Source organism: Desulfovibrionales bacterium (assembly GCA_028715605.1).
In the GTDB taxonomy this organism is placed as follows: domain Bacteria; phylum Desulfobacterota; class QYQD01; order QYQD01; family QYQD01; genus QYQD01.
This window is the reverse complement of record JAQURM010000010.1, coordinates 1-57,671: the sequence shown is the minus strand read 5'-3', so window position 1 is coordinate 57,671 and position 57,671 is coordinate 1. Positions and strand designations below refer to the sequence as shown.

Annotated in this window: 55 protein-coding genes (1 of these 55 running past the window's edge); 33 read left to right on the top strand and 22 right to left on the bottom strand. The window is 52.3% G+C overall.

The annotated features are described in order from the left end of the window. The 12 genes from PHT49_10000 to PHT49_09945 all read right to left on the bottom strand — a co-directional run. On the bottom strand, window positions 1–597 hold the beginning of the coding sequence (locus tag PHT49_10000; protein MDD5452213.1) for a WD40 repeat domain-containing protein. 669 nt of this gene lie to the left of the window's left edge; the window shows 597 of its 1,266 coding nt (coding positions 1–597); the start codon lies at window positions 595–597; the stop codon falls past the left edge of the window. A 319-nt stretch (window positions 598–916) separates the two neighbouring features. Continuing rightward, window positions 917–2,260 carry a (Fe-S)-binding protein gene (locus tag PHT49_09995; GenBank protein MDD5452212.1) on the bottom strand — a complete coding sequence of 448 codons (1,344 nt, stop codon included), beginning with the start codon at window positions 2,258–2,260 and terminating at the stop codon, window positions 917–919. 491 nt (window positions 2,261–2,751) lie between these two features. Further along, entirely contained in the window at window positions 2,752–3,540 is a 789-nt protein-coding gene (locus tag PHT49_09990) for a prephenate dehydrogenase/arogenate dehydrogenase family protein (GenBank protein MDD5452211.1), read from the bottom strand. Next, window positions 3,533–4,600, bottom strand: coding sequence for a chorismate synthase (gene aroC, locus PHT49_09985; GenBank protein ID MDD5452210.1), 1,068 nt, complete (start codon window positions 4,598–4,600; stop codon window positions 3,533–3,535). Before aroC ends, PHT49_09990 begins: the two co-directional genes overlap by 8 nt. 17 nt (window positions 4,601–4,617) lie before the next feature. Next, entirely contained in the window at window positions 4,618–5,157 is a 540-nt protein-coding gene (locus PHT49_09980) for a shikimate kinase (GenBank protein MDD5452209.1), read from the bottom strand. Further along, a complete protein-coding gene (aroA, locus tag PHT49_09975; GenBank protein MDD5452208.1) occupies window positions 5,150–6,415 on the bottom strand; it encodes a 3-phosphoshikimate 1-carboxyvinyltransferase in 1,266 nt (421 codons plus the stop codon). Before aroA ends, PHT49_09980 begins: the two co-directional genes overlap by 8 nt. Beyond that, window positions 6,412–7,245: a shikimate dehydrogenase gene (locus PHT49_09970; GenBank protein MDD5452207.1), complete on the bottom strand. Its 834-nt coding sequence runs from the start codon at window positions 7,243–7,245 to the stop codon at window positions 6,412–6,414. The genes aroA and PHT49_09970 overlap by 4 nt, the downstream gene beginning before the upstream one ends. Then, window positions 7,245–7,919, bottom strand: coding sequence for a type I 3-dehydroquinate dehydratase (aroD, locus tag PHT49_09965; protein ID MDD5452206.1), 675 nt, complete (start codon window positions 7,917–7,919; stop codon window positions 7,245–7,247). Before aroD ends, PHT49_09970 begins: the two co-directional genes overlap by 1 nt. Beyond that, window positions 7,916–8,908, bottom strand: coding sequence for a 3-dehydroquinate synthase II (locus PHT49_09960; protein ID MDD5452205.1), 993 nt, complete (start codon window positions 8,906–8,908; stop codon window positions 7,916–7,918). The genes aroD and PHT49_09960 overlap by 4 nt, the downstream gene beginning before the upstream one ends. 16 nt (window positions 8,909–8,924) lie before the next feature. Next, window positions 8,925–9,722 (bottom strand): 2-amino-3,7-dideoxy-D-threo-hept-6-ulosonate synthase, encoded by a 798-nt coding sequence (locus PHT49_09955; protein MDD5452204.1) that lies wholly within the window; start codon window positions 9,720–9,722, stop codon window positions 8,925–8,927. A gap of 271 nt (window positions 9,723–9,993) precedes the next feature. Then, a complete protein-coding gene (locus tag PHT49_09950) occupies window positions 9,994–10,575 on the bottom strand; it encodes a YkgJ family cysteine cluster protein (GenBank protein ID MDD5452203.1) in 582 nt (193 codons plus the stop codon). Between the two features lie 39 nt (window positions 10,576–10,614). Continuing rightward, window positions 10,615–11,613, bottom strand: a complete 999-nt coding sequence (locus PHT49_09945; GenBank protein MDD5452202.1) for a virulence protein RhuM/Fic/DOC family protein — start codon at window positions 11,611–11,613, stop codon at window positions 10,615–10,617. A gap of 148 nt (window positions 11,614–11,761) precedes the next feature. On the opposite strand from PHT49_09945, the gene PHT49_09940 reads away from it, so the two are divergent. From PHT49_09940 to PHT49_09930, 3 genes are all read left to right on the top strand, one after another. Then, window positions 11,762–12,025: a hypothetical protein gene (locus PHT49_09940; GenBank protein MDD5452201.1), complete on the top strand. Its 264-nt coding sequence runs from the start codon at window positions 11,762–11,764 to the stop codon at window positions 12,023–12,025. Between the two features lie 396 nt (window positions 12,026–12,421). After that, entirely contained in the window at window positions 12,422–13,309 is an 888-nt protein-coding gene (locus tag PHT49_09935; GenBank protein ID MDD5452200.1) for a hypothetical protein, read from the top strand. 122 nt (window positions 13,310–13,431) lie between these two features. After that, entirely contained in the window at window positions 13,432–14,109 is a 678-nt protein-coding gene (locus PHT49_09930; protein ID MDD5452199.1) for a four helix bundle suffix domain-containing protein, read from the top strand. Window positions 14,110–14,230: 121 nt separating this feature from the next. Here PHT49_09930 and PHT49_09925 read toward each other — a convergent pair whose 3' ends face one another. The 6 genes from PHT49_09925 to PHT49_09900 form a co-directional block, all read right to left on the bottom strand. Beyond that, window positions 14,231–15,130: a PfkB family carbohydrate kinase gene (locus tag PHT49_09925; GenBank protein MDD5452198.1), complete on the bottom strand. Its 900-nt coding sequence runs from the start codon at window positions 15,128–15,130 to the stop codon at window positions 14,231–14,233. A 5-nt stretch (window positions 15,131–15,135) separates the two neighbouring features. Further along, window positions 15,136–15,936, bottom strand: a complete 801-nt coding sequence (locus PHT49_09920) for a DUF169 domain-containing protein (protein ID MDD5452197.1) — start codon at window positions 15,934–15,936, stop codon at window positions 15,136–15,138. A 30-nt stretch (window positions 15,937–15,966) separates the two neighbouring features. Next, window positions 15,967–16,632: a nitroreductase gene (locus tag PHT49_09915; protein ID MDD5452196.1), complete on the bottom strand. Its 666-nt coding sequence runs from the start codon at window positions 16,630–16,632 to the stop codon at window positions 15,967–15,969. Window positions 16,633–16,775: 143 nt separating this feature from the next. After that, the gene (locus PHT49_09910; protein ID MDD5452195.1) at window positions 16,776–17,147 is read right to left on the bottom strand and encodes a GxxExxY protein; all 372 of its coding nucleotides are present in this window, start codon (window positions 17,145–17,147) and stop codon (window positions 16,776–16,778) included. Between the two features lie 225 nt (window positions 17,148–17,372). Next, window positions 17,373–19,724: a cysteine--tRNA ligase gene (gene cysS / locus PHT49_09905; GenBank protein MDD5452194.1), complete on the bottom strand. Its 2,352-nt coding sequence runs from the start codon at window positions 19,722–19,724 to the stop codon at window positions 17,373–17,375. Next, window positions 19,711–20,766 carry a hypothetical protein gene (locus PHT49_09900; protein ID MDD5452193.1) on the bottom strand — a complete coding sequence of 352 codons (1,056 nt, stop codon included), beginning with the start codon at window positions 20,764–20,766 and terminating at the stop codon, window positions 19,711–19,713. The genes cysS and PHT49_09900 overlap by 14 nt, the downstream gene beginning before the upstream one ends. A gap of 368 nt (window positions 20,767–21,134) precedes the next feature. Here PHT49_09900 and surE point away from each other — a divergent pair, with 368 nt between their 5' ends. The 24 genes from surE (at window position 21,135) to PHT49_09780 (ending at window position 45,802) form a co-directional block, all read left to right on the top strand. Next, window positions 21,135–21,908 carry a 5'/3'-nucleotidase SurE gene (gene surE / locus PHT49_09895; protein MDD5452192.1) on the top strand — a complete coding sequence of 258 codons (774 nt, stop codon included), beginning with the start codon at window positions 21,135–21,137 and terminating at the stop codon, window positions 21,906–21,908. A 93-nt stretch (window positions 21,909–22,001) separates the two neighbouring features. Then, a complete protein-coding gene (gene clpB, locus PHT49_09890) occupies window positions 22,002–24,596 on the top strand; it encodes an ATP-dependent chaperone ClpB (protein ID MDD5452191.1) in 2,595 nt (864 codons plus the stop codon). A gap of 65 nt (window positions 24,597–24,661) precedes the next feature. Further along, a complete protein-coding gene (locus PHT49_09885) occupies window positions 24,662–25,108 on the top strand; it encodes an Hsp20/alpha crystallin family protein (protein MDD5452190.1) in 447 nt (148 codons plus the stop codon). 388 nt (window positions 25,109–25,496) lie between these two features. Next, window positions 25,497–26,393: a tyrosine recombinase XerC gene (xerC, locus tag PHT49_09880; GenBank protein ID MDD5452189.1), complete on the top strand. Its 897-nt coding sequence runs from the start codon at window positions 25,497–25,499 to the stop codon at window positions 26,391–26,393. Window positions 26,394–26,410: 17 nt separating this feature from the next. Further along, window positions 26,411–26,956, top strand: coding sequence for an ATP-dependent protease subunit HslV (gene hslV, locus PHT49_09875; protein MDD5452188.1), 546 nt, complete (start codon window positions 26,411–26,413; stop codon window positions 26,954–26,956). 5 nt (window positions 26,957–26,961) lie between these two features. Beyond that, window positions 26,962–28,329: an ATP-dependent protease ATPase subunit HslU gene (gene hslU / locus PHT49_09870; GenBank protein ID MDD5452187.1), complete on the top strand. Its 1,368-nt coding sequence runs from the start codon at window positions 26,962–26,964 to the stop codon at window positions 28,327–28,329. Between the two features lie 20 nt (window positions 28,330–28,349). Continuing rightward, window positions 28,350–29,231, top strand: a complete 882-nt coding sequence (gene argB / locus PHT49_09865) for an acetylglutamate kinase (GenBank protein ID MDD5452186.1) — start codon at window positions 28,350–28,352, stop codon at window positions 29,229–29,231. Window positions 29,232–29,242: 11 nt separating this feature from the next. Next, window positions 29,243–30,445 (top strand): acetylornithine transaminase, encoded by a 1,203-nt coding sequence (locus tag PHT49_09860; protein MDD5452185.1) that lies wholly within the window; start codon window positions 29,243–29,245, stop codon window positions 30,443–30,445. Next, complete coding sequence (gene argF / locus PHT49_09855) at window positions 30,442–31,350, top strand: ornithine carbamoyltransferase (GenBank protein MDD5452184.1); 909 nt, start codon at window positions 30,442–30,444, stop codon at window positions 31,348–31,350. The genes PHT49_09860 and argF overlap by 4 nt, the downstream gene beginning before the upstream one ends. Before the next feature lie 165 nt (window positions 31,351–31,515). Then, window positions 31,516–32,727 (top strand): argininosuccinate synthase, encoded by a 1,212-nt coding sequence (locus tag PHT49_09850; GenBank protein MDD5452183.1) that lies wholly within the window; start codon window positions 31,516–31,518, stop codon window positions 32,725–32,727. Window positions 32,728–32,730: 3 nt separating this feature from the next. Further along, window positions 32,731–34,110: an argininosuccinate lyase gene (argH, locus tag PHT49_09845; GenBank protein ID MDD5452182.1), complete on the top strand. Its 1,380-nt coding sequence runs from the start codon at window positions 32,731–32,733 to the stop codon at window positions 34,108–34,110. Beyond that, window positions 34,107–35,171 (top strand): hypothetical protein, encoded by a 1,065-nt coding sequence (locus PHT49_09840; GenBank protein MDD5452181.1) that lies wholly within the window; start codon window positions 34,107–34,109, stop codon window positions 35,169–35,171. The genes argH and PHT49_09840 overlap by 4 nt, the downstream gene beginning before the upstream one ends. A gap of 24 nt (window positions 35,172–35,195) precedes the next feature. Beyond that, window positions 35,196–36,470 (top strand): diaminopimelate decarboxylase, encoded by a 1,275-nt coding sequence (gene lysA / locus PHT49_09835; GenBank protein MDD5452180.1) that lies wholly within the window; start codon window positions 35,196–35,198, stop codon window positions 36,468–36,470. Window positions 36,471–36,473: 3 nt separating this feature from the next. Beyond that, window positions 36,474–37,304: a diaminopimelate epimerase gene (gene dapF, locus PHT49_09830; GenBank protein ID MDD5452179.1), complete on the top strand. Its 831-nt coding sequence runs from the start codon at window positions 36,474–36,476 to the stop codon at window positions 37,302–37,304. Further along, window positions 37,301–38,197 (top strand): 4-hydroxy-tetrahydrodipicolinate synthase, encoded by an 897-nt coding sequence (dapA, locus tag PHT49_09825; GenBank protein ID MDD5452178.1) that lies wholly within the window; start codon window positions 37,301–37,303, stop codon window positions 38,195–38,197. Before dapF ends, dapA begins: the two co-directional genes overlap by 4 nt. Before the next feature lie 74 nt (window positions 38,198–38,271). Next, entirely contained in the window at window positions 38,272–39,078 is an 807-nt protein-coding gene (dapB, locus tag PHT49_09820) for a 4-hydroxy-tetrahydrodipicolinate reductase (protein ID MDD5452177.1), read from the top strand. Then, on the top strand, window positions 39,075–39,851 hold the full coding sequence (locus PHT49_09815) for a fumarylacetoacetate hydrolase family protein (protein MDD5452176.1): 777 nt from the start codon (window positions 39,075–39,077) through the stop codon (window positions 39,849–39,851). The genes dapB and PHT49_09815 overlap by 4 nt, the downstream gene beginning before the upstream one ends. Before the next feature lie 116 nt (window positions 39,852–39,967). After that, a complete protein-coding gene (locus tag PHT49_09810; protein ID MDD5452175.1) occupies window positions 39,968–41,137 on the top strand; it encodes an LL-diaminopimelate aminotransferase in 1,170 nt (389 codons plus the stop codon). A gap of 2 nt (window positions 41,138–41,139) precedes the next feature. After that, window positions 41,140–41,643 (top strand): 2-amino-4-hydroxy-6-hydroxymethyldihydropteridine diphosphokinase, encoded by a 504-nt coding sequence (folK, locus tag PHT49_09805; GenBank protein ID MDD5452174.1) that lies wholly within the window; start codon window positions 41,140–41,142, stop codon window positions 41,641–41,643. Continuing rightward, a complete protein-coding gene (locus PHT49_09800; protein MDD5452173.1) occupies window positions 41,633–41,932 on the top strand; it encodes a YHS domain-containing protein in 300 nt (99 codons plus the stop codon). The genes folK and PHT49_09800 overlap by 11 nt, the downstream gene beginning before the upstream one ends. 48 nt (window positions 41,933–41,980) lie before the next feature. Next, complete coding sequence (gene fsa / locus PHT49_09795; GenBank protein MDD5452172.1) at window positions 41,981–42,634, top strand: fructose-6-phosphate aldolase; 654 nt, start codon at window positions 41,981–41,983, stop codon at window positions 42,632–42,634. 24 nt (window positions 42,635–42,658) lie between these two features. Next, window positions 42,659–43,291, top strand: coding sequence for a lytic transglycosylase domain-containing protein (locus PHT49_09790; protein MDD5452171.1), 633 nt, complete (start codon window positions 42,659–42,661; stop codon window positions 43,289–43,291). A 7-nt stretch (window positions 43,292–43,298) separates the two neighbouring features. Further along, window positions 43,299–43,874, top strand: coding sequence for a CDP-diacylglycerol--glycerol-3-phosphate 3-phosphatidyltransferase (gene pgsA, locus PHT49_09785; GenBank protein ID MDD5452170.1), 576 nt, complete (start codon window positions 43,299–43,301; stop codon window positions 43,872–43,874). A gap of 14 nt (window positions 43,875–43,888) precedes the next feature. Continuing rightward, the gene (locus PHT49_09780; GenBank protein MDD5452169.1) at window positions 43,889–45,802 is read left to right on the top strand and encodes an FAD-dependent oxidoreductase; all 1,914 of its coding nucleotides are present in this window, start codon (window positions 43,889–43,891) and stop codon (window positions 45,800–45,802) included. Between the two features lie 218 nt (window positions 45,803–46,020). On the opposite strand, the gene PHT49_09775 is transcribed toward PHT49_09780, so the two are convergent. Beyond that, window positions 46,021–48,288 (bottom strand): response regulator, encoded by a 2,268-nt coding sequence (locus tag PHT49_09775; GenBank protein MDD5452168.1) that lies wholly within the window; start codon window positions 48,286–48,288, stop codon window positions 46,021–46,023. A gap of 4 nt (window positions 48,289–48,292) precedes the next feature. Further along, window positions 48,293–50,725, bottom strand: coding sequence for a histidine kinase dimerization/phosphoacceptor domain -containing protein (locus tag PHT49_09770; GenBank protein ID MDD5452167.1), 2,433 nt, complete (start codon window positions 50,723–50,725; stop codon window positions 48,293–48,295). A gap of 527 nt (window positions 50,726–51,252) precedes the next feature. On the opposite strand from PHT49_09770, the gene cbiR reads away from it, so the two are divergent. Genes cbiR through PHT49_09740 form a run of 6 tightly spaced genes read left to right on the top strand, consistent with a single transcriptional unit; the run spans window position 51,253 to window position 56,356 of the window. Further along, entirely contained in the window at window positions 51,253–52,071 is an 819-nt protein-coding gene (gene cbiR / locus PHT49_09765) for a cobamide remodeling phosphodiesterase CbiR (protein MDD5452166.1), read from the top strand. Then, window positions 52,068–52,586, top strand: a complete 519-nt coding sequence (cobU, locus tag PHT49_09760; GenBank protein MDD5452165.1) for a bifunctional adenosylcobinamide kinase/adenosylcobinamide-phosphate guanylyltransferase — start codon at window positions 52,068–52,070, stop codon at window positions 52,584–52,586. Before cbiR ends, cobU begins: the two co-directional genes overlap by 4 nt. Window positions 52,587–52,601: 15 nt before the next feature. Beyond that, entirely contained in the window at window positions 52,602–53,675 is a 1,074-nt protein-coding gene (gene cobT / locus PHT49_09755) for a nicotinate-nucleotide--dimethylbenzimidazole phosphoribosyltransferase (GenBank protein MDD5452164.1), read from the top strand. Next, window positions 53,668–54,399 carry an adenosylcobinamide-GDP ribazoletransferase gene (gene cobS, locus PHT49_09750; protein ID MDD5452163.1) on the top strand — a complete coding sequence of 244 codons (732 nt, stop codon included), beginning with the start codon at window positions 53,668–53,670 and terminating at the stop codon, window positions 54,397–54,399. The genes cobT and cobS overlap by 8 nt, the downstream gene beginning before the upstream one ends. Beyond that, window positions 54,396–55,889 (top strand): cobyric acid synthase, encoded by a 1,494-nt coding sequence (locus PHT49_09745; protein ID MDD5452162.1) that lies wholly within the window; start codon window positions 54,396–54,398, stop codon window positions 55,887–55,889. Before cobS ends, PHT49_09745 begins: the two co-directional genes overlap by 4 nt. Then, the gene (locus PHT49_09740) at window positions 55,886–56,356 is read left to right on the top strand and encodes an N-acetyltransferase (protein ID MDD5452161.1); all 471 of its coding nucleotides are present in this window, start codon (window positions 55,886–55,888) and stop codon (window positions 56,354–56,356) included. The genes PHT49_09745 and PHT49_09740 overlap by 4 nt, the downstream gene beginning before the upstream one ends. Window positions 56,357–56,540: 184 nt before the next feature. Here the strand turns inward: PHT49_09740 and PHT49_09735 are convergent, their stop codons facing one another. Together PHT49_09735 and PHT49_09730 are read right to left on the bottom strand one after the other, a co-directional pair. Further along, window positions 56,541–57,236: an ABC transporter ATP-binding protein gene (locus PHT49_09735; GenBank protein MDD5452160.1), complete on the bottom strand. Its 696-nt coding sequence runs from the start codon at window positions 57,234–57,236 to the stop codon at window positions 56,541–56,543. Beyond that, window positions 57,237–57,671, bottom strand: a 435-nt coding sequence (locus PHT49_09730) for an ABC transporter permease (protein MDD5452159.1), incomplete at its 5' end; no start/stop codon positions are given.

The window sequence follows — 57,671 nt, the reverse complement described above, 5'->3', positions numbered from 1 at the left end:
GCAATCAAGGCCCCAGACATTGGTAAAAATCTTCTCCCAGGCATTGCCGTCCACGGCTACCGTCCAAGTCCCTTCTTCCTTGAACTTAAAAACCTCGGCCTGGCCCAGCGGCACTGCCTGTACTGCCGCGGCCATATGCTGCCCATCCGGCGTCATGACGTACTTACCGATATGCTCAAACAAATTCTCCCACGGCTGGTCATTCACCACCAATCCATACCGCGTATCCTGCTGAATCTTAACCGCTATGGTCTGACCATCTTCGTTGAACTTGGTGTCCCAGACATAGGCGAACTTATTCTCCCAGGGCACACCATCTACAGCTAACGTCCACTCACCTGCTTCTGAAACTATAGCCGTCAGGCGACCATCAGGACCAAATCTCAGGTTCCACATATTATCATAGGTGTTCTCCCAGGCCTCACCATTTACGCAGGCCGTATAAGTTCCATCCTCATTTCTTACTATGGCTGCGACTTTTTTACCGTCAGGGCTGACATACGGCTCTTGCACCCGGGCAAATTTAGTCTTCCATTCACTGGGAGTCGCGATCAGTTCTTCGCTCGTATCCCAATCCCACTTTTTTGATTCGGACATTGTACCGCCTCCTTTTCAAACATCTAGAGCTAACCTTATTGCATGAGACGGCTGGTCTCATGTTATTCACTCAGACTGCCGGTCTTAATGCTAAAAAGCAATCACTCACCCATTCATGACGAAGGTCAACCCTTCATCAAAAAACATAACAAGATGAATAAGGATTCATATCTATCTAGCATGTCTTAATTGCTGTGGTCAAGTTCTTTTTTTATGGCAGGCCAATAAAACGGCGTCCTGGCTCTGAGTTCAAACAACAACGGCCCATTTTCTCTAATGGGCCGTTGCCTTATCCATATTTAGTCGAGCCCAAAACGCCTTAGGCTCGCAATGAATCTGGAATTTCCATGGTCTTCATCAGTATCTCGCTAATAAAAACGATATGCATTCCTAATTTATAGTAACTAACGATGTCTTCCAGTCCGGAATGGCAGTTGTGGCAGGGGGTGATTAAAACATGCGCGCCGGTGGCAGCAAGTTGTTCGGCCTTTATTTTATTGGACACTACCCGCTTTGTTTTCCAGGGAGGACCGCAGTTGATAACCCCACCCCCGGCATTGCAACAATAGTTATGTTCCCGGTTGGGATACATCTCTATGAAATTTTTGCAGGTGGCCTTAATAACATACCTCGCCATCTCGTGTAATCCCCGTCCACGGACGACGTTGCACGGGTCGTGCAGGGTAACCGGCTCTTCGAATTTTCTGGCTATCTTTATCCGGCCGTCTTTAATCAGGTTATAATACCACTCAATGCCATGGACTATAGGTATAGGCGGCATCTTCCAGCCTGCCCAGCGATTTCCCACATCATATACCGAACGGAAGGCATGACCGCATTCGCCCATGACTATTTTTTTCACCCTCAGTTCAGCAGCCTTCTCAAAATGGGTCCTTTTAACCCGCCCCATCACCTCAAAGTCACCGGTGTACATGGCCATATCGCTGTTGTCCCAGCCCGGAAGCGAAGGCATGGTCCAGTTCTCGCCGGCTACGGTCATGATAATAGCCGCATTGTAGATAAGGTGAGCCAAAAACTTCGGTTCCGGACCGATGACCGAATACATGATATCCGCCCCTTCTTTGTCAAGGGGGATGCGAAGACTGGGTATCTCAGCCTGGGCTTCACCCTCCTGCCACTGCAAGGTATCTGCCCACTCATCCTCTTTCACCCACATCTGATTCATGGTGACGGCATGGCTGTGGGCTGTATCCTGAATATAGAGCGGGGTAACCCCCAGCAAATGACAAATCCTCCGAACTATGGACATAATATAAGCTATATCAATACCATACGGACAAAACATACTGCAGCGGCGGCACATGTTACATTCTGTAGAGGCAATCTCGGAGGCCTTTTTTATAAACGCCGGGCTGACCTTTCCTTTTTTATCGAGCATCTCCCACATGGTCCGTTTGACCTTTGCTACCGGAGAAAATTCGGGATCGCCATTATTAGAGAGATACTGATGACAGGCGGTGGAACATAATCCACAGTGGATGCAGGTATCCACATAGACCTTCATGCGCGCCCCGGTCTCCCCCTTTAGTACCTGGTTGATGACCTGCTCTATCTTTTCGTACGTAAGTCTGGCTGCGCCTTGTTCTAATCCCTCATCAATAATCTCTCCCCATTTTTTTAACTCAGTTGCAGGTACTGCCATAAATATATCCTCCTTTTAAAGACCGTTTAAAAGATGACTAATTAGCAAGTTAAACATACCTGTAAGGCATAAAACGTGCCAATATATTTTCGCACAAAAAATTACCTAACATCCCTTAATTGCTGGATTTATAGGATGGGCCGGGGTCATGGGAAGGTTGCAATAGTGCAATTCTGGATGGCGTCGAGTTGCTTTTTTGCACCAGACAGGTAACGGCAATTAAGATGATTTCACAAAAAGTAAAAATTACCGCTCGCAGATGCGCCGAAGGCGTGAGGGGTCGCTGAGAACGCCGCGATAACATATTAAAGGAATTTATAACTATTCAGCTACTAAGACACCAAGCCACTAAGAGATCAGATTAATTTCGAAATTCGAATTTTTAAACTTTGTGTCTTGGTGCCTTGGTGGCAAAAGTTTTTCTCTGCGGACTCTGTGTGCTCAGCGTTGAAAAGCCTTTTTTACGAAACCATCAATTAAAGAATGGTTCGCTAATTTCCACTTTTGATATAGAGGCGAAACCCGGCAAAGGCCTTCGCGATAGCTACGGTTTCTTTCTCTCGAACAGCCGAAACCAAATAGCGCAGATTGTCCATATAGGACTCAAGTAGCGGCAGGACGTAGGGATTGTAAAAAAGCATCTGGGCATAGAGGTTAGCGTCCTGGCTAAACAGACGGCGTACTTGTTGCAATTTCTTTTTGAAGTTGGGTGTAGCTACACTATCAAGGGTAGAAAGAGGGAATTTGCTCCCGGCAACGGTCATACCCACAGCCATGTGCGCCGCATGAACAAGTCCTTGCACAATGGCCATGGCCCGGTCGTGCTCATCCGGGGACATTATTTCTAAATGTCCGCCGTAAGACCCAAAAAGGTCTTTTAACCAGGGCAGCCATTTCTTGCCCCGGGCCGGACAGAGCACAATATTTTTGCCTTTCAGCGACCTTTCCCGGGGCCCGAATAAAGGGTGGGTGCCGATGACCTCAGCCTTAGAATACTTAAGCATGGCCTCCACCGGTTCCTTCTTGAGGGAGGTCAGATCCATGAACAGGGCGTCTTTCGCCAGGTATGGCCCCAATTCTTTGATAGTAGCGCAGGTCACATCAATAGGCACGGTGACAATAAAGACCCGGCTCCTCTTAGCCAGTTCAACCGGGGTCATAGCGGTCTTTCGACCGGCTATTTCCACACTGTAGCCAGCTGCAGTAAAAAAACGCTTAAACCATTGCCCCATCCTCCCGCTGCCGCCGACGAGGCCAATGGTAATGGACTTCTTATCCATGAGATTTGATAGCCCTCTGCCGCAAAAGATGATCCGCCAAGGTGAGCCGCATCATGGCCGAGCAAACCGGAACGATCCTTGGGATAGCCGAGATATCATGCCGACCGCCGACCGTTATTTCCCGTGGTTCCATGTTAATATTTACGGTCTTCTGGGGCCTGGCAATGGATGGGATGGGTTTTACCGCCACCCGCACGACTATGTCATCCCCATTTGAGATACCGGCCAATATGCCCCCGGCATTATTGGTAGCAAAACCGTGCGGCAGGATGGAGTCGTTATTCTGTGAGCCGGGACGGCGTGCGGCCTCAAAACCAGAGCCGATCTCCACGCCCTTGACGGCCCCGATACTCATCATAGCCCTGGCCAGATCACCGTCCAGTTTGTCAAAGACCGGCTCACCAAGACCAACCGGGCAACCCCTGGCCACTATCTCCACTATGCCGCCAAGGCTATCTCCCCGCGCGCGCACCTCATTAATTCTTTCCTCCATCCGCAGCGCCGCCTCCGGATCCGGACAAAAGAGGGAGCTCTCCTCGACCGCGGCCAAATCGATCTTTTCCGCGCGCACGCCGCCCAGTTCCAGGGTATAGGCCATGACCCGTACCCCCTCCCGCTCCAGAAGCTTGCGAGCTACAGCGCCGGCCGCCACTCTGCTCACGGTCTCCCGTCCGGAGGCCCGGCCGCCCCCCCGGTTATCGCGAATACCATATTTCTTAAGGTATGTATAATCTCCATGCCCCGGACGAAAGAGGTCCTTGATAGGCTCATAGGCCGAGGTGTCCACGTCACGGTTAAAGATAATAAGCGAAATCGGCGTTCCCGTGGTCTTCCCGGCAAATACACCGGATAGAATCTCTACCGCGTCAGGTTCCTTACGCCTGGTAGCCGCAACCACCCCGGCCTTTCCCGGCCTACGCTGCTCCAGATCGGCCTGTATATCCGCCTCGCTCAGAGGAATGAGTGGAGGACAGCCGTCTATGACTACCCCAAGGGCCCGGCCATGGGATTCCCCCCACGTGGTAACCCTAAATACCTTACCGAATGTATTCCCAGCCATATATCTCTCTTTTTGTCTTAGTCTCTATTCTCTATAATACCGGTTAGTTCCGCTACAATATCGTCCACCGTCCGGCCTTCCGTATTTATCACATAATCGGCCGCCTTACGATAAACAGGCTCCCGCTCCTCTAAAACCGCCCTGATTTCCGCCGTTACCGTCTCCCCGGTAAGAGACGGCCGCTGGTCACCTGTCCTGGTATCTTTAGCGATACGCCCGGCCAGCGTGGCCTCATCCGCCGCCAGATAAAAAACCAGACTGTCTTCTCTCAGGCGCGCCTGGTTTTCCGGGTCAAGGACAGCGCCTCCGCCGGCCGCTACTACCATGGCCCTATCCCCGGCCAGACCGCGAATGACGTCTTTTTCCACTGCCCGGAAATAAGCCCATCCCTTTTTCTCCACCATTTCTTTGATGGTTATACCGGCCTTCTCTTCGATCAGGATATCGGTGTCAGTAAATAGCACCGACAATCTCTCCGCTAACCTCCGGCCTACCGTGGTCTTCCCGGAACCACGATAACCAATAAGAACGATCTTTGCCAGAGGTTTTTTAGGCATAGAGTTGATCAAATGTCTCCCAAAAATTCGGGAATGATTTAGCCACGCACTCTTCTCCGGCAATGGAAATATCCGGCGTTACCAGGCCGGCCACAGCGAAGCTCATGGCTATACGGTGATCGTTATAGGTTTCGATAAGTCCGCCGCATGGCCCCCCCTTGCGGATAACCAGGCCATCCGGCAATTCCTCCACCTGAGCGCCGATCTTTCTTAATTCGGTAGCTACAGCACGGAGGCGGTCTGTCTCCTTTATGCGCAGATGGGCTACGTTCCTGATAACGGTCTCGGTTTCGGCCTGAGCCGCTACGACTGCCAGGGTGGGCACGATATCCGGCCATTTGTTCATATCTACCGTTACACCTTGCAGTCTCTCCGGGCCAGAAACCGTAATGCCGTCGTCGCCTTTTTCCACCCGGCAGCCCATTTTCTCCAAAATATTTAAAAAGGCGGCATCGCCCTGTATCGTATCGGCAAATACATTCTCCACACATACCCGGCCGCCGGTCACCGCGGCCGCCGCCCAGAAATAGGAGGCATTGGAGGCGTCTCCTTCTACCGTATAAACCCGCGAGATGTATCTCCCCTGGGGAACATCGAAAATACGATAGTCTTTGCAGGGCACAGAGATGCCAAAATCATTCATCACCTTTAAGGTCATGAAGACATAGGGAGTGGAGACCATCTCTCCCTCAATCTCCAGAATGACCTTTCTCCGGGCATACGGGGCCACCAGGAGAATGGCGGATATAAACTGGCTGCTGGAACCGCCCGCTATACCAACCGGACCGCCCGGGAGTGTGCCGGATGGAGACATCACCTTTACCGGCGGACAACCCGTGCCGTTTATACTTATGGCCTCGGCGCCAAGTTTGTTCAGGACATCCAGAAGGTCCTGAATAGGGCGCTCTTCCATGCGCTGACTGCCGGTAAGCACTACGCGGCCCCCTCCCAGCGCGCTGACCGCCGTCAAAAAACGTATGCCGGTCCCGTTATTTCCCATGTAAAGCGGTTTTTTGGGTATCTTTATAAGGCCGCCGGTGCCGTTTATTACCACATCTTCCGCTTCCACCGCGATCTCAGCGCCGAGACTCCTTAACGCCTCTATCAGGAGGTTCGTATCTTCACTGATCAAGGCCCCGCGGATAATGCTCTCGCCGTCCGCCAGGGCGGAGGTCACCAGGGCCCGTTGGGTCAGACTCTTTGAGCCGGGGACAGAAATACTTGCTTTTATAGGATGTTGCGACCTTACAGTAATCAACGAGAAACTCCTTTCCCTGATAGGTAGTCATCGGCCTCACGCCGCATCACAGAAATCGGGGCCTCTTTCCCCGTCCACAACCTGAATTGGGCCGCGGCCTGATAACTGAGCATATTGAGTCCATCAATGGCAAGACAGCCCGCTTGCCTGGCCTCTCTCAGCAATCTGGTCTCAAGGGGTTTATAGACAATGTCCATAACCACAGGGAAAGATGCGAGGGCCTGGCGGGGCACAAGACTTTCTTCCGCATCCGGGTACATGCCCACGCTTGTGGCCTGGATAAGTATATCTGCCTTATCCCGTGCAAACTCTCCGAAGGGAACCCAGTCCACACCGATCTCTTCGGCCAGCCTCCTCCCCTTCTCTCCGGTTCGATTAGTAAGAACTACATGACATCCCTCTGTCTTAAGGGCAAAGGCGATAGAACGGGCCGCGCCGCCTGCCCCAAGGATCAGACATCTCCGGCCATGGAGTTCCATCTTCTCCTTGAGGGCCAGAACAGCCCCCAGGCCGTCGGTATTTGCCCCGATAAGCCTTTCTTCCTGCCAATAAAGGGTATTTACCGCCCCCATCGCCCGCGCCAAAGGCTCCAGGTCATCCACATACGGCAAAATGGCCGTTTTGTGAGGGATGGTGATGCTCACCCCGTGTATGGGTAAAGACCTTATACCCTGTACTGCTGCCGCCGGATCGCTCACGCAAAAGGCGAGATATACCGCATTAACACCCAGGGCCCGGAACGCCGCATTGTGCAGGATCGGGCTGAGACTTTTGGCTACAGGATTACCTATCAGACAATAAAGGCGTGTTTCGCTATCAATCAGGTACATCAGGAAAGGCCCATCTGCTCCATAATCTGCCTGAGCGTAGAGGCGCTGATCTGCCCCGGCGCTGTCTCCCGGCCGCGTCCGGGAGAGGCATAGGTCATATAGCCTCCCAGGGCCAGGGTGGCCAGACGACTGATCTTCCCCATCTCGCCCATACAGAAGGCAATCAAAGGAAAATTATGCTGACGGGCCCAGCCAAGGAGAGAGAGAAGCGTAATATTGTCATCCGGCGAGGTAGCCATGGTCACAATCTTGCCGACATCGGCCCCGGCCGCACGCATGGATTTCAGTACATTAAGCAGAGCCCTTCTGGAGGGCGTATGGGTGAAGTCATGATAAGAAAAGATGACCTTTGTCTTCCTTTTATTTGCCAGCAGCCTTTCCCTTATTGGCACCGCCGTCCGCCACTCAAGGTCAATGTAGTCGGCCCCAAGGGATATGGCCTCAGCAAGAGAACTGATTCTATCCGCCTCTTTTCCGGCGAACAGCCCGCCTTCCCTGGACGAACGGTTGGTTACCACGACCTTCCTGGGCCGGGCTGCCTTAATAAGGGATGCCAGTTCCGGATTCTTAAGTCCGTCCAGCCGCAGCTCTATGGCATCAGCCACCTTCTGTCCCTTTTTGATTGCGGCCAGCATACCGGACATAGTGGGTGCAGAAACAGCAACGCAGATCACTTCTCGGTAATCGTCTCCTCTATATGGTAGCCGAAATGGCGGCCGCCGGCCTCAACAGACATCAAGACCTGGTCTCCCTCCTTAAGGGAAACGATGGATACCGGCTCCCCATCCGGTCTGGTGAGCCGTATGGTCTCGGCATTTTGCAATATAGTCGAAAATACCTTGCCTTCGGCCCGGGCCTCAATGAGAACCAGGGGACGTTTCTCGATCTTAACCCGGCCGACCACCACCGGTCCGCTCTTGCCCTGGCTGTTGACCATGAGCACCTCATCGCCGCTCTTGAGTTCGGAAAGGTAGCGCGTCTTGCCGCCGGGCACGCGCACGTAGGCGTGAACCGGACCGGCGTTGACGCGGAAGGGCCGGGTGGCTACATACGGATTTTCCACGCTCTCCGCGTGTACCAGAAAAAGGGCCTGACTGGTATTGCCGATAAGCATGCCCTCACCCTTCCCCATCTGCGTGCACGTATCGATGCACACCCGGTCTCCCATGCCCAGGGTCTTTATGGAAACCACCTCGCCTATAGTAAGCGGGGCCTCTCCGCCTGTCTCTCGCAAAGAGGTCAGTATCTTCTTAAGCTCCGCCGGTTCCGAGACGTTGATTACCACCCCATCTACCCCTTTTTCCAGGACCCCCAGGGCCGTCCTGGCGTCTTCCAGGTTTGACGTCTCCACGAGGACATTATTGGTTTGAGCGACGATGTTTTCAAGCGGGATAACCGTCCAGTCCGTGGTCGTGGCCACGACCTTCCTGGTCTGGGCCAATCGGACAACCTCTTTTTCATCCTCCGATCCCCGGATGGTCACCTCCACCACATCTTCCCCCCACTTGAGATCCCCATCCGGCGCCACCGTAGGAATACGACCGAGTTTTTTAGCCTTCTCTGAATCACCCTCTGCCAGTACCAGGGCATCCGCCCCATTTTCCAGGGCAGTGGTTACCAGCTTCTTCTTCCAGGGGATAACCTTCACCCAGATCTGTTTCATATATGATTTCCTTCCCCTATTCCTTGCCCAGATATTCCAGGGCCTCTTCTACTGAATACCGGCGATGCACCATACGGCTCAACGTAGCCGTCATGTGTTGCGGATTCTTATGCTGGAAGATGTTGCGGCCGATGGATAGACCGGATGCCCCGGCGTCTATAGCATCCCTGACCATCGTCAGTAACTCCCGATCCGAAGACATCTTCGGACCTCCGGCAATAACCACGGGAACCGGACACCCCTCTACCACCCGCCGGAAGGACTCCGGGTCGCCCGTATAAGAACACTTGACGATATCCGCTCCCAGCTCTGCCCCCAGCCTGGCCACATGCCCGATTATCTCCGGATCATATTCATTTTTAATCTTCTCGCCCCGCGGGTACATCATGGCCAGTAGCGGTATCCCCCACTCGCTGGCGATCCGGGCCGTTTGCCCGAGGTCCCTCAACATCTCACTATCATTGCCGTTCCCCACATTGACCTGGATGGAGACCGCATCCGCGCCTATCTTTATGGCCTCTTCCACAGTGCAGATCATGGTCTTGGCATTGGGATACGGCGATATAGTGGTGCTGCCCGAGAGGTGAATAATCAAACCCACATCTTTCCCCCCCCCACGGTGGCCGGCCCTTACGATGCCTTTATGCACGACTATGGCATTGGCGCCGCCCGAGGCTACCGCATTAACGGTCTTCTTCATGTCAATAAGCCCTTCGATAGGACCCACCGTCACTCCATGGTCCATGGGGACAATAACCGTCTTTTTAGTATTACGGTTGAAGATGCGCTCCATACGAATCTGTTTTCCAGTCATCTCTTATCCTCCTTTAATAGAAAAGGCCGTGAAGAATTCCTCTGTCACGGCCTTTTCCTTTAAATAAAAAGGCCGTGAGCTTTTTGCCTGCCCACGACCTTGAGATTTTGCAAGAGTTATCCCAAAGACGATGGGCAGACCATGGTATAATAGTAGCAAAAATAATAAAATCTTCCACCACAGCGGCCCTTTTCTCCCATCGTCCGGTTCCCCTTTATATACAAAGCCGACCATAGCTAAGGGGCCGTTTTTTGTCAAGAAAAAAATTGCCTCAGCCGGAGACAAAACGATTAATGACTATTCCGTGGCTTCGCCCAAAATCCACTATCTTTCGAGGATCAGACCTACCGTGCAGATACCGCCTTCTGAAGTCTTCTTTAGCCAGTAAATAGAGGATATAACTGATATGCCCTGAATACCCGCCAAAGTCAAGCCGCTGCATTTTGTCAACAGTCTGCCTGGCCAGGTGCACGGCCTGACGGTGAATGGTGGGCGGCGCGCCGTTGCACCTTTTGACTGAGTAAAGCTGGCGGCAACTGAAAGGACGAATATCATAGATCATACAGGTATTGTCCGCCCTAAGAAAGGCGCAGCGGGAAAGTTTCCCCTCCTCTCTTTCTTCCTTGTTCTGCGCCAATCTCGCCCTTATTTCTGCCTGGACTGATTTGTCAAACGTAGCCATCCGTTCCCGGATAATAATGCCTTCCAGGGTTATGATATCGACATCCTCCACATCTATACAGCAGTCAGCACACCCCGCCTCACACGCCGCTGCTTTTTTAAACTCAGCCACACCTTCCTCGTACTCGTCGTATAACGTCCGAAGTTGCTTTTTCTTTTCCTCTAAATCCATTTGTTTAGAAAATTACCCATACCCCTTCACGATGTGCCCTTATATATTGTCCCTGTTGATCAGGTTCACGATGACCTTGACGATGATGTCTTTGTCTTCGGGCCGGCTCTCCGCAATCATAAGGGTCAGAGCGACGAGGGTATTGTCGCCTATCCGCTTGCGGCCGTCACCGGCGTAAAGAATTCCGCTGGCATCCAGAAACCAGATGAACAGGAAAGCAGCGATGCGCTTGTTTCCGTCAATAAAAGAGTGATTCTTGACCACGAAATAGAGAAGGTGAGCGGCCTTTTCTTCGATGCTGGGATAGGTCTCTTTCCCGTCGAACGTCTGGTAGATCGCGCCCAGGGAGCCTTTGAACGATTGATCCTTTTCCCGTCCGAATAATGCAACGGGCCGCCCCTTTTTCATCGACTGTTCGCCGAGCTTGTCAATAGCTCTCCTCGCTGCTTCGTAGGTCAGGACAAAAGGGGTCTTTTCGGTGGTATGCCGGATTTTCAACTGCCGGTGATCGTACTGGTCCAGGAGCGACAAGGCATAGGAGTAATCCGTGATCACCTGGAGAAGTCCAGTAGCTTCATCGCGGGCCAGTTCCCGGCCTTCCATGACCCGCTGCATAAGGCTGACTGTCTTCTGCAATTCAAGCAGGCGGGCATTCTGCTCCTTCAGTCGCTTCTCGTTGAGCGAATAGCCCTTCAGGATATGATCTTTGAGGACCTGAGTTGCCCAGATGCGGAACTGCGTGCCGCGTTTTGAGTTCACGCGGTAACCAAGTGAAATAATGACGTCCAGATTATAGTAAACTACAGGTTTATCGGAACCGGCAATGTGCATTTTTTGCACATTGCTTTTTTTATCCAATTCTACGCTCTTGAATATATTGCTCAAGTGCTTTGTGATGACGGACCGGTCCCTGTCAAAGAGGATGGACATCTGACCCTGATTCAACCAAAGGGTCTCTCCGCTCAGGTTGACGTCAAGGGCAGTCCTGCCGTCCTTGGTACGATAGATGATGATTTCACTCCTAGATTCTTCCTTCATGCGCTTACCTCGGACACATCTCATAAAGCTCCCGGATGTTTTCTTTCTTTTCCTCTATGTCCAGCATTTCACCAAAAAGAAGTAAACGCCCAGAAAAAGCTTGTCAAGGATATTTTAAATAGAATATAAATATGTTAGAGGGACTTATATGAAATCGGAATACGATTTTTCAAACATGAAAGGTGCGGTGCGAGGAAAATATTATAAGGCATATCGTGCCGGTCATAAGGTAGTCATTCATAAAGAGGACGGCACTACCTCAGTCCAATATTTTAAGCTTGAAGACGGAGCAGTTATGTTGGAGCCGGATGTTAGAAAGTATTTTTCGGACTCGGAATCAGTCAACAAAGCGCTCCGGTCATTGATTGCGATTATTCCTTCCAAGAGGCGAACACCTGCTCATACAAAATAATAATTGCTCTGACATATAATCGGGTAACTGTGGTCTTCTCTCCCGCCAGTCCCCACACGAAGTGTTCCGGCAGACATCAAGTGGCGCACCTACCATTTGAATTCATCTTAGAAAAAGCTTGTCAAGGATATTTTAAATGGAATAAATATGTTGCGCTAAATGCTGAGTGATTTCGGCGATACTGGGATGTAACACCAGCGAAATTTCCGGTGAATATTGGATGATGGTGGGCAAAGCCCACCCTACTTGGCTACTTGGCTAAAGCTTCTTGCCGTGTGGAAACCCCGGAGGGGTTCCTTCCAACTCGCGGAAATATACAGAAACCGTGGAATAACTTGTTACCCCTCTTGCAGAAGCAGATAGGATTAACAAAGTACGGTAAAAAAGGAAACGCTAATGCGAATTTCAGAATTGTTCTCTGAAGCAGAAAAAATAATTGCAGAGGAAACTCAGAAGAATAAGGACCCCGATCTGCTCCGGCAGTATGAAATAATACGAACCCGAAGGTGGCCAAAACAAACAAAAGAGCACCAGATTTTGAATAATCTGGCAATGGCTGCAGCCAGCTACAGCGCTGTACGAAAAACTTTTAAAGTCCTTTATCCAGAAGATATCTTCAGATTTGATGGGCACTATTCGTCATGCCACTTCAGAAAGTGTACCGAACCATTATATCAATATGATGATTGGGTCAGAATCACCCTGTCTTGGGGCAATTCTATTTTAGAAGAAGCTGGAATTCCCGAACAAGATAACTTGAATAGTTTAATCGAGATACTAAAGGGTAGAGTAAGCACTAAGAAGCACAGGCCAAGACTTGTATTATCTCTCGCTACAGCATTACCCAAAGTCAAACAAGAAATTTTGGCAGACCCTGAAAGCTTTTGGGATATGTACGACAAGGTTTCTCGACAGCATCCGGGAAAAGCATTTGACTATGCAAAAGAGTTTTCTTCAGGCATTATTCAGATGGGTCCCCCGCTTATATGCAATTTCTTCAAAGAACTCGGCCTATTGTACTATGTCAAAACCGATGTTCATCTTGGCAACTTCTTGAAACAGTTAGCTTCCTCCTGCAAGAAACTCAAAGAACCAAAAGAGCAGTTCATACTTACATGGCTTGTGGCAAGAGAAATCGGAATGGAGCCATTTTTCCTGGACAAAATCCTTTATGTGGGTGGGAAGTATGCGAAGGACCAATTGACCCATTTATTCGAACGTCATCACTCAGAGTATCTCGCAACAGTGGAACGTCTCGTTTTACAGATACCAGCACTTTTATAGATTCTCCTTTTCCAAGTAGCCATGTAGGGTAGGCTTTGCCCACCAAGACCGCTAACAACATGTTGTGAATCGAAAAAAACAGGGCCATCGGACTGGTCTCTAAGCCGGAACTTACGTACGATATGAATACTAATGAGCCGCTGATACCGAAGCATGGTGGCTACCGAAAACTCAGGAGTTTTCAGGTGGCGCAACTGATTTATGACATAACGGTCCGTTTTTGCGACCGCTATGTCGAAAAGCGCAGCCGCACTCACGACCAGATGGTGCAGGCGGCGCGGTCGGGGGTGCAGAACATTGCCGAAGGAAGTCAAGCATCGGGAACCTCGAAAAAGACCGAAATTAAACTCACTAATGTAGCGCGGGCCAGTCTGGAAGAGCTGCGGCTCGACTATGAGGATTTTCTGCGCCAGCGCGGCCTGCCGATTTGGGATCGTGACGACCACCGCAGGCAAAGACTGATCGACCTCCGCTGCGCCACCGCCGATGAAGTAGTACAGTGGGTGCAGGCAGAGCATGATTGTGGACTGCGTGGACGAGACAGACTAAGTGGACAAAAGCGTCAGTCTACGAAATCCACGGTGCCCACTTACCCCGAGCTTGCCGCCAACGCCGCACTGGTGCTGCTGGCGGTCGCCTGCAGCCTGCTCGACCGCCAGCTCGCCGCACAGGCTAAGGCGTTCGAAACAGAGGGCGGCTTCACCGAGCGCCTCTACCGCGTACGTTCCAAAAAACGGTCATCACGCCCTCCGTCCACCCGGTCCACCAAGTCCACCCCGTCTACCAATATTGAGGAATAACCATGCTCGACACCGACATCAAACGCCGTATTGACACCGCCCGCGATATTCTGGTCGGCATGGTACTCAATCCCATGAGCCAAGACGGGAACAATGGGGGGGCAAAGCCCACTCTACTGGGTTAGGTGTAACCTTTTTCCCTGAGTTGTTCCCGGGACGGAATGCCGGCCCGGCCTCCCAGCTTAAGGCTGACCATGGCCGCGGCCCACGCGGCAAGATCAAGACTTTTGCAGGCATCCCATCCCTGAGTCAGGCCGTAAATAAAGCCCGCGTGAAAGACATCGCCGCAGCCCGTGGTATCCACGGCTTCCACCGGATAGGCAGGCCGCTCAATAATCGCGCCCTCGGCCAAGGCCACATAGCCTTTCGGCCCCAGGGTTACGCCAACAACGCGGGGGCCAAGCCCGGCCAGCCTGTAGCAGGCCTCCAGCGGTTTGTCCGCGCCCACCAAAGCCTTCGCAAAGGTTTCCGAGGCCAGAAAATAATCGCTCAACCGGGCGAGGTCCAGCATGCCCTCGCGGAGGGAGCCGGCGTCCACAACTACCTGAACTCCCGCCTCCTTGGCGGCCTTACAAGCGGCAAGGGAGGCCTCGATAAAAAGGCCGTCGGTGTGGAGTATTTTGGCCTTGCGGATAAGGCCGTAGTCGATCTCTTCAGGGGTTGGAGGAGGACCGGTGGGCCTTCGCCAGAAGATCGTGCGCCTCCCTACTCCGGGTTCAGCTACAATAAAAGCGAACTGAGAGGCAAACCCCTTCCTGACCAGGATACCACCGGTATCTATGCCTTCAGCATCCAATGAGGCCTTGATGCTGCCGCCGAACAGATCATCCCCCACCACACCGGCAAAGGTACACGAAACGCCCCAGCGGGCCAGGGCGACCAGGGCCGTAGCCACCGGCCCGCCGCCCTGCACGACCATGTCGGAAAACTCGCACTTCACATCCGGCGGAGGATAGGCGTCCACTTTTCCGATATAATCCAGGCAGCACTGTCCCAGACCAAAAACCTGAAAGGAGCGCATTCGGGTTACTTGAACACCAACATCGGACAACCTCCGCAGACATCAAATCCGGGATAGGATTCCCCTTTGCGCAGGAACGAGACTCCCCTGTTGCGAATGGTCCTTTCCAGCATCCTCTTCGCTACCGCCTCTATCTGATCACCGGGGACAGCCACGTTCATCTCTCCCCGTTCCGTCTTTCCCGATGTGTAACTCCCGCTGCACATGGTATTCATGTTGACCCTGCCGGTTTGATAGGCTATCACATCGCCGCCGCAGACTGCAGAGCCTACCATCTGGGTAACAGGCAGGAGATGCACATCCATCGCCGCCATGTAATCGTTTAGAATATGATAAGCCTGAAAGGGGGTGCAGGTAACGTGAACAACATCCGGGGCAACCGGGGTCTTTTCCAGGGGAGAGGTCAAAAAGCCTTTTAATTTCCCCTCGGGCAGCCTGGGCCTGGCCCTGGCGAATTTTTCCGCCTGCCCCCGATCCTTGGCATACTTCATATGCCTTGCTGCTTCCTTATCATCGAACGGCCTCCAGCCGAAGACATATTTTGCGCTTTCGCACCGGAGTTTTTCTTCCCCGCTTACCAGAATGTACCCGGAAGACCTTGACGCGGCAATGAAGGCGCAGAAGGTTATGGGGTGCAGCGGAATCCTGTCCGGTTTGTATTGCCCCATCTCCTCTTCATCAAAGAAAAACTTCACCGCGACCGGCGGGAAGTCGAGCTTAAGGAGTCTCTCAAATATATCTGATGCTTCCTGATATGAGAGTTTGTCTTTTTCAGCCAGGGCAAAAAGGTCATCTGTTCTCGCCATAACGCAATCCTCAAAAAACTCCGTCGTCTTTTATAGGTCCACCCAACTTACAATCTCCCCCAGCGACACGCGGTTGCTCCGGAATTTATTGTAGGGTGAATCTGCATCCGGATAGCCGACGGCTATGCCGATAACGAACTTCTTGCCGGGGGGCACGGATAGGTGCGCCCGGATGATATCCGGGTGGCGAACGGCGGCGGCCAGAACGCAGGTGCCCAACCCTTCCCTCCCGGCCAGGAGGCAGATAGTCTGGGTGACGCTCCCGCAGTCAAAGAGTGAATAGTGGCCAAGATTTTCTCCCATGAGGATAAAGATGACCGCCGGAGCGCCGAAAAAGGCGTACATCTTCTGATAGTGTGCATTTCGGGCCGCCTTATCCTCGCGGGCGATACCGAAGGTCTCAAAAAGCCCCCTACCCACCTGCTGATAGCGGCCCTTATAAGGCTCATCCCACTCCGCCGGCATGGAAATATCGGGATTGTCCTTTGCGCCCTCTGCCAGGCGGCAGCAAAAATCCTTACCGATCTTCCCTAAAGCCTCTCCGCCCACGACCAGAAATTCCCAGGGCTGGGTGTTGCCCCAGGAAGGGGCCCAGCGGGCCGCATCCAGGATATTCTCAATCACGGTCTTTGGAACCGGGTTGGGCAGGAAGGCCCGTGTGCTCCTGCGATTCCGAACGGCTTCTGCTATATCCATGATCCCTCCTTTTTTACCGCAAAGAGTTTTTTTCTTACCACAGAGTCACAGAGAATACAGAGATATTGTTTTTGCCCATGGGGAGAAAGAAAAAACCGCTGTGACCTCAGTGCCTCAGTGGTGAATAAATCTTCATTCCTCTCTCACTTGACCATCCGCTTTATCCCTTGCTTTAAGATAGGCACATTAAAGTTAATTAGGAGACCTACTTTGATACCGGTCAATTTTAGATAGGTCAAAAGCTGGGCCTTGTGTATAGGCTGCAGAGCATCACAGGCTTTTAATTCAAGAAGTAACCTGTTTTCCACGAGCACATCCAAACGATAGCCGCAATCTAATTTGATGCCCTTGTACTCTATAGGAAGCTCCTTTTGCCTTTCATAAGGAATTTGCCTTAATTCAAGCTCACGACACAAGCATTCCTCATAAACAGATTCCAATAGGCCGGATCCAAGAATCTTATGAACCTCAATGGCTGCGCTGATGACTTCACCGGAAAGATCGTTTATATCCATTTGAACATGCATAGCGAGCGCATTTCCGCTGCTTGCAGCGGGGTTAGCGAGCGAATACGATGCATTTTACCTTGCATACGGAGATTCCCCGTCCGCCGTAGGCGGGCTGCGGGGAGCTTCAATCTGCCTTTATTACGGAATTTGATCTGCGGATATCTCCAGGCAAATCAAAATGCTCTTACTCTCGGTGCCCTCTGTGCCTCTGTGGTGAATAACTCTTTCCCTCTATTTCTTCCGCCAGATGGGGCCGCGCGGCGTGTCGATAACCATTATACCATGAGCGGAGAGTTGTTCGCGCATCTGATCGGCCAGTACCCAATCTTTTCTCTCGCGGGCCTCTTCCCTCTTCTCAATCAGGGCCGCAATCTCCGGAGCGAGCGTCTCTTCCTTGAAATCCATGATTCCGAACACGGCATCCAGCTTTTTCAGGACGGCCAGGGTGTAGGCGATCTGGTCGCGATCCAGCTTACGAGCATCCATAATCGGGTTTATCTTTTTGATGAAGTTGAAAAGGGCGGCCAAGGCCCCGGCCACATTCAGGTCGTCATCCATGGCCACGATGAATTCCTGCTCCAGGGTCGATACATACGTGGCCGCCTCCGGATGCGGTTCTCCGGGGATAAGCACATTCAGACGGTGGATGAGATCGTCCAGCCTCCTGAGCGAACTCTGCGCTGCATCGAGGCTCCGGTAGGAAAAACGCAGGGGTTTCCGATAATGCGTAGAAATAAGAAGGAAACGAATCTCCCGGCCGGTATATCCCTTTTCCGGCAGGTCCCGTAAGGTAATAAAATTACCGGCTGAACGGGACATCTTCTTGCCGTTTACCATGACCAGGGCGCTGTGCAGCCAGTATCTGGCCATAGCCTTGCCGGTAAAGGCCTCGGCGATGGCGATCTCATTTTCATGATGCGGGAAGATCAGATCACTCCCGCTGGTATGGACATCAAAGGTCGGACCGAGATACTTGAGGGACATGGCGGCGCATTCAATGTGCCAGCCCGGCCTGAGATTCCCCCATTCAGTCTTGTAAAAAACACCCTTTTTCAATTCAGACAGGCTGGAACGTTTCAGGAGGGTAAAATCCATGGGGTTGTCTTTCTCATACTCATCGAGATCAACCGTAGTCCCGACCTTTATCTTGTCCAGTTTTATGCGCGACAGGCGTCCATAGTGCGGAAACTTGGAAAGGTCGTAATAAATGGAGTGGTGTTTTTCATAGGCATAACCCTTTTCGAGAAGGGTCCTGGTCATGGCCAGCATGTCTTCCACGTGCTCGGTAGCCCGCGGATAAACCGTGGCCCGTAAGACACCGAGCGTATCTATATCCTGCATGAATTCCCGGATATACCTTTCCGTAAACTCTTTTAAGGACTGTCCGGCCTGCTCGGAACCCTGGATGGTCTTGTCGTCTATATCCGTGATGTTCATAATATGGGTGACCGCGTAGCCTTTGAACTCCAGGTAGCGTCTGATTAAATCTGCGGCTATAAAGCGCCGGCAAATCCCCAGGTGCGCGAGCTCATGCGCGGTCGGGCCGCACGAGTACATACCTGTCTTACCCGGCGCAATAGATTCGAAGACCTCTTTTTTTCGGGTCAGGGTATTGTAGAACTTCAGTTGGGAGGCGGTCTCCTTAGAGGGTGCTTTGATCTCTTTGGCAAAGAGATCGGTGCTCAGATACCGGTCACCGCCATCGGGGAAGATCGTGACAATAATCCCCTTTTCCATGCGCCGGGCGACTTCCAGGGCCGCGGCCATAGCCGCTCCGGAACTCATGCCGACAAAAAGCCCCTCTTCTTTGGCCAGGCGGCGGGCCATAGCAAAGGCCTCTTCATCATGGATATTTATGATCTCATCCAGCCTGTTTTTATCGAAGATGCCGGGCTTGTAGGATTCCTTCATGTTCTTCAGGCCCTGAATCTTGTGCTTTAAGTAAGGCTCGACGCCTATAATTTTCACGGCCGGATTTTGCTCTTTGATATAACGGGAAACACCCATAGCCGTCCCGGTCGTCCCGAGACCAATGACAATGGCGCTGACCTGCCCCCCGGTCTGTTCCCGGATCTCCGGCCCGGTGCCTGTATAATGGGCCTTCCAGTTATTTTCATTATTAAACTGGTCGGTCATAAAATAACGCTCCGGATATTCGCGGGCCAAGGCATAGGCCTCCTCAATGGCCCCATCCGTGCCCAGGTTGGCCGGGGTGAGGATTATCTCCGTCCCAAAGGCCTCCAAAATCCTACGTCTTTCTATACTGGCGGATTCAGACATGACCAGCATACAACGGTAGCCCTTGACCGCGCTTACCAGGGCCAGGCCGATGCCGGTATTGCCGCTCGTGGCCTCGAGCACGGTCATCCCCTTTTTCAGCCCCCCGGTCTCTTCCGCAGCCTCGATCATGGCCAGAGCCACACGGTCCTTAATCGACCCGCCCGGATTGAACATCTCCAGTTTGGCCAGGATGGTAACGTTCCGGTAAGGATTTATGCGTATGATGGGTGCAAGAGGGGTGCGCCCGATATGGTCAAGGATATTCCCGTATTTTTCGATCTCCAGCCTGTCAGATGGTTTCATGAGCGCTGCCTTTCGTCAGCAGGAAAATGAACCCGTTCCGTTCGTCAGAGACACCTTTTGAAAACAGACCTGCTGTGGGAGTACCGGGGAAGATATAAAGAGAAAGGTTATACGGGGGTAAGTTGCTCAGGCGGGAACTCTCTTCGCCCAGTGTCTGGAGCGCGCCCTTTAAACGGGCATCGTCCAGGTCTTTAATGTCCTCCCCTGCCCGGGAAGACGTAGCAAGGCGTTTAACTGCCTGCCTTACATAAGCTTTAATCAAAGTTACAGCCTCTGACGCCCTGCCTTGCTCACGGATTTCCAAGACCTCAGGAAAGTCCCGGCCGCTCAGATCAGGGAGTGGAATCGTCAAAATGAGTTCATTGGGCGGTAACAACTCCAGCGCCGCAGGCCTGTCTGTGAAGGGTATCCCGGCCCCGTGAAAGCCTTCCTCAAACAGGCGTGACCAAGCCTTAAGCCGGGTGGCAATGGAAATGGTATCCTCCCTATCGGGTATGGAGGCGGGTGCGGCATGAGAAGGCCTTTCTCCATCTATCAAAAGCTCCGACCACAGCTTACTCTCCTGCATGCTGACCTTGAAGTCCAGGCGTGCCGTCTCGTCTTCCCGCTGGTCGTGTTCCTGCGCCAGGTGCAGGAAGAGCTGGATTGCGGGAAGTTCGTCAAAGGCCGGCGGCATAGACTCTTCACCCCTGAGTGCGGCCATTATCTCTCCATACCCCTCTACACCGGTCCCTGACTCCTTGATATGCTTCAAACAGCCAAGCTGGCCGGAGTTGAAGACAAAATCGCCCCAGGACAGGATCTCCCGCACTCTTCGCTTCAGGGCCGGCAGCTCAGAACCGGCCGGAAGGGGGGCTTCCAGACGGAGAAGGCCGGACCTTACCATCTCCGGATAAAGCGGCGATGACTGCCATTCGGAGGGCTGATAAAGGACCAGGCTGTCAAAAAAGAAGAGGACGCTCTTAAGCAGTCCTTCCCGGGTATACGTAAACGGAAAGTAGAGTGCGGAAAGAGGTTCTCCTTTAACTTTCTGCTTCTCCATACTTTTAGAAACCACCTGCTATAAAGAAATTGTCTTATAGTTCTTAGCAAGAAAGATAACCATTGACAAGATTCTTTTTCAACACCTATTATTTAGCCAAGTTCGAAGCTGAAAGCTCAAGCTTGATATTTAGTTTTGAATCAGGAACTCAGGAAATCAGGAAAGTATTTTTGAGAAATTGATTTTCAGCAGTTCGGCTTCTGGTTGCTCTGTTCTTTCATGAGTTCGTGAGTTCCTGATTAACAGCCTTTTCTGAGCGCAGGACTGTTTCAAGCACCTAAGGTGTCACGATATTTAGTCATTTGGCATTAATTTGAACTTTGGATTCTGGAATTTGAAATTATACACAAATCCTGGAGGATATTACCTTGCATATTCTTTTGACCAATGATGACGGGATACACGCCAAGGGACTCCATGCCCTTTATGACGCCCTGGCTCCGCACTACAGGGTCTCCGTGGTTGCCCCGGAAAGTGAGCAAAGTGCGGTTGGACACGCGATCACACTCCTAAATCCCCTCCGCGTCCGTGAAATACGTCTCAATAAAAATTTCCTCGGCCTGGCGGTTTCAGGAACACCGGCCGATTGCGTAAAGATCGCCATCAATGAAATCCTGGATACGCCTCCGGATATCGTGCTTTCCGGCATTAACCTCGGGGCTAACGTGGGGATAAATGTCCTTTATTCCGGTACGGTCTCCGCGGCCACCGAAGGGGCCATATTAGGCATCCCCTCTATAGCCGTATCTTTAAATACCTTTAAAGACCCCGACTTTTCCTTTGCCGCTCATTTTATCCGCAAGCTCATCAGGCACGTAACTGAACTGGAGCTGGACTCGGCCACCTTACTTAACGTCAACATACCGGCCGTCCCGCCGGAGGATATCCGCGGCATCGCATTAACCCGTCAGGGAATTTCCCGCTTTGTGGAACGGTTTGACAAACGTATGGATCCCAGAGATAATGTTTATTACTGGCAGGCGGGAGAAACCCATTTCATGCGGGAGGGAAAAGACATAGATACCTGGGCCCTCTCCCGCAACCTGATATCCATTACGCCCCTGCACTTCGACCTCACCAACCATACCGAATTGAACCGCATGCGCCAGGCAAAGATTCTAAAGGATATATTGAAGTCCTGACCATAGCTTGACAGGCCCTGTCCGGATGCTTAACTTGGTGGCATAGAAAATTCTTTTTAGGATGAAAAGGAACGCAGATTTTGTGGAGGAATTATGCGATTCGAAAAATTAACCATAAAATCCCAGGAAGCCATACAAAGCGCCCAGCAACTCGCGGAAAGCAAGGGGCATCAGCAGATAGAGCCGGAACATCTGATGGCCGCGCTTCTGGAACAACCGGAGGGTCTTGTCCCCGCTATCTTGAAAAAAACAGGCGTCGATCCGAAAGCGGTTATGGCCGGAGTGGAGCAACGGTTGGAAAGTCTCTCCAAGGTTTCCGGCACAGGCTTTCAAGGGGCCTATATCTCGCCCCTCTTAAAAAGTATGCTGGACCGCTCCCTTAAGATAGCCGAGGAGATGCGGGACGACTACGTCAGTCAGGAACATCTCCTCATGGCCATGCTGGAGACAAAAGGCTCAGCAATAGCGGATATCCTCCAGCAAAAAGGCATCAGCCGCGAGACGGTGATGCAGGCCCTTCTCAGTATCCGGGGCAGTCAGAGGGTGACCGATCCGAACCCGGAGGAAAAATATCAGGCCCTGGAACGCTACGGCCGGGACCTTACGACCCAGGCCCGGTCAGGTAAGCTTGACCCGGTCATAGGCCGCGATGAAGAGATCCGCCGCGTTATCCAGGTGCTTTCCAGACGGACCAAAAACAACCCGGTACTTATCGGTGAACCCGGGGTCGGCAAGACCGCTATTGTAGAAGGCCTGGCCCAGCGCATTGTCGGCGGGGATATACCGGAGACCCTGAAAGACAAACAGGTGGTAACCCTGGACATGGGCGCCCTGGTCGCCGGCGCTAAATACCGGGGGGAGTTTGAGGATCGTTTGAAGGCCGTATTAAAAGAGATTCAGGAGAAACACGGCCAGATAATCCTGTTTATCGACGAGATGCATACCCTGGTCGGCGCCGGGGCGGCCGAGGGGGCTATTGATGCCTCAAACATGCTCAAACCGGCCCTGGCCCGTGGTGAGCTGCATTGTATCGGGGCCACCACGCTCGATGAATACAGAAAACATATCGAGAAGGACGCGGCCCTGGAACGCAGGTTCCAGCCGGTACTGGTCACCGAACCGAACGAGGAAGACACCATATCTATCTTACGCGGGCTTAAAGAAAAATATGAGGTTCATCACGGCGTACGCATTAAGGACTCGGCCATAGTAGCGGCCGCCACCTTATCAAACCGGTATATAACCGACCGCTTTTTACCGGACAAGGCCATTGATCTCATCGATGAGGCGGCCTCTAAACTGCGCATCGAGATAGACAGCCTCCCCGGCGAAATTGATGAGGTACAAAGAAAGGCCGTACAACTTGAGATCGAGCGTGAGGCCCTGCGCAAGGAGACAGATGTGGCCTCCAGGGAAAGATTGGAGAAGATCGAGAAGGAATTAGCGGATTTGCGTGAAAAAAGCGATGCCATGAAGGCCCACTGGCATAGGGAAAAAGAGGTTATCCAGAATATACGCTCCATTAAGGAAAAGATTGAAGAGGCCAAGAATAAAGAGGCCCAGGCCGAAAGAAACGGCGACTTGGCCAGGGCCGCAGAGATTCGCTACGGCCTGCTTCCGGATCTGGAGAAACAACTCGAGGCGAATAAAAAGGAACTGGAAGAATTGCAGGCCGATCAGAAGATGCTTAAAGAAGAGGTGGATGAAGAAGACATAGCCGAGGTGGTTTCTCGTTGGACCGGGATACCGGTCTCCCGTATGATGGAAAGCGAGAAACAAAAGCTCATCCACATGGAAGACCGCCTGCGCCGGCGCGTAATCGGCCAGGAAGACGCCATCCGCGCCGTAGCCAATGCCGTGCGCCGGGCCCGTTCCGGCCTCCAGGATCCCAACCGCCCCATCGGCTCTTTCATCTTTATGGGACCGACGGGTGTAGGCAAGACCGAGCTGGCCAAGGCCCTGGCCGAGTTTATGTTTGACGACGAACAGGCCATGGTGCGCCTGGATATGTCCGAATTTATGGAGAAACACTCCGTGGCCAGACTTATCGGCGCCCCTCCGGGGTACGTCGGCTATGAAGAAGGGGGGTATCTAACGGAAGCGGTACGCCGCCGGCCCTACACCGTACTGCTCTTTGACGAGATAGAGAAGGCCCATCCCGAGGTCTTTAATTCACTCCTGCAGATACTGGATGACGGCCGCATGACCGATGGTCAGGGGCGAACCGTGGACTTCAAGAACACCATTATCATCATGACCTCCAATATAGGCAGCCAATATATACAGGATTTGGGCGAAAAAGACCGGGAGGAGATGGTGCGAAGGGTCATGGATGCCTTGCATACACAGTTCAGACCGGAATTTCTGAACCGGATCGACGAGATAATCATTTTCCACGGCCTGGAGATGGAACAATTGGAAAAGATTATCGACATCCAGATCGAACTCCTGAAGAAGCGTCTCGCCGACCGGCACTTCAAGATCAAGCTGACCGACGGGGTCAAGGAATTCCTGGCCAGGGTCGGCTTCGATCCGGTCTTCGGGGCCAGGCCCCTTAAGAGGGCTATCCAGAAGTATATACAGGACGGCCTCGCCCTGAAATTGCTGGAAGGGGCATTTCAGGAAGGAGATTCGATCCTGATAGACACGGACGATAAGAAAGAAATCGTCTTTAAGAAAGCAGCGTAAGATGCAGAATTCAGAATACAGGAGACAGAAGTCAGATAAAACATATCTCAAAGGAGGATTTACTTATGCCGATTGTCAAATGGGAACCTTTCAGGGATTTATTGTCTTTACAGGAGAGGATGAATCGACTTTTCGAGGAAAGCCTGGGCCGCACGGGAAAAAGAGAGGAATTAATCCAGGGCAGTTGGGCGCCCCCGGTGGATATTTATGAGACAGCAGAGGCGATAGTCATACAGGCCGACCTGCCTGGCTTGAATCAGGAAGACATCCGGGTGGAGATGAAGGATAACACCCTTGCCCTGAGCGGGGAACGGAGATTCCAGAAAGATGTTAAACAGGAAAACTACCACCGTATCGAGCGTTCTTACGGGGTATTTACCCGTTCTTTTGCCCTGCCCGCTAGTCTGGAGGCGGACAAGATCAAGGCGAAATTCTCAAATGGGGTACTGGAAATCATCGTCCCTAAACAGGAAGAAGCCAAGCCTAAGCAAATAAAAGTGAATATAGAATAACCGCTATCGGGCGTGCCGTACGGCACGCCCTTACCCTTTTAAGCACAGAGCACACAGAGAATTTCTTTAATAACAAGGCGTTAGATAATTCTTTATTCCATACCCTCCGTGACCTCTTAGTTTTTATTTCCATTTCCTCCGTAAGTGTTCAGAATGTATAATTCAGGAGTCGGAAGACAGGAGACACGATACCGGGGGCCCATTTTTTCTTAACCCCTTCTGTATTCTGTGTTCAGGCTTCTGACTTTTGCCCCCCCTTTTATTTCTCGGTGCCCTCTGTAGTTTCATTGTCTTTCACGAAAGCTTTAGTGTTACCGTTTTTTATTTGAAAATTACAACGGATATGTTAGTAATAATATCCTATTTTTCTTAACTTTCAGGGCTGGTTGTGAAAAAACATATTTCCATATTCCTTTCCTATCTAAAGATAGAAAAGAACTACTCTCCGCATACCCTGCGCAATTATGAGAGCGATCTTTTACAATTTGCCTCTTTTCTGGGTGATAAGGCGACTATTGAGGCCATCGACCATCTGTCCATCCGCAATTTTCTGGCCCACTTATACGCCAGGAATAAGCGTTCCTCCATAGGGCGCAAACTTGCCTCCATCCGCAGTTTTTTCCGTTACCTGGTCAAACGCGGGTTTTTGCCGCATAATCCCGCGGAACTGGTTTCCAGCCCCAAACAGGAAAAATTTCTGCCTACGTTCTTGCCTGTGGATGAGATTTTTGCCCTGGTGGAATCGCCGAAAGGGAACGAGTTTTTGACCTTACGGGACCGGGCTATCCTGGAACTCCTTTATTCTTGCGGTCTGCGTGTCGGTGAACTTGTGGCCATGAATACGGATAGCATAGATTTTCCCCTGGGTATAGCGCGCGTGATGGGCAAGGGTGGTAAGGAGCGCATCGTGCCCGTCGGCAGCCGGGCATTGGAGGCCCTTAAGGAGTACAAGGAGAAAAGTCAGAAAACCATGCGCAAAACCGGCGCGCAGGATGTGGATCCGCTTTTTATCAATAGCCGCGGCGGCCGGCTTACTGCCAGGAGTGTAGAACGGCTGGTCGGAAAATATGGCGAGATGGCCGGGCTATTCAAGCACGTGTATCCGCATGCCTTAAGGCATACGTTCGCCACCCATCTCCTGGACATGGGCGCGGACCTGCGCTCCGTGCAGGAGATGCTCGGCCATGTCAGCCTTTCTACCACACAGAAATACACCCATGTCGGCCTGGACAAACTGATGGCCGTTTACGACAGCGCCCATCCCAAGGCCAAAGGCAATAAGTAAGTGAGGAGTCTGCATAAATGAAAAATGCCCCGGAAGACATAAGAGGGACGACGATACTGGCCGTGCGCCACAGAGGAGAGGTAGTGGTGGCCGGAGACGGTCAGGTAACCCTGGGCAACACCATCATGAAGCACCAGGCCCGTAAGGTGCGCCGCCTGTACCAGGATAAGGTCATTACCGGTTTTGCCGGGGCTACCGCCGATGCCTTTACCTTGTTTGAGCGGCTGGAACAAAAGCTGGAAAAACACTCCGGCAACCTGGTCCGTTCCGTAGTGGAACTGGCCAAAGATTGGCGGACAGACCGGATACTTAGGCGCCTGGAGGCCTTCTTAATAGCCGTGGATATGGAACATTCCTTTCTTATTTCCGGGGCAGGCGACGTTATCGAACCGGATGACGGGGTTCTGGCCATAGGTTCCGGCGGCCCCTATGCCCTGGCCGCGGCCCGGGCCCTGGTCTCGTCTTCAGACCTTGATGCCGAGAGTATTGCCAGAGAGGCCATGCGCATTGCCGCTTCAGTCTGCATCTATACTAACGAAATAATAGTGGTAGAAAAATTATGATCGACATGGAGACCTTAACCCCGCGCCAGATTGTAGCTGAACTGGACAAGTACGTAGTCGGACAGGCCGAGGCTAAACGCGCGGTAGCCATTGCGCTTCGAAACCGCTGGCGGCGGCAACAGGTTCCTGAGGAACTGCGCGATGAAATCGCCCCCAAGAACATAATCATGATCGGGCCTACGGGTGTGGGCAAGACCGAGATCGCCAGACGTCTGGCCAAGCTTACCCAGTCGCCATTCTTAAAAATAGAAGCCAGTAAGTTTACCGAAGTAGGCTATGTGGGCCGGGATGTGGAGTCTATGATTCGCGACCTGACCGAGCTGGCGGTAAACATGGTCAAGGCTGAGGAACGGGAAAAGGTAAAGGTCAAGGCCGCGGAGATCGCTGAGGAGAAACTGCTGGATATCCTTCTGCCGCCGGTGCGGGGAACCGCTCCAGCGCCGCTTTCCGGGACGTTACCGCCGGAGCAGCCGCCCCAGCCGTCAGCGGAAAGGACTGAGACCCGCGAAAAATTACGTAAGCTTCTTCGCAATGGGAAGTTAAACGATCGTTATGTAGATCTTGAGGTCTCACAGAGGGCTGTGCCCGTAGTTGAGGTATTTTCTGCCGCAGGCCTGGAAGACATGGATATTAATTTAAAAGAGATGTTCGGGAATCTCTTCCCTGCAAAGACAAAGAAACGGAAGGTAAAGGTGCCGGAGGCCCTGGAGATTCTGGCCCAGGAAGAAAGCCAGCGCCTGATTGATATGGACGCGGTTACGGAGCAGGCCAGAAAACGTGTTGAGCAGACCGGCATTATCTTTCTGGATGAGATCGACAAGATAGCCAGCCATGAGCACGGACATGGCCCTGACGTATCGCGCCTCGGCGTACAGAGAGACCTCTTGCCCGTCGTGGAGGGGACAACGGTCAATACCAAGTATGGCCTGGTCAAAACCGATCATATCCTTTTCATCGCCAGCGGGGCCTTTCATATGGCCAAGCCCTCGGACCTGATTCCCGAGTTGCAGGGCCGTTTCCCTATAAGGGTAGAACTAAAGGCCCTGGGCAAGGGTGATTTTGTACGTATTTTGACCGAGCCGCAAAATGCGCTGGTTACCCAGTACCAGTCCCTCATGGCCACGGAAAAAGTAGAACTTATATTCGAGCCCGACGGCATTGAGGAAATCGCCTCCATAGCCACAGTGGTTAACGAACGTACCGAGAACATCGGCGCGCGGCGGCTGCACACGGTCATGGAAAAACTTCTTGATGAGATATCGTTTAATGCCCCGGAGATGACCAATATGTCTTTTACGATAACGGCCGGTTACGTCCGTGACAGATTAAACGAGATCGTCAAGGATGAGGACCTCAGCCGGTTTATTTTATAATAACGAATATGGTGTGCCGAATGGAAGAGTGGGTGGAAAAGGCCAGGGTATTGATCGAGGCCCTGCCCTACATTCAGACATTTTACGGAAAGACGGTGGTCATAAAATATGGCGGACACGCCATGGTCAACAACCACCTCAAAAAAAGCTTTGCCCGGGACGTGGTCCTCATGCGTTATATCGGCCTGCGTCCCATAGTTATTCATGGCGGCGGCCCGCAGATAGGCGAAGTTCTGAAACGCATGGGCATCCAGTCCACCTTTGTTCAGGGTCTGCGCGTCACGGACAGTGAGACCATGAGCGTTGTAGAAATGGTGCTGGGAGGCAAGGTCAACAAAGAGATCGTCACTCTTATCAATCAGAGCGGGGGCCGGGCCGTGGGTCTGGGCGGTAAGGATGGGCGCTTACTACAGGCCAAAAAGATGCATGTTTACCAGTCACGGGGGGAAGACCTGCCCCCTGAGATTATAGACGCGGGCATGATCGGTGAGATCACGGCTGTAGATGCCGCAGTCCTTAAGGCCCTTGAAGACAGCCAGTTTATACCGGTCATCGCCCCTATAGGGGTAGGGGCAGAGGGAGAATCATACAATATTAATGCCGACCTCGTAGCCGGAGCAGTGGCCGGCGCTTTAAAGGCGGCCAAGCTCATCCTGCTCACGGACGTTTCGGGGGTGTTGGATAAAGACGGGGAGCTGGTTCAATCGCTGACTACGGAGCAGGCCGGAAAAATGCTGTCTGATGGTTTTATTACCGGCGGGATGATCCCCAAGGTCAACTGCTGCCTTAAGGCGTTAACCGAAGGCGTAGAAAAGGCCCATATTATCGATGGCCGGATTGAGCATGCCGTCCTCCTGGAGATATTTACCCAGAGCGGGGTCGGCACCCAGGTCATACCATAGGAAGACGAAATATGGACGCAGGCAAGAAAGACTGGATGAGTTTATCGGACCGTTATATTATGCACACCTATGGCCGTAGCCCGGTTACCCTGGTAGAAGGAAAGGGCTGCCGGGTATTCGACTCCGACGGGAAGATGTATCTTGATTTTGTGGCCGGGATTGCGGTCTGTAGCCTGGGGCATGCCCACCCTGAGGTCGCGGAGGCCGTGCGCCGCCAGGCACAGAAACTCGTACATGTCTCAAACCTTTACTATACCGTGCCCCAGATAGAACTGGCCGAACTGCTGATCGAACACTCCTTTGCCGACCAGGTCTTCTTCTGTAACAGCGGGGCAGAGGCCAATGAGGCGGCTATCAAACTGGCGCGAAAATATTCACGAGACCGTTTTGGCGAGGGCCGTTACGAAATTATCTGCCTCCAGGGATCATTTCATGGCCGCACTCTGGCTACCCTCTCGGCCACCGGGCAGGAAAAATTCCACAAGGGTTTTGAGCCCCTTGTGGACGGCTTTAGGCACGTGCCGGCCGGTGACTTAGGAGCCATGAAACAGGCCATAACTGCGAAGACCTGCGCCATCCTTATGGAACCGATCCAGGGTGAAGGCGGGGTCGTATTGTTTTCTCCCGACTATTTACCGGCAGTTAGAAAATTGTGCGATGCGCACGGGCTGCTCCTTATTCTGGACGAGGTTCAGGTCGGTATGGGCCGTACCGGGACCCTGTTTGCCTATGAGCATTACGGGATAAAACCGGACATGATGACCCTGGCCAAGGCCCTGGCCAACGGACTTCCTCTGGGCGCATTTTTGGCCCGGGAAGAGGTTGCCGGTTCCTTTACGCCGGGCACGCATGCCTCGACCTTTGGCGGCAATCCGGTAGTCTGTGCGGCCGCTACCGTGGTTCTAAAGACCCTGCTGGAAGGCAACTTCCTTTCACACTGCCGGGAAATGGGCGGATATTTCAAACAGGGGCTGGAGGATCTGACTGCCCGCTATCCTTCTCTCATTAAGGAAGTGCGCGGCCTGGGACTTATCCTGGGGCTGGGGCTAAAAGTCGATGGCGCTGATTTTGTAACAAACCTTCTCGATAAAGGTTTCCTCATAAACTGTACCCAGGGGAATATATTGCGGTTTACGCCGCCCCTTATAGTAACCAGGACGGAAATCGATTTGCTCCTTGGCGCCCTGGACGAAGAATGCAGGAAAAGACTATGAAAAAAGACCTTTTGGGTATCAACGACCTGACGAAGGAAGATATACGGGCTATTATCACGCGGGCTATGGCCTTTAAGAAAGATAAAGGGGATACTTCTTACCGGCCGCTGGTCGGTAAGACCATCGGCCTCATCTTTGAAAAGGCCTCCACCCGTACCCGCGTCTCTTTTGAGGCCGCCATGTTCCAGCTCGGAGGCAACGTCACTTTCCTGTCCACCCGGGATACCCAGTTAGCCCGTCAGGAGCCGCTGGCTGATACGGCCCGCGTTCTATCCCGGTATCTGGACGGGCTTGTGATACGAACCTTTGCCCAGGAGACGGTCGGAGAGTTGGCGGCTCACGCCACCATCCCGGTGATAAACGGTCTTACTGACCTCTACCATCCGTGCCAGATTCTAAGCGATGTCATGACCGTTATTGAAAAAAAGGGCGCTATAGAAGACTTAAAGGTGGCCTGGGTAGGAGACGGAAATAACGTGGCCCACTCCTGGATCGAGGCCGCGGCCACGCTGGGGTTCGCCCTTTCCCTGGCCTGCCCCAGAGGTTATGGACCACGAACAGATGTCCTGGAACCAGCCCTGAAAAAGGCTCAAAAACCCATCCTGCTTTTCGAGGATCCGGCAAAGGCGGTAGAAGGCGCCGATGTTATCAACACGGATGTCTGGGCCAGCATGGGGCAGGAAGAGGAGGCGGCTGAGCGCCGGAAGGTCTTCAGGCCCTACCAGATCAACAGTGAACTGCTGCGCCGGGCTAAGGGCGATACTATAGTTCTCCACTGTCTGCCGGCACATAGAGGTGAAGAGATAACTGCCGAAGTCCTGGAAGGGCCGCAGTCGGTAGTATTTGACCAGGCCGAAAACAAAATGCACGTCCACAAGGCCATACTGGCCATGATGATTAAATGATTTGAGATCAAGATTGATGAATCCATAAAAAGTAAAAAATACCGCAGAGCCCGCGGAGAACGCTGAGATAACATATTCAATAACCTACAATTTTTCTCTGCGGACTCTGCGTGCTCAGCGGTGAAGAGATTTTTTACAAATCTATTAAGATTAGGCAGGGTTGGAATGGCAGAAAAAGTCAAAAAGATTGTGCTGGCCTACTCCGGCGGGCTGGATACCTCGGTCATACTGAGATGGCTTAAAGAGACCTATCGATGTCCGGTAACAGCCTTTGTGGCCAACATCGGCCAGCCGGAAGACTGGGAAGCCCTCAGAAAAAAGGCCATAGATACGGGCGCAGACAAGGTCTATATAGATGACCTGCGGGATACCTTTGTGCGTGATTATGTCTTCCCTGCCTTTCGGGCCAATGTGGTCTATGAGAGCGGCTATCTCCTCGGCACATCACTGGCCCGGCCGCTTATCGCCCGCCGCCAGGTGGAGATCGCCAGAAAAGAAAAGGCCAATGCCGTCAGCCATGGGGCCACAGGTAAAGGTAACGACCAGGTGCGTTTCGAGCTGAGCTATATGGCTATCGACCCCGGCCTGATTATCATTGCCCCCTGGCGGGAATGGGATTTTAGAGCACGTCAGGACCTCATCAAATTCGCCCGGAAGCACGGCATCCCCGTCCCCACTACCAAGAAAAAACCTTATAGCTGTGACTGCAATCTCCTGCACATAAGTTATGAAGGGGGCATCCTGGAGGACCCATGGCAAGAACCGCCACAGGATATGTTCGCCCTTACTCGCTCGCCGGAAAAGGCGCCGTCAAAACCGACTTATATAGAAATTGACTTTGCTAAGGGAGACCCCGTGGCCATAGACGGGTTAGCCATACAGCCCGTTGACCTCCTGACCGGATTAAACGAGCTCGGGGGGTTAAACGGTATCGGCCGGGTGGACATTGTCGAAAATCGCTTTGTGGGCATGAAATCGCGCGGGGTATATGAAACCCCGGGCGGGACAATCCTGCGCATAGCCCATCAGGCCCTGGAATCGATCACCATGGACCGGGAGGTCATGCACATCCGCGACGGCCTCATCCCCCGCTACGCCGAGATGATCTATTACGGTTTCTGGTTTTCGCCGGAGATGCGCCTCCTGCAAAAGACTATGGACGAGACCCAGACCACGGTGACGGGAACGGTGCGGCTCAAACTCTATAAAGGCAACTGCACGGTCGTAGGCCGCAAATCTGAACAGTCGCTTTACATGCAGGAACTGGCCACCTTTGAAGAAGATGATATCTATCGACAAAAGGATGCCGAGGGTTTTATACGCCTGAACGGATTGCGGCTAAAAGTGCAGGCCTTACAAAGAAAGAGGCGTTCATAAGATATGACACAGAAAAAACCCTGGGGCGGCCGGTTTCGCCAAAAAACATCCGGGTTGGTAGAGGAATTTACAGCCTCCATCCATTTTGACCGCAGGCTTTATCCCTATGATATCGAAGGCAGCATTGCCCACTGCCGGATGCTGGCCAGACAGAAGCTCATCACTAAAGATGAAGCCAGGCTTATCATTAACGGCCTCCGGGCCATAAAGAAAGAGATTGACCGGGGCCAATTTCTTTTTACCCCTTCCCTGGAAGACATCCATATGCATATTGAAAAGGCCCTCGTTGACAAAATCGGGCCGGCCGGGGAAAAACTGCATACCGCCAGAAGCCGCAATGACCAGGTGGCCACTGATGTGCGGCTTTACCTGCGGGATAAGGTGCAGGAGATTATCGGCCTGATTAAAGAATTACAGCAAAGCTTGGTAGGTCTGTCCCGCCGGTACAACGACGTCATTATGCCCGGATACACGCACCTGCAAAGGGCCCAGCCGGTGCTCCTGGCGCATCACCTCCTCGCTTATTACGAGATGTTAAAAAGGGACCGGGAGCGGTTTTCCGAATGTCTCAAGCGGGTTAACGTCCTTCCCCTGGGGAGCGCGGCCCTGGCCGGCACGGGGCTTCCCATTGACCGGCGCTATGTGGCCAAACTGCTGGATTTCCCCTCAGTCTCCGCCAACAGCATCGATGCAGTAAGCGACAGGGACTTTGCTCTGGAGTTTCTGGCGGACTGCTCTATCCTCATGGTACATTTGAGCCGCCTTTCGGAAGAACTTATCCTCTGGTCGAGCAGCGAGTTCTCCTTTATTGAGATAGGCGATGCCTTTTGTACAGGCAGCAGCATAATGCCGCAGAAGAAAAACCCTGATGTCCCGGAACTGGTACGGGGAAAGGCCGGACGAGTCTTCGGCCATCTTCTTTCCCTGCTCACCGTGATGAAGGGGTTGCCTCTGGCCTATAACCGGGACATGCAGGAAGACAAGGAGGCCCTCTTTGATGCGGTGGATACAGTTGCCCGGGTATTGACCGTCTATAGCGCCATGCTGGGGCAGATCGATATCCGGCGGGATAAGATAAATAAGGCCGTGCGGAAGGGATTTCTGACGGCTACGGACCTGGCGGACTACCTGGTTTTACGGGAAGTGCCTTTCCGGGAGGCCCATGCTATCGTCGGCCGGATAGTGCGTTATTGCCTGGATAAGGGTTGCGAACTTACCGACTTATCCTTGGATGAACTTAAAAAATTTTCGGATAGGGTTGAGGCCGATGTCTTCGAATATATCCGCCTGGAAAAGTCAGTAGAAAGCCGGGCCTCAACCGGAGGAACGGCCCGCAGACTGGTACTGGCGGCCCTTAAGGCCGCCGAGAAGGAGCTTAAGTGACAAAGTCTTTGGCCTGGAGAATGGTTATTATTACCGGCCTGGCGCTTGGCCTCCTGGCCTGCGGCAAGAAGATGCCGCCCCGCCCGCCGCGGGAGGTAGTCCCTCAGGCCGTGACCGGGGTTTCCGCCCGTTTGGCGGAAAAGGCCATCGTGCTCGCCTGGAAGCCGCCCATAAAACGCAAGGATGGTTCTCCTTTAACCCGCCTTTCCGGTTTCCGGGTGCTGAGAGCTAGCTATACATTTGCCGAAGATTGTCCCAGATGCCCCGTACACTATACAGACATCTTCAATGTCAGGTGGCCCGGCCCAAACAAGGAAACAGCCGGTGATAATCTGGTGCAATTTGTCGATACCGATCCGGCCTACGGCTATAAATATGTCTATACCATACAGGCCGTAGATGATGACGGCCGTATAGGAGAGGAAGCCAGGCCCGTAATCATCTATTGGGACGCGCCACCCGGTCCGCCGGCAGCCTTCAACGTCCAGACCGGAGATGGTCAGATTGTACTTAGCTGGAAGGCCCCGGAAAGGTTATCAGACGGGTCAGCCGTGGGTGAGCCGCTTTCTTATTATATTTACCGGCGCGAAGGAGACGGGCCGTACGAGCGTCTGCCGGCGGCCGGACTCCTTTCCAATACTGCATTTACAGATACCGCAATAGCCAATGATGCGTTTTACACCTATAGGGTACGCGCCGTACGGTCAGTAAAAACTACCCTTATTGAAGGCCCGGAGAGCGACGAGGTTACAGCCCTCCCTAAAGATATGACGCCGCCGGCCCCGCCTACGGGTCTATCGGCCATAGCTTCACCGGAAGGCATCGTCCTAAGATGGATAGACAATACAGAGTCTGATCTGGCCGGTTATCGCGTCTATAGGCGGACGAAAGAAGAAGACAAGTGGCGATGCCTTTCCCGGGAGCCGGAGAAATCAGGACGCTATACAGACAAAGAGGTACGCAAAGGGGAAGTGTATCATTATGCGGTAACCGCCCTGGATTCTTCGCCCCGGCAGAATGAAAGTATGATGTCCCTTGAGGTCAGGGTATGGGCCGAGTAGTATCTTTTTGAGAGGGGAAAAGGCTTGCATCACTTTAACTACGTCGCTGATGAATTATATTGTGAAAACGTGCCGGTTGCCACTATTGCCGGGGCGGTGGGGACCCCTTTTTACCTCTACAGCCACGCCACATTAAGCCACCATTTCAAGACGTTTGACCAGGCCTTCGGCAAAGTTCCTCATCTGGTCTGTTTCGCTCTAAAGGCCAACTCGAACCTGGCTGTCGTCAGGCTCCTGGCCAACCTGGGGAGCGGCGCGGATATTGTCTCCGGCGGGGAACTATACCGGGCCCTCAAGGCCGGTGTTTCGCCCGACAAGGTCGTCTATTCCGGCGTGGGGAAGCGCACTGATGAGATTCAAGATGCCCTGCGGGCCGGCATCCTGATGTTCAATATCGAGTCTTCTCAGGAGCTTTTGGCCATAAATAAGATAGCGGCCCGGATGAAAAAGAAGGCCCGTATTGCCTTGAGGGTCAACCCTGATGTTGACCCCAGGACACATCCATATATCTCTACGGGACTAAAGAAAAATAAATTTGGCATAGACATCGGGCGTTCTCTTAAAGAATACAGAGAGGCACGCAGCCTTTCCCACGTAGAAATTGTAGGCGTGAGCTGCCATATCGGCTCCCAGATCACAGAGGTAGCGCCATTCATTGATGCCTTAGTAAAGTTGAAGGATCTCATTGCCCGACTGCAAACAGACGGCATTAATATCCGTTATCTGGATCTGGGCGGCGGGTTGGGCATCCGCTACGACCAGGAAGAGCCCCCGCATCCCTTTGCCTATGCCGAGGCCATTATAAAAAACATGCGCGATATGGACGTTACACTGATCCTCGAACCCGGAAGGGTGATTGTGGGGAATGCCGGGGCGCTGGTAACCAGGGTCTTGTACACCAAGAATAATGGGAGCAGGCATTTTCTGATCGTGGATGCCGGCATGAATGATCTGGCCCGGCCCAGTCTTTACGGCTCCTATCATGCCATCTGGCCGGTCAGAGATAAGTATGCCGGAGAAAAGATAAAGGCAGACGTGGTGGGGCCTATCTGTGAATCCGGTGATTTCCTGGCCAGAGACCGGGAGCTTCCGGATTTTGCCCCCGGCGATCTTATGGCGGTTATGAGTGCGGGGGCCTATGGTTTTTCCATGTCTTCCAACTATAACAGCCGGCCGCGGGTGGCCGAGGTTATGGTCAAGGGCCGTGATTTTTCCGTCATCCGGCGCCGCGAGACCCGCCAATCCCTGGTTCGGGGTGAGAAGATACCGGATTTTCTGCAAGGTTCTCAGGTAAAATAGTCCATGGGGAAAAGGCTGTCTTTTTATAAAATGAGCGGCAGCGGTAATGATTTCATCATTATTGACAACCGTTCCGGTCTAGTTGGTGTCAATGAGGGATCCGCGTGGGCCCGCCGACTGTGCCGCCGCAAGGTATCGGTAGGGGCCGACGGTTTAATTCTAATCGAACCTCCCAGTATGTCCGATGCCGATTTCAAGTGGCGATTTTATAATGCCGATGGCAGCGAGGCCGAGATGTGCGGTAACGGCGGGCGCTGTGCGGCCCGTTTTGCCTACGTAAACCGGATAGCCGGTCCTGAGATGACCTTTGAGACCATCGCCGGCTTGATCCGGGCCGAAGTGACCGATCATCGGGTGAAACTGGAGATGGTGCCCCCGCGGGATCTGCGCATGGATATAAAAGTCTTGACAAATCAAGGAAAATACGTTGTACATTTCATAAACACGGGCGTACCGCATGTCGTCCATTTTGTCCCCGACCTGGATAAAGTAAATGTCTCTGAGTGGGGCCGGAGCATCCGTTTTCATGCCGAGTTTCAGCCGGCCGGCACCAACGTTAATCTTGTCCGGGTCTTGGACAGACAAAATATCTCCATACGCACCTACGAGCGGGGGGTGGAGGATGAGACCCTGGCCTGCGGCACAGGATCAGTGGCCGCAGCCATCATCGCCTCTCTGAAACACGGGATTGTACCGCCGGTTCACGTACAAACGCGCGGCGGAGAAATACTTGACGTCTATTTTAAATCCGGCCCGGAGGGCATAAGCCACGTCTTTCTGGAAGGCGAGGCAAAAATTGTCTATGAAGGTCTATTAAGGGAGGAAGAACTATGAAACGGAAAACAGCAGAGATAGCAAAAGGGGCTATGGTGGCTATTGTCACTCCCTTCAAAAAGGGCAAGGTAGATGAGAAGGGCTTAAAAAAGCTCATAGAATTTCAGATTAAAAACGGCACGCACGCTATTATTCCCTGCGGGACAACCGGCGAAGCGGCTACGCTTTCCCACGAGGAACATATGTCTGTAGTTGAGATCACGGTACAGACGGTGGCCGGCCGGGTGCCGGTAGTGGCCGGTACAGGCTCCAATAGCACGTCTGAATCCATACTATTGACCAAACATGCCCAGAAAGCCGGCGCTGATGCGGCGCTGTTAATCACCCCTTACTATAATAAACCCACACAGGAGGGACTCTATCAGCATTTCAAGGCCGTGGCAGATAAAGTCGATATCCCCATCGTTCTCTATAATGTCCCCGGCCGGACCAGTGTCAACATGCTGCCCGAAACAGTGGCCCGTCTGGCTGAGATAAAAAATATCATAGGAATCAAGGAGGCCACGGGCTCATTACAGCAAATCAGCGAGGTTATACGCCTCTCCAATAAGAAATTCAGTCTGGTATCCGGAGACGACTTTACGGTCTTACCTACACTGGCTGTGGGTGGTAAGGGAGTTATCTCCGTGGTATCCAATGTGGCGCCAAAGGACATGGCCGATCTTTATAATGCCTTTGAGTCCCAGGACCGACAAAAGGCCCAGGAACTGCACTATAAACTTCTCCCGCTTTGCCAAGCCATGTTTTATGAGACCAATCCCATACCGGCAAAGACGGCGCTTGGACTCATGGGCATGATTTCGCCGGAACTCAGGCTGCCGCTGTCGCCCATGTCACCGAAAAATGTGGAACGCCTGAAGGCTGTGCTCAGGGATTACGGGCTTATTAAATAAAAAGTTCATAGCTCATGGTTCTTGGCCATCAGCTATGAGCCATGAGCTATCAGCTAATCAAGGGGAGAAAAAATATGATAAAAGCTATTGTGGCGGGCGCTGCCGGCAAAATGGGCGGACGCAATATCCATATGGTGCATCAGGCCGAAGGAATTAAACTGGCAGCGGCCTTTGAAAGGCCGGGACATCCGGCCCTCGGCCAGGACGTAGGAGAGGTAACCGGCCTGGGAAAGATCGGTATCCCGATTTCTGAGGGGCTGGAATCGGTCATTAAAAAGGGGGATGTAATCATCGATTTCACTTTTCATGCCTCGTCTGCAGAACACGTAGCCCTGGCCGCCAAACACAAAAAGGCTATTGTGGTGGGGACAACCGGGTTTACGCCTGAGGAGATGAAAGAGATCAAGAAGCTGGCCAAAAAGGTGCGCTGTGTGCTGGCCCCTAATATGAGTGTGGGTGTAAACGTCCTCTACAAAGTCGTACAAGATGTAGCTGGAATCCTGGGTGAAGGTTATGATGTGGAGATTGTCGAGGCCCATCACCGCCTTAAAAAGGACGCCCCCAGCGGCACAGCCGTAAAGCTGGCCCAAGTGCTGGCCGGGGCCTTAGGCCGCGATTTGGATAAGGTTGGGGTCTATGCCCGCCATGGTATGATCGGTCAGCGAACGAATGAGGAAATCGGCATACAGACTGTGCGCGGCGGCGATATTGTGGGCGAACACACCGTCCTTTTTGCCGGTATCGGGGAACGCATTGAGGTCATCCACCGTGCCCATAGCCGGGATAATTTTGCCCGCGGGGCCGTGCGGGCCGCCAAGTGGATCGTAAATCAGAAAAACGGCATCTATGACATGCAGGATGTACTGGGACTGAGGAAGTGATAGAGCGCTTCGTTCGTTTTGAAGCCGATGGCGCTGCCAGATACGGGCGGCTAGGAAAAAACACCATCCGCAGCATAGAAGGCGATATATTCGCAGAATTTAAAACAGGTAATGAAGAGTATGATCCGGCTAATGTCCGGCTCCTCCCTCCCTGCCGGCCAGGCAAGATTATTGCCCTGGGCCTGAATTATCGTGATCATGCCAGGGAGTTGGGTTTCCCTATCCCGGACGAGCCGTTGATTTTTCTTAAACCGGGAACGGCAGTCATCGGGCCGGATTCATCCATTATGTATCCCCGGATGAGCAAGAGGGTTGACTATGAGGCTGAGCTGGGTGTAGTCATCGGCAAGCGGGCCCGCTTTGTCCCGCAGGATAAGGCCTATGACTACATCCTTGGCTATACCTGTGTAAACGATGTTACAGCCAGAGACTTACAGAGAAAGGATGTACAGTTTACGCGTTCCAAAAGTTTTGATACCTTTGCCCCCATCGGCCCCTGCATTGCCTGCGGGCTGGATCCCTCGCATATCAAGGTAGAATCATACCTCAACGGGGAACTCCGCCAGTCATCCCACACCGGGAATCTTATCTACGGGGTCGCCGAACTGGTCAGCTTTATCTCTAAAGTGATGACCTTGCTCCCGGGCGATATCATTGCTACCGGCACGCCTTCCGGAATCGGCCCTATGGTTCCCGGCGATGTCATAGAAATTGTTGTGGAAAGTATCGGTACGCTGCGCAATACGGTGGAGACGGAGAAAGCTGAAGGCTGAAGGCCCAAAGCTGTATTCTGACTCCTGATTTCTGTCTCCGATCGACTATATATTGGGGACGGATATAATGGCCTTTTTTATTAAGCCGTCAATATGTAGAAAGGTATTTAATAGATATGATCAAAATAGAAAAATCGGAACGACTAAAGAAGCTGCCGCCTTATCTCTTTGCAGAGATAGATCGGATGAAAGAGGAGGTAAAGGCACGGGGGCTGGATGTCATTGACCTCGGCGTAGGAGACCCGGACATTCCTACGCCGCCGCATATAATCACCCGGCTTAATGAAGCGGCGACCGATCCCCAAAATCACCGTTATCCCTCTTATTCGGGCATGAACGGCTTTAAATTTTCCGTGGCCGGATGGTATGAAAGACGCTTCGGCGTCTCTCTGGACCCCCAAACAGAGGTCGTTAGCCTGATTGGTTCCAAGGAGGGCATTGCCCACATCCCCCTCGCTTTCATTAATCCCGGTGATGTGGCCCTGGTGCCGTCACCGGCCTATCCGGTTTATCATATCGGAACTATATTTGCCGGCGGCGAGCCATACTATATGCCCCTTACCAAAGAAAACCATTTTTTACCGGACCTGACTACCATCCCTCCGGAGGTAGCTGAAAAGGCCCGCCTCCTGTTCATTAATTATCCCAACAATCCTACGGCAGCCGTGGCTACGGTGGACTTCTTTAAAGAAATCGTGGCCTTTGCTGAAAAATATAACATTATAGTCTGCCATGATGCGGCTTATAGCGAGATGGCCTTTGACGGCTACAGGCCGCCCAGTTTTCTGGAGGTCGAGGGAGCCAAGGGGGTAGGGATCGAACTCCATTCCCTTTCCAAAACCTATAACATGACCGGTTGGCGCATAGGCTTTGCTGTGGGGAACAAAGAGGTCATCGCCGGATTGGGACAGGTAAAAAGCAATATTGATTCCGGAGTCTTCCAGGCTATCCAGATAGCCGGTATGGCAGCCCTGGATGGTGATCAGACCTGTGTCCGGGAGATGCAGGCTGTTTATGCCGGGCGCCGGGATATTTTAGTCGCCGGCCTGAAAGAAGCGGGGTTGAATGTGGAAAAACCAAGGGCTACCTTTTACCTGTGGGTTGAAGTCCCCCGGAGATATACCTCCGCAGAATTTACTGCCTACCTTTTGAGCAAGGCGGGTATCGTTACTACTCCGGGCAATGGTTTTGGCGCGCCCGGAGAAGGTTATGTTCGTATGGCCTTGACAGTGGGAAAAGAACGCCTCCAGGAGGCCGTCCAGCGTATTAAGAATGTAGGGTTTTAACCTTGGAAGATGTCCTGGCCTATATTGGTATTGGATCCAACCTGGGCGACGCCAAGGCCAATTGTCTTCAGGCCTCAAGTCGCCTGGCTAAGGCTGATAGCAGATTAAAGATACGCCTCTCTTCTCTGTATCTAACGGAGCCTCAGGAATTAAAAACGCAGGGATGGTATGTCAACGCCGCGGCCGAGGTAAAAAGCCCTCTATCCGCACAGGATCTATTTTGCCTTTTACACCATATTGAGGATGAAATGGGAAGGGAAAGGGCAGCCCGATACGGGCCGCGGATTATCGACCTCGACCTTTTATTTTATGACGACATGGTCCTGGACACCGGGGAGCTAATCATTCCTCACCCCAGATTGCATAGGCGCCGCTTTGTCCTGGTGCCCCTTTGCGAACTGTCTCCTGACTTCGAGCATCCGGTGCTCAAAAAAAGGGTTTGTGATTTGCTCAGGGAAGTGCCGGAAAACGGGCAGCGAGTCCGCCGGATAGAGGTTGAAAACTGAGATGAGGCTGCTCATTTATATCATTTTAATATTTGTTGTTTATCAGATTTATAAGGCCGTGCGCAGGGAGTTGGGCAGACCTGAACAAGTAAATCGAAAGAAAGATGATAGTGCAATAACCGCAGAGCTGGTGGAAGACCCGGTTTGTCACACCTACTGCCCCAAAAACGAGGCCCTTACGGCCGTTATGGACGGAAAAAGTTACTACTTTTGCAGTGAAAAATGTAAACAAAAATTTATAGATAGAATACAGGAGACAGAAAACAGGAGTCAGGATAAAACCTACTGAATTCTGACTACTGACTTCTGTATTCTATATTCTGAAAGGAGAGTGTGTATGAAGTTTTTTATCGATACCGCCAACTTGGATGAAATCCGGCAGGCCAATGATATGGGCCTGATCGATGGGGTAACTACAAACCCCTCGCTCATTGCCAGGGAAAACAAGCCCTTCAAGAAGCTCCTGACTGAGATATGCAAGATAGTAAAAGGGCCTATCAGCGCTGAGGTGGTGAGCCTGGAGGCCAAAGAAATGGTTAGAGAGGCTAAAGATCTGGCCAAAATTGCCGATAATATAGTTATCAAGGCGCCCATGACCACGGAAGGGATCAAGGCCACCCGGATGCTCAGCGAAGTGGGCATTAAGACCAATGTCACGCTCATTTTTTCACCGGTGCAGGCCCTGCTGGCGGCTAAAGCCGGCGCAACCTACGTCAGCCCCTTTGTTGGCCGGCTGGACGATATTTCCCAGGTGGGTATGGATGTGGTCGGGGACATTATTTCTATCTATGACAACTATGCCTTTGATACAGAGGTCATTGTGGCCAGTATCCGTCACCCCGGTCATGTCCTAGAGGCGGCCCTGATGGGCGCGGATGTAGCCACTATACCATTCAAGGTTATTGCCCAGTTGGCTAAACATCCGCTTACGGATATTGGAATAGAGAAATTTCTGGCGGACTGGAAGAAAGTAGGCAGTCCCAAGAAATAATTTTCGAGTGGGGGTCACAGAGGGATGCAGGCGAATGCTTTGCGAACCGTGTTGTTCCTCCTTTTTTTAACGATCCTAACGATAGCCGGCCCTATTTCTACACGGGCGGATATTTACTGTTTTACTGATAGCGAGGGCGTAGTTCATTTTACCGATGTGCCTAACGACGAGCGCTATAGGGTCTTCCTCCGCACCAGAAAGACCATAGAACGGACTTCCTATGCTGCTCTTTCGGGTGATATTAAAAGATACGACCCTGTCATTCATGCGGCCTGCCGACGGTTTGGTGTAGATACGAATCTGGTCCGGGCTATAATCAAGGCCGAATCCAACTTCAACTACCTGGCGCTTTCGCCGAAGGGAGCACGGGGTCTGATGCAACTGATGCCTCAGACGGCACAGGATATGTCCGTGTTTGATATTTTTGATCCGGCGGAAAACATATACGGCGGGGTCAAGTACCTGAAACGGCTATTAGGCATGTTCGACGGCAATATACCTTTGGCTTTAGCGGCTTATAATGCCGGCCCGGATAGGGTTGGGAACCGAAGACAAATCCCCATGATTAAGGAGACGCAGGATTACGTACAGAGGGTCTTGCTGTACTTCCGAAATTACAAAAATAGATATGGTTATCAGGAAAATAAGATGCTATGATTACCGCATGGATGAGACAGGACGTATAAACACCTGGAACCTACCTAACAGTCTTACAATCTTCCGCATCTTTTGTATCCCTCTGGTTATGTTTTTTATTAGCCGTTCAGATCAGCCGCTTCCGGCTTTCTGGGCGGCTTTTTTCTTTTCTATGGCCTCTATAACCGATCTCCTGGACGGTTTCCTGGCCCGCAGACAAAAGTGTGTTACCGCCCTGGGTAAACTCCTGGACCCTCTGGCCGATAAACTTCTCATCTCAGCGGCCTTAATCATGCTTATTCCCAAAGGTCGGGTGGAAGCCTGGATGGCATTTCTCATTATCGGGCGGGAGATAGCGGTAACCGGCCTGCGCGGCATCGGGGTTACCGGCGGAGTGGTTATCAACGCCAGCGGCCTGGGTAAGGCCAAAACTATCTTCCAAATCAGCGCCCTTATCGCCCTCCTGCTTCACTTTACTTACCTGGGCATCAACTTTCATCAATTCGGTAAGGCATTGTTATGGCTTGCTCTTATTTTGACGGTGTGGTCCGGGATAGATTATTTTGTTCGCTTTTATCGGTTATTTGGCGAGGAACAGAAGTGACCAGGAGAAGCCCCATGTACTTTCCCCGTCTCTTTACGCCAGGAACTATCGGGACCTGTAATCTGCGCAATCGTATTATCATGCCGCTCTATCCCACCAAGTATGCTGCTGAAAGCAAGGTAAACGACAGGATAAAGGCCTTTTATCAGGTTCGAGCCAGGGGCGGAGTGGCCCTGATCGTGCTGGACTGCCCCTGTCTGGATTATCCCCGCGCCTATAAGGGACCACAGGAACTGCGCTTTGACACAGAAGAGTATGCGTCTGGCATCGCCGGGCTGCTGGACATAATCCACGCCGAAGGCGCCAGGGCCTTTATGCAGCTCAATTATCCCAAAGAAAGAATCTTCAATAAAAAGGTCCCCGGAGCCAGAAAAAAAGGAGAAAGCTGGGTCGTTCCCCTGGCCAATGCCATGTCGCGGGAGGAGGCCACAGAGATAATAGAGGTTATGGCTGCCGGGGCTAAAAGGGCCATGGAGGTCGGCTACGACGGAGTAGAGATACAGGCCAGTTACGGCGATTTGATCGCCCAGCTCCTTTCGCCGCTTCTCAACAAGCGCACGGATGATATGGGCGGGCCTGTGGAAAATCGCTGCCGTTTTTTAACCCGGCTGATCGAAAAAACAAAACAATGTGCCGGCCGGGATTTCCCGGTAATGGTAAAACTGGTCTGTGATGAATTTGTCCCCGGTGGCCTGACTGTAAATGAGGCCGTATCCATGGCCAGATTGATAGAAAAGGCCGGCGCTGATGCCATCATGGCTAATGCCGGCAATAAGGCTACCAAGTTTGTTACCATACCCGGGCATGACTGTGCACCGGGTCTGCTGACAGAGACCGCCGCCCGGATTAAAGCCGCCGTTAACCTGCCGGTCATAGCCATCGGTAAGATAAATACACCGGCCCTGGCGGAAGAGATTATCGCCTCAGGCAAGGCCGATTTCGTGGCTATGGCCAGGGCCTTAATAGCCGATCCGGATCTTCCCAATAAGGCCGCGTCTGGAAATATTGCCGGTATAAGGGCCTGCACCTATTGCTTAGAAGACTGCGCCGACAAAGGAGTACCGGGCTTAGGCCGCGCCTGCACCGTTAATCCCTTTGCCGGTTTTGAATATCGCTGGGATGTGCTTCCGGTCACAGTAAAGAAAAAAATCCTGATTGTCGGAGGCGGCCCGGCCGGCATACAGGCCGCGGTCATAGCCAGTCAGAGGGGGCACAGAGTAGAACTCTGGGAAAAAGAGGCCGAGCCCGGCGGCCAACTACTTTTAGCCGACAAGGCCCCATTCAAAGAAGAGATGTCCGGGGCCTTACGCTACCTGATACATTCCTTAAAACAAAGCACTGCTCAGGCCCGCCTTAACTACCCGGGCGCAGTAGAAAATATAGTCAATATGGCGCCGGACGCGGTTATAGTGGCTACCGGGTCACATCCGATACGTCCACCGATTCCCGGTATGGATTCCGGTATCGTGGTTGACGCCCGGGAGCTTTATGCCAAAAAGGTTCTCCCCGGTCGGAAAATAGTGATTATCGGCGGAGGTGATATCGGGTGTGAAACTGCGGATTGGCTGGCTGAGCCGGGCAGGGAGGTAACCGTGGTTGAGATGCTGCCGGAGGTATTGGGCCGAATGAAAGATATTCCCCGGGCGCGCCTGCTAGCCAGACTGACCAATAAAGGGGTGAACATACTTACGAATACCCGGGTTACAGAGATTAGCGAGGCTATAGTTTCCCTGGAAAAAAAGGACGGTCAGAGACTCCGGATTGAGGCAGATCAGGTGATACTGGCCGTTGGCGCGCGATCGCAAAACAGCCTGGCAGATGAACTTAAGGGAAAAATTAAAGAGGTAATAGCTATTGGTGATGCCTCTCAGCCGGGCAATCTTGGCTCGGCGTTGAGAGGCGCCACCGAGGTAGCGCTTAAAATCTGAAGTCGGAATTCAGAATACAGGAGACAGAAGTCAGAATAATTCCGTATTCTGAGGTTCTTGCAAAAATCGTCACACCGGTGAAAACCGTTGTCCAGAGGCATCTAAACTGCTTGAAATTACTGGATTCCGGCTTTCGCCGGAATGACAAGAACGCCATTTACAAGACTTTTGCAAGAGGCTCTTCTGTATTCTGAATTCCGATTCCTATATTCTGCTCATCACTTCTTATCCAGAACCTCCCTTACCTTGCAGGAAAGGCCTCCCATGTTAAAAGGCTTCTGAATAAACCCGCTGCATCCCCGTTCCAAAATCTTGGAGGCTTCGCCACTAATGCTGTATCCACTGGAAAGGAGAACTTTTATACCCGGGTCGATCTCCTTCAACCGGTCATAGGTCTCACCGCCCCCTGTATCCGGCATGATCATATCCAGAATGACCAGATCAATCCCACCCTTATTTGCCTTATAAATATCGACCGCTTCTTCTCCGTCTCTGGCTATGAACACCTTATAGCCCAATTCTTCCAACAATTCCCGGCCTACATTCCGGATCATCTCTTCATCATCTACAAACAGGATGGTCTCTGTTCCCTTTACCATCTTTACGGACATCTCCTTTTCCCTTACGACCTCCTTTTCTGATGCCGGTAAATAGATAGTAAACGTCGTGCCATGGCCCTTTTCGCTATAGACATTGATAATACCACCGTGATTCTTTATAATTCCATAGACCGAAGCCAATCCCAGCCCGCTGCCCCGGCCCATCTCCTTGGTAGTAAAGAAAGGCTCAAATACGCGTCTCCGGATTGTTTCATCCATACCAACACCCGTATCGGTAATAGATATCCTGGCATATCTCCCCGGTCGGACCTTGTAGGGCTTGCTGTAGCTTTCATCCAGGATGACATTATTTGTCTCTAAATATATATCCCCGCCCGCCGGCATAGCATGCCAGGCGTTCACATAAAGGTTCAAAAGCACCTGCTCGATCTGGCCCCGGTCGGCCTCTACGGTACAGAGATCAGGATCATATTTCTCTCTGATGGTAATCTCTTTCTTGGTGCGGCCGAACATGACGGAGCTGTTTCTCATTATCTCGTTTACGTCAAGCGGCTTAACATTATATTTCCCGCGGCGGGCAAACCCTAAAAGCTGAGCGGTCAGATCAGACCCGCTTCTGACCTGTTCTTCGATCTGTTTTAGCTTGCTATAATGGGGATGGCTTGAATCGAGATCGCTTAGCATCAAGGATGCATATCCCGCCACCACCATGAGAAGGTTGTTAAAATCATGGGCAATACCACCGGCCAGGGTACCGATGGCCTCCATCTTCTGGGCCTGGAGCAGTTGAGTTTCAAGGTGTTTCTTGTCGGTAATATCGATCATGGCGCCCTCAATGTAACCATCTTCCGGATAGGCCCTGGCCGTTATCATCAGGTCTATTTTTTCTCCATCCTTGCGGGTGACCTGTATCTCAAAATCAGAGACCGTGCCGCATTCCTCCAACTTCCGCAACAACTCCGTCCTTCTCTCCGGTGAATAACGCTCGCCAAATACAAATTCAGTGGTTAGCCCCTCAATCGAGCTATAACCCAAAATGTCGGCAGCCAGTTGGTTTGCCATGATAATCTTGCCGTCACTGATCCGGCTGCGGTACAGGCCCACCAGGGCCGTCTCATACAGGCCGCGGTAACGCTTCTCTGATTCCTGAAGGTCCCGTTCCGCCTTCCTGCGTTCCCGGATGTCGCGGAAGACCAGAACTACCCCGATGATGTCGCCTCTGGCATCCCTGATAGGCGCACCGCTATCGTCAATTGGTATCTCAACCCCATCACGAGCTACCAATAAAGTATGATTGGCCAGACCGACGACCACACCCTTTCGCAGCACCTTAGTTGCAGGATTCTCGACCGGCCCGCGTGTCTCTTCATTTATAATATTAAAGACCTCGGCCAGGGCCTTTCCGGCTGCGCCTCCCTCCTCCCATCCGGTCAGGGATTCGGCAACGGGATTCATGAACCTGACATGCCCTTGGGCATCCGTAGCAATCACTGCATCGCCGATACTCCCGAGGGTGGTAGAAAGCCACTCTTCGCGTTCCCTTAATCTATTCTCCATCTTGTGTTTGTACAGGGCCATCTCAATGGTCGTGCGTAATTCTCTATCTTCGAACGGCTTGACAATGTATCCTAACGGCTCGGTTACCTTTGCCCGGTCCAGGGTCCTTTCGTCGGCGTAGGCAGTAAGATATACGACCGGGATGTTGAAGCACAAACGTATCTGGTTGGCCGCCTCAATCCCGTCTATCTCACCCTTCAGCACAATGTCCATCAGCACCAGATCCGGTTTATACTCTTCCGCCTTTTTAATAGCCTCCTGTCCGGATGATACCACTGATGAGACCGTATATCCCAAACTCTCCAGGCTGCCGCGTATGTCTTCGGCAACAATTCCTTCATCTTCAACCACTAAGATTTTTGTTTCCATGGTCTTAAATCCTTTTTGCATACGTTGTTTTTTTAAAGTCTATCCTGAACTTAGTCCCTTCACTTCTATCCAGGTCTATCCGGCCGTCGATCTGATCGGTCAGAATCTTAACCAGTTTCAGACCCAGTGACCCGCTGTTTGTCAGGTCCCAATCCCCCGGCAGGCCGACACCATTATCGGCAACCGTCAGCTCCATCGCACCTTCATCTGATGTGCGGAGCGTAATCTCTATCTCACCCGCTTTTTCTTCCGGAAAGGCATATTTCAGGGAATTGGAAACCAGTTCATTTATAATCAATCCACACGGGATAGCAACATCAACTCCAAGCATGATGTCCTCAATATTCGTTTTTAATGCTATTTTGTCCGTATTAACTCCATAGGACCGGAACAGACCATTTAACAGGAGACCGACGTATTCATGAAAATTAATGCTCGCCAGGTCCTTGGATTGATAAAGCTTTTCATGGACAAGGGCCATCGACTTTATCCGGTTCTGGCTCTCTTTAAAAATCTCCACATCCCCTTTGTCCTGCACATATTGGGACTGAAGTTTGAGCAGGCTGGAAATTACCTGCAGGTTGTTTTTAACCCTGTGGTGGATTTCCTTCAGGAGCACCTCCTTCTCTCTAAGCGAGTCCCTGACCTGCTCCTCCGTCCGCTTCCGCTCGGTGATGTCCACATTGACTTCCGCAATCAGCCATTGCCCCTCCTCGCTCTGAAATGGTATGGTGGTAACCTGTACCGGCCTGTTGCCTTCCTTGACCAGCGTTTCTTCGGTGACGGTGATGGACTTTGTCTCCAGGGCCCTAGGGATCCCGCAACCAGGACACATCTCGCTTAGGCCCATAAAATATTCGTAACACTTTCTTCCGGTCGGATCGCCGTATATCTTACCCCACTCCGGATCTATATAACGAACGCTAAAATCTGAATCGATAATGTCAAGGCCGGTTTTTGTAGCGCCCAGGATGAACTCCATTTGTTGTTTTAAGGTCCCAATATCCTTTTCCGCCCGCTTGCGGTCCGTTATGTCGCGCAAGAATTCCACCACCATTCTGGGACGGCCGTCTTCATAGCGGGCGGCCACACTGGCCGTACCCCAGAAGACTCGCGGGATACCGTTACCCCTTGTAATCTCCTTCTCAAATTCGTGCACCCGGCCGTCCTCGAAACACTCTTTTACTACACACTTATCGCAAATGCGTTCGCGGCCGTGATAGGCAAAATAGCACTTTTTACCTACCAGATCCAGCCCGAACATGGCCCTGGCCACATCGTTGCCCCATACGATATTAAAATGTTCGTCCACCATAATCATCTGATCCGTCACCGAATCGACAATACCGGCGAGTTTCCCCTCGCTTTCCCGTAGCGCCTCTTCCGCCCGCTTACGTTCAATGACCTTCTGCTTTAACTCTTCGTTCCTCCGTCTGAGTTCGGCTGCATTTTTCTTTTCAATTTTATAAAAAGTAAATCCCCCGGCCGCAAACAGCAATATAACCAGTCCGGCAATGGTTATCTGCCCTGCGGCATGTCTGTAAAGGGGGCGGGTGATCTCGGAATAATCCATAGAAACGCCGACAGACCACAACTCATTACCGATATGCACCGGGGCATAAGCTATAAGTCTCTTGCCAGATGTCGGACACTCATAAACACCGGCGCCCTCTTCTCCACGCCCCGCCTTCTCTACAATATGTTCTAAGGCTGACCAGTCATGTCCGGGAAACTTACTTTTTCTTACAGTTATGATATGCTTACCTAACTGCTTTGAGTCGGGATGGCTCAGAATCGTTCCTTTTTCATCCAACAGCCAGGCATAACCGGCCTTGCCTACCTTGATGGGTTGAATGAAATTTTTAGAAAGGGTGTCCAGGCTGATCATCCAGCGCACCATCCCTATAAACTTATCCCGGCAAGATACCGGCTCCAGGATAGAAATGGCCGGCCGGCCCAGATCGTTGTAAAACCACCCGCTGATATGAGGCTTATGTTCCCGTATGACATGCGCTACGTCCGGTTTATTCCTATGCTCCTTCCCCGGTCTGTCCGCTATAAAGGGATACCGGTGCAGCATAATTCCCCCGCCATCAAGTGTAGTGAGTGCATCAACGTCGCCTTGATGGGTTCCATAAAGAATTTTGAGCGCCTGAATACCATGCGATTCTGTTTGCCGGGTCTTATTTTTGATTGCTTCTTCGATTGCCGGTTCCTTCGCCAGAATCTTTAACTCCCTCGAGAGATGGCCGGCGAACTCTTCCAGTCTGTTTGCAGTAGTCTTCGCAACCGTCAACAGTTGTTGCTGTGTCTGGAAAACCAGGGTCTCCTCAAACTCCCGGTGGGACAGATAGGCGGTGTACAGAAGGATGGCGATACCGGTCAAACCGGCGATAGTGCCTATCACCACCCTGTTGGATAATCCTTTTGTCTCCATATAATTTACTGCCTCATGTTCATCCGGAAACTACTATTTCCGGATGAAGGCTCTCAGCGATCAGCTTTCAGCCGTCAGCATGATTGTTATCCGTTAACCGTTGTCCGACATCTTCTTTCGGTAAACGGTCAACAGTGAACGGTGGATCGGCTTCATGCCGATAGCTGAGTGCTGATTGCTCATCCGGCCTTAGGCCGACCGTAGGCCGAAATTTTTGGATTTCCGGATGAAAACTGCCTCATGACCGCTCAAGGGGAAAAAAGTTATAAAAATTAAGCAAATAGTATTTATACATAAAGGGGCACGAGCTGTCAAAAACTAATTTATCCAAAAATCATTTTCCCTTGACACGGCCTCCGCTACTCAATATGTTAAGCGCCATGTTTTCTGTAGTAGAAAGCCATGTAGGGTGGGCTCCGCCCACCAAACCCACGCTGCGCCGCCAATGATGGTGGGCAAAGCCCACCCTACGACTTCGGTAAGCGAGGTCTTGGCTTCAGCCATCAGCCGCAAACGGTAATTAAATTATGTTTTCTGTAGTAGAACGTGACAAAGGGAATTATTCAACATTTTCCAAAAGCTACCGGCGGCGGTCTCCTTTCCGCCTGGCTACGACCTCGTTTATCTATCCTGACCGTATCCTGCCCAATGCTATGCGCCTTGCCCCCTACCTGGACGAGATGGAGCTAATCCTCTTTGAGAGTAAAAACCTGCCGGACAGGGAGGAAATATCAGATCTCTCCGCTTTGCAGAATAAACAAGGATTATCTTACAATGTGCACCTTCCCCTGGATATTTTCCTCGGGCATCCTTCGGACAAGGCAAGGGGAGAGGGAGTCGCGGCGGTCCATGAGGCCATAGCCCTTACCAAAAGGCTTACCCCTTCCACCTATACGCTGCACTATGTCTGTGATGCTGACTGTGGCAAGAAAAATCTTTCTTTATGGCAGAGACATATCGCTGAAAGCACCGGGAACATCCTGAAGACAGGGATTAAACCGGGCATGATTTCTGTCGAAACCCTCGACTACCCCTTGACCCGGGTAGAGGATATTATCAACGACTTTGGTCTCTCCGTCTGCCTTGATCTCGGCCATATATTGCTCAACGGCGAAGATCCACTGCGTTACCTGGATAAGTATCTGGAAAAGACGGCCATCATCCACCTGCACGGAGTCTATGAAGGCCGTGACCATCTGGGCCTGGATGTCCTGGATGAGGCCGCCCTTTTGGACTGGCTGCGCCTTTTGAAAGGATATACGGGCACGGTCTCTATCGAGGTCTTTTCCTTTCATCACCTCCAGACCTCGCTGGAAATACTGGAAAGGCTATGGGCAAAGGCATGAAGAAGACCATCCTGATAACCGGAGGCTGCCGGAGCGGCAAGAGCCGTTTTGCCCTGGACTATGCCAACCGTCACTTTACAAACCGGCTATACCTGGCTACGGGACAGGCCATGGATGAGGAAATGAAAGAACGAATAAAGGCCCACCAGAAGCAGCGGGGCCAAGACTGGCGCACCGTGGAGGAACCCCTGAATATTGCCGGCGCTATAGAACAGGAGGCGGCAAAGGCCGGTGTCATACTCATTGACTGCGTCACCATGTGGGTCTCCAATATGCTGCTCCGGGATAGGCCCGAAGAAGAGATAATGCGCTCGGTAGGGGCTCTCGCGGAGAGGATGCAAAAATCCCTCTGTTCCTTTATCTTGGTAACCAATGAGGTCGGAGCCGGTATCGTCCCGGAAAACCGGCTGGCCCGGGGATTTCGTGACCTGTCCGGTATGATCAACCAGGCGCTGGCCGCCTGTGCCGATGAAGTTTACTGGCTGGTAGCCGGCATACCGGTCAAAATCAAATAACTGGTAAGGGGAAAAATGACACGTCTTAACGACATTATCGCAAAAATCGAGCCGATCGACCTGGATGCGCTGGAGAAAGCCAGAAATCACACCGCCGAACTGTGCATGCCGCCCCGTGCCCTCGGGAGATTACATGAGATCGGCGAACGGCTGTGCGGCATAACGCGCAGCCTCAATCCTTCCGTCAAAAAGAAAGGTTTTTTGGTCATGGCCGGTGACCACGGGGTAGTTAAAAAAGGTGTAAGCGCTTTTCCCCAGGAAGTTACCGGGGAAATGGTCAAAAACTTTGTCCGGGGCGGCGCCGGCATAAACGCCTTGGCCCGTCAGCTTACTGCCGAGGTGCTGGTGGTTGATATGGGTATCGTCCCGGATTTGCCGGATGTCATCCAGGGAGAAAATCGTTTTATAAAAAAAAGGATCGCGGCGGGAACGGATGATTTTACAAGCGGTCCGGCCATGAGCCGGGAGCAGGCGGAAGAGACTATCCTGGCCGGTTTTGATCTGGCCGCGGCCATGTTTTCCGGGGGAATAACGCTTCTGGGCACCGGCGATATGGGGATCGGGAACACCACTCCATCCAGCGCCATCGGCGCCGTTATTACGGGGCAGTCCGTAGAGGATATGACCGGCCGCGGCACAGGCATATCCGATGCGTCTTTTCAAAAAAAGTGTGAGATTATCAGGGCGGCCATCTCTGTAAACCATCCTGACCCGGCAGACGGGATAGACGTCCTTTCCAAGGTCGGCGGGTTTGAGATAGGCGGCATTGCAGGAATAGTGCTGGCGGCGGCCTATCATAAGAAACCGGTGGTTATCGACGGCCTTATCTCCACGGCCGGCGCGCTGATTGCCCATACGCTCTGCCCCCTTGTCTCTCAATATGCCTTTGCCGGACACTGTTCTGTGGAGCAAGGACATAAGCACATGTTGACCCACCTCGGTCTTGCGCCTATCGTAAATCTCGATCTGCGTCTCGGGGAAGGGACGGGAGCAGCCCTGGCCATGCACATTATCGAGGCGGCCTGCCGGGTCTTTAATGAGGTGCACACCTTTAGACAGGCCGAAGTCAGTAAGGGGAATAATGGGTAATTTCTTTGCGGCCCTTACCTTTTTAACCGTCCTGCCTGCACCCCGGACCCAAGGACAGATAGGAGCCGGGACGCTGCCGTGGTTTCCGGTCGTCGGTCTGGTGATCGGCGGCCTTATTTTTCTCTTCGATTATATCCTGCTCCGCCTCTTCCCGGTCCAGATAACCGCTCTTTTCTCCGTCCTCTTTCTAGCGGCTATTACCGGAGGCATTCACCTGGACGGCCTGGCCGATACGGCAGACGGCCTCTTTTCCCATCGCTCGCGGGAAGATGCCCTGCGCATTATGAAGGCCAGCGACATCGGGGCCATGGGGGCTATGGCCTTATTCTTTATCCTGGGCCTGAAATGGGCGGCCCTGGCCAACCTTCCTCGCGGCGGAGAGGCCTCCTGGGCCTGCCTCGTCTTGCCTGCGGCATACGGCCGGGCGGCTATGCTTTTCGGGACATATTTCCTCCCTTATGCCCGAAAAGAAGGGGGAACCGGAAGGGACTTTGTCAGTAAGGAAGGGGTTACTAGGTTCCTCCTGGTAGCGCCGCTTATGGGACTCCCCCTCCTGGTAGGGCTAAAAACCTTCCTGTGGATGAACGGCATATTCCTGCTGATGACCGCCGCGGTCCTGGCCTTTTATAAGAAGAAGATCGGCGGCATAACCGGAGACATGCTGGGCGCGCTCAGTGAGCTGGTAGAGACCGCGCTTTTTTTAACCGGGGTATTTTTGCCATGAAAAAACACCGGGCTAAGGCACTGATGATCCAGGGGACAGGCTCCGGCGTGGGAAAGAGCGTTCTCGTTGCCGCCTTTGGCCGGATACTTAAGGAAATGGGCATTAATGTTGCTCCTTTCAAGGCCCAGAATATGGCCCTAAATTCCTACGTCACGGCCGATGGCCTGGAGATGGGCCGGGCCCAGGTCTATCAGGCCGAGGCCTGCGGTCTTCAGCCGGACGTGCGCATGAACCCCATCCTCCTAAAACCCTCGGACGACAACTGCTCGCAGGTCATCCTCCTGGGCCGGCCGGACGGCAATCGTAATGCCCAGGATTATTACCGCCGCTATAAGAGACATCGTGAAATAGTGCAGAAGGCTTATGACGAACTGTCCCGGGAGTATGAGGTAATAGTGATCGAAGGGGCGGGAAGCCCGGCGGAAATTAACCTGCAGGACCGCGATCTGGTTAATATGCAAATGGCGCAATATGCCGGGGCCAGGGTACTCATTGTCGGCGACATTGACCGGGGCGGGGTCTTTGCCTGGATGAAGGGCACCTATGACCTTATCCAGGCGGAGTATAAACCCCTGGTCAGGGGGTTCCTCATAAATAAATTTCGCGGTGACCGGGCCCTGCTGGAGCCGGGGATAGAGATGTTTGAAAAAAGCATCAACTTGCCGGTTCTGGGCGTTTTTCCTTATTTTCGCGATATCTGGGTGGATGAAGAAGATGCCATTCCGCCGCAGGTCGGAAAATTCGAGGTCGATACGGGAAAAGTAGTGATCGGTGTAGTTGTGCCCCCGCGCATCTCCAATTTCACGGATTTTACCCCTTTAACGCTGGAACCGGATGTCTCCCTGCGCTTTCTCCGCAGTCCGGCCGAGATTGATCTCTGTGACTGCCTGATCCTGCCCGGCAGCAAGGCTACTCTGGCCGATGCCGTACATCTTCGGAAGCAGGGCTGGGATGCGCGCATAACGGAGGCCTGCGCCAGGGGCACAGCCATCGTCGGTATCTGCGGCGGCTATCAAATGTTAGGAGAAAAACTGTTTGATCCCTTCGGGACCGAGAGCGACGTCCGGGAGACAGAGGGACTGGGGCTTCTACCGGTAGAAACCACTATAGAGCGCGAGAAGGTCTTGCGTCAGGTCTGCCATCGGACGCTTTCTTCGCCCGTCTTTCCCGCCGGTACAAGTGTCTTCGGATATGAGATACACATGGGCCGGACAAGAATAAAAGACCGCATCCTGCCGCTGGTTGACACCCCGGAGACCGCGATAGCGGTCATGTCAGGCCATAGCCCGGTCTTAGGCACATACATACACGGCGTCTTCGACAGCGACCAGGCGCGGCGCAGTTTTATCAACTGGCTGCGACGGCAAAAGGGCCTTCCCCCTTATACGTCCGGCTTTTCATACCATCTCTTCCGCCAAGAACAACTGGATAAACTGGCGAGGGTGGTACAGGAAAATTGTGACCTGGAACGGATACTGAGATTGCTATGACCCTGGTTAGAGAAGCGGAGTTAACCGACTTTCCTTTTATACTTCCCTTATCCAGAGATTCATTTTCCCAGTATGGCCACTATGACTTATCCATTGCCAAGTGGTTCCTCACCCCAGGTACTTATACCTTCGTCTATGAAAAGGAGACCAACAGTAAGGTCCGCTGCGGTTTTATTATGTTAGCCATTATGCGGGATGAGCAGGACAAAGAGACTGTGCTGGAGATCATGGCTATTGCCGTCTCAAAGGAGTATCGGCGGCATGGGATCGGGAGTGAACTGATAAGGTTTGCAAGGCAGTTTAAGGAAGACTCAACCGAAAGGGGCAACCCTATGAAGATTAGGCTGTCCGTGGCGGAAACCAACCGGGCCGGTCGCTCCTTCTTTGAAACATGCGGATTTCGCGTTATCGGCGAGGCCCCCTGGCGCTACCCGGCCGGACAGAAGGCCCTGCGCATGGAACTCTAATTCGTGCTCATCTGGAAACTATCGTTTCCGTCTTCACGCTTACAGCGATCAGATGTCAGCCGTCAGCAAAAGGATACGAGAAATAGCATCTTAAGCTGAACGTCGAAGATTCGCCGGTATTGTGGCGAGCTGATAGCTGAGGGCTGATTGCTCCATCCAGAAAACCGGGGTTTTCGGATGGGAACTAATTCGCCTCGGCGCATCTTTGAGAGGGAATAACCTTCCCATCTTTTAGCAAAAGCAGCCAATCTGCGAGCCTGTTTGCCTGCGCTATATCATGGGTGGTTATAACCACAATGGATTTGCCCCTTTCTTTCATCTTCAAAATTATATTCTCTATGATATCTTTATTTTTTTGATCAACGGATGCCGTTGGTTCATCGAGGAAAAATATCTCAGGCTCAATAACCATGGACCTTGCAATACCAAGCCGTTGTGTCTCTCCGCTGGAAAGAAGCCGTGCATTCTGATTCATTTTATGAATCAGGCCGACAAATTCCAGGGCCTCATCCACCTTCGCCTTTATTCCCGGTCCTTTTATCCCCCTTATCCGCAGCCCATAAGCCACGTTCTTAAACACCGTGGCGTTAAATACCCCGACCCTCGGCAACAAAAGGGTTGTCCGACGCCTTAGTTCGATGTCTTTCTTTAAGGCATCCGCTCCTGAGAAATACATTATCTCGCCCTCATCCGGTTCTTCAAGAAGGGCACATATCCTTAAAAACGTTGACTTGCCGCTGCCGTTAGGACCCATCAGCACATAAGTACCGCTCTTATCAAAGGAAAAGGAGCAGTCTCCAAGAACAGGCTCCCTGTTATAGTTTTTGCAGATATTGAAGGCCGTCAATCTCAGGTCGAAGGCCCGCCGGGACGTACTCATTTACCTCGCCACCATTCCCTTTTTTTGAATTAAATAGAGGGCCGCGTTTATAATTAATGAGATGGTTAAAAGTATCATCCCCAGGGCCAGGGCAAGCTCAAAATTTCCCTTATCCGTCTCAAGCGCTATGGTCGTCGTCATAACCCTGGTATAGCCTGCGATATTTCCGCCCACAATGAGTATCGCGCCCACCTCTGCCATTACCCTTCCGAAGGCGGCAGTTATCCCGGACATTATCCCGTAGCGGGCCTCATTGATTACAGTGAGTGTTATCTGAAAAGGCGTAGCCCCGAGTGCCCGGGAGGCCTGTCTGATAATAGGATCTACACTTACAATAGCCGAGTGGCAAAGAGAGGCCACAATGGGAAAAGCGAGGATGCTCTGGGCTGTCACCATTGCTGACGGAGTATAAAGTAATCCCATGAATCCAAGCGG

Coding starts and splice junctions, on each gene's coding strand:
- PHT49_09995 (MDD5452212.1), bottom strand. CDS start 2,260: ATGGCAGTACCTGCAACTGAGTTAAAAAAATGGGGAGAGATTATTGAT.
- PHT49_09990 (MDD5452211.1), bottom strand. CDS start 3,540: ATGGATAAGAAGTCCATTACCATTGGCCTCGTCGGCGGCAGCGGGAGG.
- aroC (MDD5452210.1), bottom strand. CDS start 4,600: ATGGCTGGGAATACATTCGGTAAGGTATTTAGGGTTACCACGTGGGGG.
- PHT49_09980 (MDD5452209.1), bottom strand. CDS start 5,157: ATGCCTAAAAAACCTCTGGCAAAGATCGTTCTTATTGGTTATCGTGGT.
- PHT49_09970 (MDD5452207.1), bottom strand. CDS start 7,245: ATGTACCTGATTGATAGCGAAACACGCCTTTATTGTCTGATAGGTAAT.
- PHT49_09960 (MDD5452205.1), bottom strand. CDS start 8,908: ATGAAACAGATCTGGGTGAAGGTTATCCCCTGGAAGAAGAAGCTGGTA.
- PHT49_09955 (MDD5452204.1), bottom strand. CDS start 9,722: ATGACTGGAAAACAGATTCGTATGGAGCGCATCTTCAACCGTAATACT.
- PHT49_09950 (MDD5452203.1), bottom strand. CDS start 10,575: ATGGATTTAGAGGAAAAGAAAAAGCAACTTCGGACGTTATACGACGAG.
- PHT49_09945 (MDD5452202.1), bottom strand. CDS start 11,613: ATGAAGGAAGAATCTAGGAGTGAAATCATCATCTATCGTACCAAGGAC.
- PHT49_09940 (MDD5452201.1), top strand. CDS start 11,762: ATGAAATCGGAATACGATTTTTCAAACATGAAAGGTGCGGTGCGAGGA.
- PHT49_09935 (MDD5452200.1), top strand. CDS start 12,422: ATGCGAATTTCAGAATTGTTCTCTGAAGCAGAAAAAATAATTGCAGAG.
- PHT49_09930 (MDD5452199.1), top strand. CDS start 13,432: ATGAATACTAATGAGCCGCTGATACCGAAGCATGGTGGCTACCGAAAA.
- PHT49_09925 (MDD5452198.1), bottom strand. CDS start 15,130: ATGCGCTCCTTTCAGGTTTTTGGTCTGGGACAGTGCTGCCTGGATTAT.
- PHT49_09920 (MDD5452197.1), bottom strand. CDS start 15,936: ATGGCGAGAACAGATGACCTTTTTGCCCTGGCTGAAAAAGACAAACTC.
- PHT49_09915 (MDD5452196.1), bottom strand. CDS start 16,632: ATGGATATAGCAGAAGCCGTTCGGAATCGCAGGAGCACACGGGCCTTC.
- PHT49_09910 (MDD5452195.1), bottom strand. CDS start 17,147: ATGGATATAAACGATCTTTCCGGTGAAGTCATCAGCGCAGCCATTGAG.
- cysS (MDD5452194.1), bottom strand. CDS start 19,724: ATGAAACCATCTGACAGGCTGGAGATCGAAAAATACGGGAATATCCTT.
- PHT49_09900 (MDD5452193.1), bottom strand. CDS start 20,766: ATGGAGAAGCAGAAAGTTAAAGGAGAACCTCTTTCCGCACTCTACTTT.
- clpB (MDD5452191.1), top strand. CDS start 22,002: ATGCGATTCGAAAAATTAACCATAAAATCCCAGGAAGCCATACAAAGC.
- PHT49_09885 (MDD5452190.1), top strand. CDS start 24,662: ATGCCGATTGTCAAATGGGAACCTTTCAGGGATTTATTGTCTTTACAG.
- hslV (MDD5452188.1), top strand. CDS start 26,411: ATGAAAAATGCCCCGGAAGACATAAGAGGGACGACGATACTGGCCGTG.
- hslU (MDD5452187.1), top strand. CDS start 26,962: ATGGAGACCTTAACCCCGCGCCAGATTGTAGCTGAACTGGACAAGTAC.
- argB (MDD5452186.1), top strand. CDS start 28,350: ATGGAAGAGTGGGTGGAAAAGGCCAGGGTATTGATCGAGGCCCTGCCC.
- PHT49_09860 (MDD5452185.1), top strand. CDS start 29,243: ATGGACGCAGGCAAGAAAGACTGGATGAGTTTATCGGACCGTTATATT.
- argF (MDD5452184.1), top strand. CDS start 30,442: ATGAAAAAAGACCTTTTGGGTATCAACGACCTGACGAAGGAAGATATA.
- PHT49_09850 (MDD5452183.1), top strand. CDS start 31,516: ATGGCAGAAAAAGTCAAAAAGATTGTGCTGGCCTACTCCGGCGGGCTG.
- argH (MDD5452182.1), top strand. CDS start 32,731: ATGACACAGAAAAAACCCTGGGGCGGCCGGTTTCGCCAAAAAACATCC.
- dapF (MDD5452179.1), top strand. CDS start 36,474: ATGGGGAAAAGGCTGTCTTTTTATAAAATGAGCGGCAGCGGTAATGAT.
- dapA (MDD5452178.1), top strand. CDS start 37,301: ATGAAACGGAAAACAGCAGAGATAGCAAAAGGGGCTATGGTGGCTATT.
- dapB (MDD5452177.1), top strand. CDS start 38,272: ATGATAAAAGCTATTGTGGCGGGCGCTGCCGGCAAAATGGGCGGACGC.
- PHT49_09810 (MDD5452175.1), top strand. CDS start 39,968: ATGATCAAAATAGAAAAATCGGAACGACTAAAGAAGCTGCCGCCTTAT.
- fsa (MDD5452172.1), top strand. CDS start 41,981: ATGAAGTTTTTTATCGATACCGCCAACTTGGATGAAATCCGGCAGGCC.
- PHT49_09790 (MDD5452171.1), top strand. CDS start 42,659: ATGCAGGCGAATGCTTTGCGAACCGTGTTGTTCCTCCTTTTTTTAACG.
- pgsA (MDD5452170.1), top strand. CDS start 43,299: ATGGATGAGACAGGACGTATAAACACCTGGAACCTACCTAACAGTCTT.
- PHT49_09780 (MDD5452169.1), top strand. CDS start 43,889: ATGTACTTTCCCCGTCTCTTTACGCCAGGAACTATCGGGACCTGTAAT.
- PHT49_09775 (MDD5452168.1), bottom strand. CDS start 48,288: ATGGAAACAAAAATCTTAGTGGTTGAAGATGAAGGAATTGTTGCCGAA.
- PHT49_09770 (MDD5452167.1), bottom strand. CDS start 50,725: ATGGAGACAAAAGGATTATCCAACAGGGTGGTGATAGGCACTATCGCC.
- cbiR (MDD5452166.1), top strand. CDS start 51,253: ATGTTTTCTGTAGTAGAACGTGACAAAGGGAATTATTCAACATTTTCC.
- cobU (MDD5452165.1), top strand. CDS start 52,068: ATGAAGAAGACCATCCTGATAACCGGAGGCTGCCGGAGCGGCAAGAGC.
- cobT (MDD5452164.1), top strand. CDS start 52,602: ATGACACGTCTTAACGACATTATCGCAAAAATCGAGCCGATCGACCTG.
- cobS (MDD5452163.1), top strand. CDS start 53,668: ATGGGTAATTTCTTTGCGGCCCTTACCTTTTTAACCGTCCTGCCTGCA.
- PHT49_09745 (MDD5452162.1), top strand. CDS start 54,396: ATGAAAAAACACCGGGCTAAGGCACTGATGATCCAGGGGACAGGCTCC.
- PHT49_09740 (MDD5452161.1), top strand. CDS start 55,886: ATGACCCTGGTTAGAGAAGCGGAGTTAACCGACTTTCCTTTTATACTT.
- PHT49_09735 (MDD5452160.1), bottom strand. CDS start 57,236: ATGAGTACGTCCCGGCGGGCCTTCGACCTGAGATTGACGGCCTTCAAT.